58 protein-coding genes (1 of these 58 running past the window's edge) are annotated in these 54,179 nt (G+C 67.0%); 21 read left to right on the top strand and 37 right to left on the bottom strand.

Features of this window, described 5'->3' with window-relative positions; genetic code table 11:
* On the bottom strand, positions 1-153 hold the 5' end (the start) of the coding sequence (locus R1H25_RS15000; RefSeq protein WP_317223983.1) for a methyl-accepting chemotaxis protein. It extends 2,385 nt beyond the left edge of the window; the window shows 153 of its 2,538 coding nt (coding positions 1-153); its start codon is at positions 151-153; its stop codon lies beyond the left edge, outside the window.
* 203 nt (positions 154-356) lie between these two features.
* Here R1H25_RS15000 and R1H25_RS14995 point away from each other — a divergent pair, with 203 nt between their 5' ends.
* Positions 357-1,196 carry an arylamine N-acetyltransferase gene (locus R1H25_RS14995; RefSeq protein ID WP_317223982.1) on the top strand — a complete coding sequence of 280 codons (840 nt, stop codon included), beginning with the start codon at positions 357-359 and terminating at the stop codon, positions 1,194-1,196.
* 65 nt (positions 1,197-1,261) lie between these two features.
* Here the strand turns inward: R1H25_RS14995 and R1H25_RS14990 are convergent, their stop codons facing one another.
* From R1H25_RS14990 to R1H25_RS14980, 3 genes are read right to left on the bottom strand one after another with little or no spacing between them, the layout of a single operon-like run.
* Positions 1,262-1,633: a VOC family protein gene (locus R1H25_RS14990; RefSeq protein ID WP_049446683.1), complete on the bottom strand. Its 372-nt coding sequence runs from the start codon at positions 1,631-1,633 to the stop codon at positions 1,262-1,264.
* 22 nt (positions 1,634-1,655) lie between these two features.
* Positions 1,656-2,294 (bottom strand): response regulator transcription factor, encoded by a 639-nt coding sequence (locus tag R1H25_RS14985; protein ID WP_317223981.1) that lies wholly within the window; start codon positions 2,292-2,294, stop codon positions 1,656-1,658.
* On the bottom strand, positions 2,291-3,391 hold the full coding sequence (locus tag R1H25_RS14980) for a histidine kinase (protein ID WP_317223980.1): 1,101 nt from the start codon (positions 3,389-3,391) through the stop codon (positions 2,291-2,293). Before R1H25_RS14980 ends, R1H25_RS14985 begins: the two co-directional genes overlap by 4 nt.
* Before the next feature lie 156 nt (positions 3,392-3,547).
* Here R1H25_RS14980 and R1H25_RS14975 point away from each other — a divergent pair, with 156 nt between their 5' ends.
* From R1H25_RS14975 to R1H25_RS14965, 3 genes are all read left to right on the top strand, one after another.
* Positions 3,548-3,970: a DUF2141 domain-containing protein gene (locus tag R1H25_RS14975; RefSeq protein ID WP_317223979.1), complete on the top strand. Its 423-nt coding sequence runs from the start codon at positions 3,548-3,550 to the stop codon at positions 3,968-3,970.
* A gap of 26 nt (positions 3,971-3,996) precedes the next feature.
* Positions 3,997-5,520 (top strand): carotenoid oxygenase family protein, encoded by a 1,524-nt coding sequence (locus R1H25_RS14970; protein ID WP_317223978.1) that lies wholly within the window; start codon positions 3,997-3,999, stop codon positions 5,518-5,520.
* A gap of 62 nt (positions 5,521-5,582) precedes the next feature.
* Positions 5,583-6,299, top strand: a complete 717-nt coding sequence (locus tag R1H25_RS14965) for an ABC transporter substrate-binding protein (RefSeq protein ID WP_317223977.1) — start codon at positions 5,583-5,585, stop codon at positions 6,297-6,299.
* Between the two features lie 69 nt (positions 6,300-6,368).
* Here the strand turns inward: R1H25_RS14965 and R1H25_RS14960 are convergent, their stop codons facing one another.
* Positions 6,369-7,268: a LysR substrate-binding domain-containing protein gene (locus R1H25_RS14960; RefSeq protein ID WP_049446692.1), complete on the bottom strand. Its 900-nt coding sequence runs from the start codon at positions 7,266-7,268 to the stop codon at positions 6,369-6,371.
* 98 nt (positions 7,269-7,366) lie between these two features.
* Between R1H25_RS14960 and R1H25_RS14955 the strand changes: the two genes are divergently transcribed.
* On the top strand, positions 7,367-7,510 hold the full coding sequence (locus tag R1H25_RS14955) for a hypothetical protein (RefSeq protein WP_162838398.1): 144 nt from the start codon (positions 7,367-7,369) through the stop codon (positions 7,508-7,510).
* Positions 7,511-7,517: 7 nt separating this feature from the next.
* Here R1H25_RS14955 and R1H25_RS14950 read toward each other — a convergent pair whose 3' ends face one another.
* Both R1H25_RS14950 and R1H25_RS14945 read right to left on the bottom strand, forming a co-directional pair.
* Positions 7,518-8,084 (bottom strand): GIY-YIG nuclease family protein, encoded by a 567-nt coding sequence (locus R1H25_RS14950; RefSeq protein ID WP_317223976.1) that lies wholly within the window; start codon positions 8,082-8,084, stop codon positions 7,518-7,520.
* A 42-nt stretch (positions 8,085-8,126) separates the two neighbouring features.
* Positions 8,127-9,680: an alkaline phosphatase gene (locus tag R1H25_RS14945; protein ID WP_317223975.1), complete on the bottom strand. Its 1,554-nt coding sequence runs from the start codon at positions 9,678-9,680 to the stop codon at positions 8,127-8,129.
* Between the two features lie 118 nt (positions 9,681-9,798).
* Between R1H25_RS14945 and R1H25_RS14940 the strand changes: the two genes are divergently transcribed.
* Positions 9,799-10,593, top strand: coding sequence for a D-alanyl-D-alanine carboxypeptidase family protein (locus R1H25_RS14940; protein ID WP_317223974.1), 795 nt, complete (start codon positions 9,799-9,801; stop codon positions 10,591-10,593).
* A 5-nt stretch (positions 10,594-10,598) separates the two neighbouring features.
* Here R1H25_RS14940 and R1H25_RS14935 read toward each other — a convergent pair whose 3' ends face one another.
* Together R1H25_RS14935 and R1H25_RS14930 are read right to left on the bottom strand one after the other, a co-directional pair.
* Complete coding sequence (locus R1H25_RS14935) at positions 10,599-11,192, bottom strand: TetR/AcrR family transcriptional regulator (RefSeq protein ID WP_317223973.1); 594 nt, start codon at positions 11,190-11,192, stop codon at positions 10,599-10,601.
* A 16-nt stretch (positions 11,193-11,208) separates the two neighbouring features.
* A complete protein-coding gene (locus R1H25_RS14930; RefSeq protein ID WP_317223972.1) occupies positions 11,209-11,805 on the bottom strand; it encodes an NAD(P)H-dependent oxidoreductase in 597 nt (198 codons plus the stop codon).
* Positions 11,806-11,931: 126 nt separating this feature from the next.
* On the opposite strand from R1H25_RS14930, the gene R1H25_RS14925 reads away from it, so the two are divergent.
* Positions 11,932-12,462, top strand: a complete 531-nt coding sequence (locus tag R1H25_RS14925) for a hypothetical protein (protein ID WP_049446702.1) — start codon at positions 11,932-11,934, stop codon at positions 12,460-12,462.
* A 33-nt stretch (positions 12,463-12,495) separates the two neighbouring features.
* On the opposite strand, the gene R1H25_RS14920 is transcribed toward R1H25_RS14925, so the two are convergent.
* Complete coding sequence (locus R1H25_RS14920; RefSeq protein WP_057500734.1) at positions 12,496-13,323, bottom strand: oxaloacetate decarboxylase; 828 nt, start codon at positions 13,321-13,323, stop codon at positions 12,496-12,498.
* Between the two features lie 165 nt (positions 13,324-13,488).
* On the opposite strand from R1H25_RS14920, the gene R1H25_RS14915 reads away from it, so the two are divergent.
* The 5 genes from R1H25_RS14915 to accC all read left to right on the top strand — a co-directional run bounded on the left by R1H25_RS14915 (position 13,489) and on the right by accC (position 17,351).
* Positions 13,489-14,217 (top strand): DOPA 4,5-dioxygenase family protein, encoded by a 729-nt coding sequence (locus R1H25_RS14915; protein ID WP_317223971.1) that lies wholly within the window; start codon positions 13,489-13,491, stop codon positions 14,215-14,217.
* Between the two features lie 350 nt (positions 14,218-14,567).
* The gene (aroQ, locus tag R1H25_RS14910; protein ID WP_049446709.1) at positions 14,568-15,017 is read left to right on the top strand and encodes a type II 3-dehydroquinate dehydratase; all 450 of its coding nucleotides are present in this window, start codon (positions 14,568-14,570) and stop codon (positions 15,015-15,017) included.
* A gap of 2 nt (positions 15,018-15,019) precedes the next feature.
* Positions 15,020-15,439 (top strand): lysozyme inhibitor LprI family protein, encoded by a 420-nt coding sequence (locus tag R1H25_RS14905; protein ID WP_317223984.1) that lies wholly within the window; start codon positions 15,020-15,022, stop codon positions 15,437-15,439.
* A gap of 54 nt (positions 15,440-15,493) precedes the next feature.
* Positions 15,494-15,973 carry an acetyl-CoA carboxylase biotin carboxyl carrier protein gene (gene accB / locus R1H25_RS14900; protein ID WP_150452991.1) on the top strand — a complete coding sequence of 160 codons (480 nt, stop codon included), beginning with the start codon at positions 15,494-15,496 and terminating at the stop codon, positions 15,971-15,973.
* A gap of 10 nt (positions 15,974-15,983) precedes the next feature.
* Positions 15,984-17,351, top strand: a complete 1,368-nt coding sequence (gene accC, locus R1H25_RS14895) for an acetyl-CoA carboxylase biotin carboxylase subunit (protein ID WP_049446715.1) — start codon at positions 15,984-15,986, stop codon at positions 17,349-17,351.
* 133 nt (positions 17,352-17,484) lie between these two features.
* Here the strand turns inward: accC and R1H25_RS14890 are convergent, their stop codons facing one another.
* A complete protein-coding gene (locus R1H25_RS14890; protein ID WP_049446717.1) occupies positions 17,485-17,859 on the bottom strand; it encodes a hypothetical protein in 375 nt (124 codons plus the stop codon).
* On the bottom strand, positions 17,856-18,824 hold the full coding sequence (locus tag R1H25_RS14885; protein ID WP_317223970.1) for a hypothetical protein: 969 nt from the start codon (positions 18,822-18,824) through the stop codon (positions 17,856-17,858). Before R1H25_RS14885 ends, R1H25_RS14890 begins: the two co-directional genes overlap by 4 nt.
* Before the next feature lie 164 nt (positions 18,825-18,988).
* Between R1H25_RS14885 and prmA the strand changes: the two genes are divergently transcribed.
* The 3 genes from prmA (at position 18,989) to fis (ending at position 21,103) form a co-directional block, all read left to right on the top strand.
* The gene (gene prmA, locus R1H25_RS14880) at positions 18,989-19,909 is read left to right on the top strand and encodes a 50S ribosomal protein L11 methyltransferase (protein ID WP_049446720.1); all 921 of its coding nucleotides are present in this window, start codon (positions 18,989-18,991) and stop codon (positions 19,907-19,909) included.
* 42 nt (positions 19,910-19,951) lie between these two features.
* Positions 19,952-20,713, top strand: coding sequence for a DUF3426 domain-containing protein (locus tag R1H25_RS14875; RefSeq protein WP_317223969.1), 762 nt, complete (start codon positions 19,952-19,954; stop codon positions 20,711-20,713).
* Between the two features lie 114 nt (positions 20,714-20,827).
* On the top strand, positions 20,828-21,103 hold the full coding sequence (fis, locus tag R1H25_RS14870; RefSeq protein WP_005419706.1) for a DNA-binding transcriptional regulator Fis: 276 nt from the start codon (positions 20,828-20,830) through the stop codon (positions 21,101-21,103).
* A gap of 136 nt (positions 21,104-21,239) precedes the next feature.
* Here the strand turns inward: fis and R1H25_RS14865 are convergent, their stop codons facing one another.
* Genes R1H25_RS14865 through R1H25_RS14835 form a run of 7 tightly spaced genes read right to left on the bottom strand, consistent with a single transcriptional unit; the run spans position 21,240 to position 27,710 of the window.
* Positions 21,240-22,235 carry a phosphatidate cytidylyltransferase gene (locus tag R1H25_RS14865; RefSeq protein ID WP_317223968.1) on the bottom strand — a complete coding sequence of 332 codons (996 nt, stop codon included), beginning with the start codon at positions 22,233-22,235 and terminating at the stop codon, positions 21,240-21,242.
* The gene (locus R1H25_RS14860; protein ID WP_317223967.1) at positions 22,232-22,861 is read right to left on the bottom strand and encodes a lysophospholipid acyltransferase family protein; all 630 of its coding nucleotides are present in this window, start codon (positions 22,859-22,861) and stop codon (positions 22,232-22,234) included. The genes R1H25_RS14865 and R1H25_RS14860 overlap by 4 nt, the downstream gene beginning before the upstream one ends.
* A gap of 13 nt (positions 22,862-22,874) precedes the next feature.
* Positions 22,875-23,312: a hypothetical protein gene (locus R1H25_RS14855; protein WP_317223966.1), complete on the bottom strand. Its 438-nt coding sequence runs from the start codon at positions 23,310-23,312 to the stop codon at positions 22,875-22,877.
* Positions 23,309-24,637, bottom strand: a complete 1,329-nt coding sequence (locus R1H25_RS14850) for a phosphatase PAP2/dual specificity phosphatase family protein (protein WP_317223965.1) — start codon at positions 24,635-24,637, stop codon at positions 23,309-23,311. The genes R1H25_RS14855 and R1H25_RS14850 overlap by 4 nt, the downstream gene beginning before the upstream one ends.
* Positions 24,637-26,388 carry a bifunctional alpha/beta hydrolase/class I SAM-dependent methyltransferase gene (locus R1H25_RS14845; protein ID WP_317223964.1) on the bottom strand — a complete coding sequence of 584 codons (1,752 nt, stop codon included), beginning with the start codon at positions 26,386-26,388 and terminating at the stop codon, positions 24,637-24,639. The genes R1H25_RS14850 and R1H25_RS14845 overlap by 1 nt, the downstream gene beginning before the upstream one ends.
* Before the next feature lie 34 nt (positions 26,389-26,422).
* The gene (locus R1H25_RS14840; protein ID WP_317223963.1) at positions 26,423-27,040 is read right to left on the bottom strand and encodes a CDP-alcohol phosphatidyltransferase family protein; all 618 of its coding nucleotides are present in this window, start codon (positions 27,038-27,040) and stop codon (positions 26,423-26,425) included.
* A 46-nt stretch (positions 27,041-27,086) separates the two neighbouring features.
* The gene (locus R1H25_RS14835; protein ID WP_317223962.1) at positions 27,087-27,710 is read right to left on the bottom strand and encodes a hypothetical protein; all 624 of its coding nucleotides are present in this window, start codon (positions 27,708-27,710) and stop codon (positions 27,087-27,089) included.
* A 185-nt stretch (positions 27,711-27,895) separates the two neighbouring features.
* Between R1H25_RS14835 and purH the strand changes: the two genes are divergently transcribed.
* From purH to purD, 3 genes are read left to right on the top strand one after another with little or no spacing between them, the layout of a single operon-like run.
* A complete protein-coding gene (gene purH, locus R1H25_RS14830) occupies positions 27,896-29,479 on the top strand; it encodes a bifunctional phosphoribosylaminoimidazolecarboxamide formyltransferase/IMP cyclohydrolase (RefSeq protein WP_317223961.1) in 1,584 nt (527 codons plus the stop codon).
* A gap of 16 nt (positions 29,480-29,495) precedes the next feature.
* Entirely contained in the window at positions 29,496-30,374 is an 879-nt protein-coding gene (locus R1H25_RS14825; protein ID WP_317223960.1) for a hypothetical protein, read from the top strand.
* Between the two features lie 58 nt (positions 30,375-30,432).
* Positions 30,433-31,716, top strand: coding sequence for a phosphoribosylamine--glycine ligase (gene purD, locus R1H25_RS14820; RefSeq protein ID WP_317223959.1), 1,284 nt, complete (start codon positions 30,433-30,435; stop codon positions 31,714-31,716).
* A gap of 77 nt (positions 31,717-31,793) precedes the next feature.
* Here purD and R1H25_RS14815 read toward each other — a convergent pair whose 3' ends face one another.
* The 8 genes from R1H25_RS14815 to rhlB all read right to left on the bottom strand — a co-directional run bounded on the left by R1H25_RS14815 (position 31,794) and on the right by rhlB (position 38,867).
* Positions 31,794-32,126, bottom strand: coding sequence for a DNA-binding transcriptional regulator (locus R1H25_RS14815; protein ID WP_317223958.1), 333 nt, complete (start codon positions 32,124-32,126; stop codon positions 31,794-31,796).
* The gene (locus R1H25_RS14810) at positions 32,110-32,499 is read right to left on the bottom strand and encodes a type II toxin-antitoxin system RelE/ParE family toxin (protein WP_099588826.1); all 390 of its coding nucleotides are present in this window, start codon (positions 32,497-32,499) and stop codon (positions 32,110-32,112) included. The genes R1H25_RS14815 and R1H25_RS14810 overlap by 17 nt, the downstream gene beginning before the upstream one ends.
* 171 nt (positions 32,500-32,670) lie before the next feature.
* Positions 32,671-33,546, bottom strand: a complete 876-nt coding sequence (rpoH, locus tag R1H25_RS14805) for an RNA polymerase sigma factor RpoH (protein WP_032129545.1) — start codon at positions 33,544-33,546, stop codon at positions 32,671-32,673.
* A 254-nt stretch (positions 33,547-33,800) separates the two neighbouring features.
* Complete coding sequence (gene ung / locus R1H25_RS14800) at positions 33,801-34,538, bottom strand: uracil-DNA glycosylase (protein WP_317223957.1); 738 nt, start codon at positions 34,536-34,538, stop codon at positions 33,801-33,803.
* A complete protein-coding gene (locus tag R1H25_RS14795; RefSeq protein WP_317223956.1) occupies positions 34,535-35,377 on the bottom strand; it encodes a response regulator in 843 nt (280 codons plus the stop codon). The genes ung and R1H25_RS14795 overlap by 4 nt, the downstream gene beginning before the upstream one ends.
* Positions 35,378-35,384: 7 nt before the next feature.
* Positions 35,385-36,332 carry a permease-like cell division protein FtsX gene (ftsX, locus tag R1H25_RS14790; protein ID WP_107380630.1) on the bottom strand — a complete coding sequence of 316 codons (948 nt, stop codon included), beginning with the start codon at positions 36,330-36,332 and terminating at the stop codon, positions 35,385-35,387.
* A 3-nt stretch (positions 36,333-36,335) separates the two neighbouring features.
* The gene (gene ftsE / locus R1H25_RS14785) at positions 36,336-37,022 is read right to left on the bottom strand and encodes a cell division ATP-binding protein FtsE (protein WP_005419728.1); all 687 of its coding nucleotides are present in this window, start codon (positions 37,020-37,022) and stop codon (positions 36,336-36,338) included.
* 120 nt (positions 37,023-37,142) lie between these two features.
* A complete protein-coding gene (rhlB, locus tag R1H25_RS14780; protein ID WP_317223955.1) occupies positions 37,143-38,867 on the bottom strand; it encodes an ATP-dependent RNA helicase RhlB in 1,725 nt (574 codons plus the stop codon).
* A 511-nt stretch (positions 38,868-39,378) separates the two neighbouring features.
* On the opposite strand from rhlB, the gene trxA reads away from it, so the two are divergent.
* From trxA to R1H25_RS14765, 3 genes are all read left to right on the top strand, one after another.
* The gene (gene trxA / locus R1H25_RS14775) at positions 39,379-39,708 is read left to right on the top strand and encodes a thioredoxin (protein WP_005411275.1); all 330 of its coding nucleotides are present in this window, start codon (positions 39,379-39,381) and stop codon (positions 39,706-39,708) included.
* Positions 39,709-39,937: 229 nt separating this feature from the next.
* On the top strand, positions 39,938-41,689 hold the full coding sequence (gene rho / locus R1H25_RS14770) for a transcription termination factor Rho (protein ID WP_057501776.1): 1,752 nt from the start codon (positions 39,938-39,940) through the stop codon (positions 41,687-41,689).
* Between the two features lie 209 nt (positions 41,690-41,898).
* Complete coding sequence (locus R1H25_RS14765; RefSeq protein ID WP_317223954.1) at positions 41,899-43,473, top strand: sensor domain-containing diguanylate cyclase; 1,575 nt, start codon at positions 41,899-41,901, stop codon at positions 43,471-43,473.
* Between the two features lie 34 nt (positions 43,474-43,507).
* On the opposite strand, the gene R1H25_RS14760 is transcribed toward R1H25_RS14765, so the two are convergent.
* The 10 genes from R1H25_RS14760 to queF form a co-directional block, all read right to left on the bottom strand.
* Positions 43,508-44,398 (bottom strand): energy transducer TonB, encoded by an 891-nt coding sequence (locus R1H25_RS14760; RefSeq protein ID WP_317223953.1) that lies wholly within the window; start codon positions 44,396-44,398, stop codon positions 43,508-43,510.
* A 61-nt stretch (positions 44,399-44,459) separates the two neighbouring features.
* Positions 44,460-46,190 carry a bifunctional isocitrate dehydrogenase kinase/phosphatase gene (aceK, locus tag R1H25_RS14755; protein ID WP_317223952.1) on the bottom strand — a complete coding sequence of 577 codons (1,731 nt, stop codon included), beginning with the start codon at positions 46,188-46,190 and terminating at the stop codon, positions 44,460-44,462.
* Between the two features lie 167 nt (positions 46,191-46,357).
* Positions 46,358-46,717 carry a hypothetical protein gene (locus R1H25_RS14750; RefSeq protein WP_043397376.1) on the bottom strand — a complete coding sequence of 120 codons (360 nt, stop codon included), beginning with the start codon at positions 46,715-46,717 and terminating at the stop codon, positions 46,358-46,360.
* 53 nt (positions 46,718-46,770) lie between these two features.
* Positions 46,771-47,187 carry a roadblock/LC7 domain-containing protein gene (locus R1H25_RS14745; RefSeq protein ID WP_088027556.1) on the bottom strand — a complete coding sequence of 139 codons (417 nt, stop codon included), beginning with the start codon at positions 47,185-47,187 and terminating at the stop codon, positions 46,771-46,773.
* Positions 47,180-47,728, bottom strand: coding sequence for an ATP/GTP-binding protein (locus tag R1H25_RS14740; protein ID WP_154349759.1), 549 nt, complete (start codon positions 47,726-47,728; stop codon positions 47,180-47,182). The genes R1H25_RS14745 and R1H25_RS14740 overlap by 8 nt, the downstream gene beginning before the upstream one ends.
* Entirely contained in the window at positions 47,721-48,686 is a 966-nt protein-coding gene (locus R1H25_RS14735; protein ID WP_317223951.1) for a hypothetical protein, read from the bottom strand. The genes R1H25_RS14740 and R1H25_RS14735 overlap by 8 nt, the downstream gene beginning before the upstream one ends.
* A 288-nt stretch (positions 48,687-48,974) precedes the next feature.
* A complete protein-coding gene (locus tag R1H25_RS14730) occupies positions 48,975-51,197 on the bottom strand; it encodes an NADP-dependent isocitrate dehydrogenase (protein ID WP_317223950.1) in 2,223 nt (740 codons plus the stop codon).
* 915 nt (positions 51,198-52,112) lie between these two features.
* On the bottom strand, positions 52,113-52,625 hold the full coding sequence (locus R1H25_RS14725) for a hypothetical protein (RefSeq protein ID WP_317223949.1): 513 nt from the start codon (positions 52,623-52,625) through the stop codon (positions 52,113-52,115).
* 45 nt (positions 52,626-52,670) lie between these two features.
* Complete coding sequence (locus R1H25_RS14720; protein WP_005419771.1) at positions 52,671-52,964, bottom strand: LysM peptidoglycan-binding domain-containing protein; 294 nt, start codon at positions 52,962-52,964, stop codon at positions 52,671-52,673.
* Between the two features lie 213 nt (positions 52,965-53,177).
* On the bottom strand, positions 53,178-53,996 hold the full coding sequence (gene queF, locus R1H25_RS14715; protein ID WP_317223948.1) for an NADPH-dependent 7-cyano-7-deazaguanine reductase QueF: 819 nt from the start codon (positions 53,994-53,996) through the stop codon (positions 53,178-53,180).
* Positions 53,997-54,179 lie beyond the last annotated feature (183 nt).

Here is a 54,179-nt window from a genome sequence, read left to right as displayed (position 1 = left end):
CAGGCCCAGGCCACAGACCCACAGGGTCGCCTTGAGCTTGTTGGCCACGCTGAGCCGATGCGGCTGCAGCCAGCGCAGCAGCCCGGGGGACGCCGAGTGCAACGCAGCAAGGCGCGTGCGCAGGGACCGGAGGTGGGGGACAACGGCCGACATGACAGACTCCAGGCGAAAGGACGCACCTGTATCGGCCGGATTCAGCCCAACTTTAGTGCTTTCTTCGTCCGCGCCCCCCCGTCACCGGTGGACGCGGCCTTTGTACCGGGTGCAGGCGACGGAGGCATGACACGGCCGCCGCGCTTGACCTCAACCCCGGTTGGGGGAGCACAGTGGACGCCCCTTCCCCGCCAGGTGCCTCCATGACGACGCTCGATGTGCCCCGCTATCTGCAGCGCCTGCAGCTGGATGCGCCGCCATCGCGGACGCTGGCCGGCCTGACCCTGCTGCAGCAGCGCCACAACGCACTGCTGCCCTTCGAAACCCTCAGCTGCCTGCTGCGCGATGCGGTGCCGATCGACCTGGACAGCGTGCAGCGCAAGCTGCTCGACGAGCGCCGCGGTGGTTACTGCTTCGAACTCAATGGCGGGTTGCTGGCGCTGCTGCAGGTATTGGGCTTCGATGCGCAGCCATTGAGCGCGCGGGTGCTGCTGGCCGCCCGGGACGGCGAACTGACCGCGCGTACCCACCTGTTGCTGCGCGTGCAGGTGGATGGCGATGACTGGCTGGTGGATGCCGGTTTCGGCAGCCTGACCCCGACCGTGCCGCTGCGCCTGCACGATCCGCAGCCACAGGCCACGCCGCACGAGCGCTACCTGCTGCAGCGCCTGCCCGACGACGGTGAGTTCGTGCTGTCGGCCGAGTCCAACGAGGGCTGGCGGGCGATGTATCGGTTCGACCTGCAGGCGCCGGCCCCGATCGACAACGTGGTGGGCAACTGGTACGTATGCACCCATCCCGACTCCAGTTTCCCCGGTCAGCTGCGTGCATCGCTGACCGGGCCGGACTGGCGCCGGACCATCGGCAGCGGCAACTACACCGAGTACCGCCCCGGGCAGGCACCGGACAAGCGCCCGCTGCATGATGTCGGTGATGTACGCGACGTGCTGCAGCAGCGCTTCGGCATCCAGCTGCCGGACGACCCGCGGCTGGACCCGGCCATCAATGACTGGCTGCAGCGCTCGCGCGCCGCGCTCTTGTAGAGCCGAGCCCATGCTCGGCTGAGCTGGAGCGGCTGGGCCAACAGCAGCCAAGCATGGGCTCGGCTCTACAGAATCGCGCGCGCCTGCACTGCGATCCGGTTGCCTTCACTGTCGCGGATCTCGGCCACACGCCAGTCACCCGCATCAGCCGGGCCGAAGCGCAGCTCGGCCCCGGCCTGAAGCGCACGGTCGAGGCTGGCATCCAGGTCATCGACGCCGATATAGATGCGCGCCCCCTGCTCGGACGGCTGGTAGTCCGCGCCGTGCACCAGCGCAATGCTGGCACCGGCGGCCTCATCGGAGAACGGCAGGTAGGCCATCCGGCAGTCATGCAGCAGGATAGGTTCGTCCATCGCGACCTGCAGCCATCGCTGGTAGAACGTGATGGCCCGGTCCAGGTCACTGGCCGGGATCTCTACATGCAGGATCGGGTTCACTGGCACTCCTTGCTCCGTCCACTCAGATGATGCGCAGGGTAATCGCCTTCAGCACTGCACGGGTGCGATCGCGGGTGCCCAGCTTGTCGAGTATGGCGGACACGTAGTTCTTCACCGTGCCTTCGGCCAGGAACAGGCTGCGCGCGATCTCCTTGTTGCTGTAACCACCGGCCAGCAGGCGCAGGATCGCCACTTCGCGCTCGCCGAAAGTATCGGTGGGCGGTGCTTCGTCGTGGAAGCGGTAACGGGCGCGCACCGGCTCGGTGCTGACCGGCAGCAGCAGGGTTTCACCAGCGGCGACGCGCTCGATTGCTTCGCGCAGGTCTGCGGGTGCAGCGTCCTTGAGCAGGAAGCCCTGAGCACCGGCCTCGCTGGCGCGCAGCAGCAGATCACTTTCATCGAAGGTGGTCAGCAGCAGCCAGGGCGTGGCATCGCCGCGCGCCCGCAGCTGGCGCAGTGCCTCGATGCCATCCATCCCGGGCATGCGGATGTCACTGAGCACTACCTCCACACGCTGCGTGTCCAGTGCATCCAGCAGCATCTGGCCATCTTCGGCCTCCAGCACTACGTCTACCCCCAAGCCCTGCAGGAGCGCACGCAGGCCGGCACGCACCAGCGCCTGGTCATCAGCCAGGGCAACGCGGATCGCGGCGCCGCTCATGTCGGCAACCATGCGGTCAGGTGCATGCCGCCCTGTGCGGTGCGCGCGAGTTCCAGCCGGCCACGCACCGCAGCCAGGCGCTCGCGCATGCCGGCGATGCCATTGCCTTCGCGGATGCGCTCGGAGCGCTGGCCGTCATCGCGGATATCGATACGCAACCGTGAATCCTCTTCGTTGATCGTCAGCCATACGGTTTCTGCATTGCCGTGCCGTGCCGCATTGGTCAGCGCTTCCTGCACCAGCCGCAGCACCGTCTCGGCCATCAGCGGATCCCCCACGCGCACGCCCTCTCCTATCTGCAGCTGCAGTCTCGGTCGCGGGAACGGCGCCGCCAGCGCATGCAATGCCGTGGCCAGATCGAGGCCGCGATCATCACGCATCGACTGCACCACCTGGCGGATATCGGCCAGCAGTTCGCCGGACAACTGTTCCGCCAGGACCAGCCCTTCGCGGCCGGCCAGCGCAGGGTCAGCGGCCAGGGCGCGCAGGTTGAGCCGCATCGCGGTGAGCTTGTGCCCAGCCACATCGTGCAGTTCGCGGGCCAGGCGCAGGCGCTCGGCATCACGTGCGCTGTCGGCCAGCAGCGCGCGGGTGGCCAGCAGGTCGGCGTTGACCCGGGCCAGGTCATCACGGGCCAGCGCCGTGCTGCGCGCATAGTGCGCGGTCAGCGCGGCGAACGCCTGGAAGCCGCCATACAACAGCACCACCAGCAGCGGCTGACTGAAGCCGCTGTGGCGCAGCACGGCATACACCGCCAGGTTGGCCAGCAGCGCAACACCCAGCACGAAGCGCGGCGGCCAGTGCTCGGCCAGTTGAGCGACCAACACCACCAGCAGCACCGGAGCGGTTCCAGTGCGCGGCTGCAGCGCAACCAGCGCAACCGCCAGCAGGGCCTGCAACACCGCAGCGACGGCACGCACGCGGGAAGGCATCGACGCCCAGCCGTGAACCACGAACAGCAGCAGGAACACGGCAAGCAGCAGTAGGCTCAGCCCGGCGCCACTGCGCTGCACCGCGAACGACAGGCCCACCACCAGCACGGTGACCAGGCCGGCGAGGCTGAGCGGACGCAAGAGATGGCGGAACAGGCTGGGCATGGCCAGATGCTGACCGGCGCGCGCGCCGGCGGCAATGGGTCCAGCGTAGAAAGTGACTTCTGGCACGTCGAATCGATGACCACTGGCCCTGAACCCGGTGCAGCGCCCCGCGCAGACTGGCTCCACACCGCCACACCCACTTCCGGAGCCTCTGCCATGATCCGCAACGCCCTGCTCAGCACCGCCCTGACTGCCCTGGCTCTGGCCGGCAGTGCCCACGCCGCCGACCTGGCCGTGACCGTGCACGACGTCCGCGCGCAGACCGGCACCCTGCGCGTTGCGCTGGTCGACAGCGCCGCCGCCTGGGACCGCAAGGCCAAGCCCGTGCAGGCCCAGCAGGCGGCGCCCAGCGGCGACAGCGCCCACTTCACGTTCAAGGGCGTACCGGCCGGCAGCTACGCCGTACTGCTCACCCACGACGAGAACGACAACGGCAAGCTCGACACCAACCTGGTCGGCATGCCGGTGGAAGGCTACGGCTTCAGCAACAACCCGCAGGTGATGCGCAAGCCGACCTTCGACGAAGCACGCGTCAATGTGCCGGCCGCTGGCGCCGCCATCGACATCACCCTGCGCTGATTCCCGCATCCAGACCCGAGGCCACCATGGACCGTCGCCGCTTCCTTCGTACCCTGCTCAGCAGCAGTGCCTGCCTGGCCCTGGGTGCCACCGCGCTGCGCAGCGCTCCCGCCTTCGCCGGCGACCCGGCGCGGTTCGCGCAGGGTATGCACGACCACCCGTGGCTGCTCGGCTGGCGCAGCGTCGGCAGCGAATGCCTCGGTCCGGCCACCGTGCAGTTACAGGGAAAACTGCCACCAGGCCTGGCCGGCACGCTGTACCGCAATGGCCCGGCGTGGACCGAGCGCGATGGCTTCCGCTACGACCACTGGTTCGACGGCGATGGCATGGTGCATGGCTGGCGTTTCAATGGTGATGGCAGCCTGACCCATCACGGGCGCATGGTCGCCACGCCGAAATTCACCCGTGAACAGAAGGCCGGCCGCTTCCAGTATCCGGCTGCCGGCACCAGCGTTCCCGGTGCGCTGGCGGTACGCAACAACGATGATGCCAACGTGGCCAACACCTCGGTGATGATGATCAATGGCCGCCTGTTCGCGCTGTGCGAATCCGGTTCGGCGTTCGAGGTGGACCCCGATTCGCTGCAGACGCTTGGCCCTGTCACCTGGCGTCCGGATCTGGCCGCGCTGCCGTTCTCGGCGCACCCGCTGCGCGACCGCGACGGCAGCCTCTGGAACTTCGGCTCGATCAGCCTGATGGGGGGACATGGCCTGCTGGTCTGGCACATCGGTGCGGACGGCCAGCTGCGCAGCGCCAATGTGATCGAAACCCCCGAACACGGCTATCTGCACGCGTTCGCGATGACCGACCAGCACCTGGTGTTCGTGATGATGCCGTTCGATTTCACCGGCGCAGGAGGCAGCTTCTTCGAGCGCATGCAGTTTGCACCGCAGCGTCCTGTGCGTATCGCGGTGGTCGCCAAGGACGCGCCGGACAAGGCGCAATGGTTCGAGGCTCCTTTCGCGGCGATCTACCACTTCGGCGACGCGTTCACCCGCGATGGCGGCATCGTGCTGCGCGCAGTGCGCCATGACGACATCAACGAGGCACGCTCGCCGATGAAGGAAGCGATGGCCGGTGACGGCGCACATGCGGCCAACAGTGGCGCCAGCCTGGTCGAGCTGCATCTGGACCTGCGTCGTGGACAGGCCCGCTGGCAGCCACTGGGCATCAGTGCGGTGGAGTTCCCGTTGTTCGACCCCCGTTCCGCCGGTACCCGTGGTGCGCGCCTGTACGCGCCGACCATCGACGGCCCGGCCACCGCACCGTACTTCAACGCGGTAGCCGCGTTCGACATCGAGCGCGGGCGCCGCCAGCTGTGGAACTACGGGCCGGACATCATGGCCGAGGAGCATGTGTTCGTACCGCGTCCGGGCAGCCGCAACGCCGATGATGGCTGGTTGATCGGTACCCTGCTTGATCCGGTGAACAAGCGCAGCGGCCTGGCGGTGCTGGATGCACGCCACCTGGGCGACGGTCCGCTGGCACAGGCCTGGCTGCCGTATGCGGTGCCACTGGGCTTCCACGGCACCTTCGCCGCGCGCGGCTGATTCCACGCCACACGGACACCGTTGTTGGCATGCTGGGTCTCCCGCGCCCCGTGGAGTCCTGCATGTCCCTGGCCGACCATCGAAATACGCTGGCACCGCACGGTTTCCTGCGCGTGGCGATCAACCTGGGCAACCCGGTGCTGGCACAGGGCGATGCGCGCTCACCGCGCGGCCCTTCGCTGGAACTGGCTACCGCATTGGCGCAGCGGATGGGGGTGCAGGCACGCTTCACCTGCCACGATGCCGCAGCCTCGGTGGTCGCCGCAGCGGGCGAAGACGGCTGGGATCTGGCCTTCCTGGCCATCGATCCGGCACGTACCGACCGCATTGCCTTCAGTGCCCCGTACGTGGAGATTGAAGGCACCTATCTGGTTCGCGAGGACAGCCCTGCGCAGCAGGTGGCCGACCTCGACCGCGAGGGGCTGCGCATCGCGGTGGGGCGTGGCGCGGCCTATGACCTGTTCCTGAGCCGTGAACTGCGCCACGCCACGATCGAGCGGGCGGAGACCTCTGCTGCGGCCATCACCCTGTTCGATCAGCAACGTCTGGATGCCGCAGCCGGTGTACGCCAGCCGCTGGACGCATGGGCGCAGACGCATTCCGGCCATCGCGTGCTGGCCGACCGTTTCACCGCGATCCAGCAGGCAGTGGCGGCACCGGCCTCACGCCCGGCCGACGCGCTGCAGGCCTTGTTCGAGGCAGTGGAGGCGATCAAGGCAGGCCCGTTGCTGGAGGAAGCGTTCGCGCGTGCCGGGCAGGCGGTTACGCTGGTCCGGTGACTGTGGAGTCGAGCCATGCTCGACTGCTCCTGCGAAAAGTCAGTCGAGCATGGCTCGACTCTACAAATGCTACAAATGCGCGTCTGCCATGTGCCGCACGTGCTCGGCGGCCTGCGCATGCAGCCAGTCGCGGAACGCGAGGAAGCCGCGATGGCTGGCCGAGCGCTGCGGGTACACCAGCCAATGCGGCCACGCCGTCTTCAGGCGCTGGCTGGACAGTGCCACCAGCTGGCCCGAATCGAGCAGCAGGCGTGCCCGGGTCACCCGGCCAAGAGCCACGCCCACGCCATCCAGAGCGGCCCGATGGTGCGCCTCCGAATCATCCAGCACCGCCACGAAGCGCGATGGCGGCCTCTGCCCGCTCAACGCGAACCAGGCGCCCCACGCCCCATCGGGATCGCCCAGCAGCGGCCACTGGGTCAACGGCACACGGTCAACGCCTCCCATGCGTTCGATCAACGCCGGGCTCGCCATCGGCACCAACCACTCATCGAACAGCGGTTCCACCACCAGGCCCGGCCATTGCCCGCTGCCCAGCCGTAGCGCCGCGTCGAACTGGCGCTGCCGCTCGAAATCAATCAGGCGTTCACTCGACTGCAGGTTGATCTCGATCTGTGGGTGCTCAGCCACGAACTGACCCAGGCGCGGCACCAGCCAGGCCGACGCCATCGACGGCACCGCGCTGATCGTCAGCACGTGCTCGGCACGTGCCGCGTAGGGCTGGAAGGCTTCGTGGATCGCATCCAGATGCGGACCCACCTGATCGAGCAGGCGCTGCCCCTCAAGGGTGAGGGTGACACCACGTGGCTGGCGGATCAGCAGCGGCTGCCCGAGCCGCTCTTCCAGCTGCCGCATCTGGTGGCTGAGCGCGCTGACGGTCAGGTTCATCGACGCCGCCGCACGCGACAGGTTGCCGAGCCGGGCGGCGGCCACGAAGCCTTGCAGGGCATGGAGCGGAGGGCGGGACATCAGGCTTGAATTCCTCTCAAGGCATGCTTGCGGAAATGTCGCTTTTTGCTCGTCCATGCTGCCCGTATCGTGCAATCCACTCAAGTGGAGGCACGCTCATGAACATCTTCAGCGGCTTGTTGTTCCTGCACGGCCATGTGGCCAGCGCCGAGCTGGCACGCCAGCTGGCCAGCGCGTCAACCCCTGCCCCGCAATGCGCGCCACAGCCGGCCGCGCCGGCTCAACCGCCGTGCCCCCGTTGAACGCGGCTCAACCTGCGTACCAGCGCTGGACGTGTGCAGGCAGCCACGGCATTGGATCGATATCCAGCGCCCTGCAACCATCGAGAGTGTCACGCAGCACGCCCTCGCCGGGGCCACCGGGCATCCGCAGGCCTTCCTCTTCCGGAAGCTGCACCGCAGCCCAGTCGTGCAGCCGGTCCATGCGCAGGCGCAGGGCGGCCCGCAGCCACGCCTTCAGTGGATAGCAGCGATAACCTTGCTCGCCCAACGCGGCAACCGCAAGCGACAAGGCCTGGTTGGCACCGCGTACCCATTCGGTGCGACCGCCAGCCTTGTCCTGGACCGTCATCGGCGCCGGCGCGCGGTGCGCCTTGAACGGCGAACGCAGCTGCAGTTCCAGATCCCGCGCATCGCGTTCGCTTTCCGCTTCCACCAGCGCACCGGCGTCGAGGTCGAAGAACTCGAACCAACGCCGGTGCAATGCGCTGATGCGTCCGAGCGGGTCACGCGAAAAGCCGATCTTGGCGTAGTCTTCCCACGCACAGGGGAAGACGTAGGCAAAGACACGACCGTCGATGCGGATATCTGACTGCATGTGCGCAGGCTGCCCCGACAACAGCCCGGGTGCAACCGGCCGTTACCGTGGGCGCTGCAGCGCCTCCTGCACTGCCGCAGCCACGTCGGTGTTGTCGATGTAGCTGCCGTCGTTCCAGCGCACGTGCTGACGGTAGCCGGCATCGACGCCCCGCACGCGCTGGCCCAGCAATTCCGCCCCGGCGCCCTTGGCCCACAACGGCACCAGTGCATTGGAATGGTTGCCAGTGGGGCGGAAGCTCATCCCCGGCATGCGTCCACGGCCGTTGTTTCGTACCGGCGCGAAGGCAACGTTCTGTGCTTCCGGGCCCATCGGCATGCTGTTGTCGTGGTCGGTGGTGACGATCAGCAGGTTGTGCTCCCAGCCACCGTTGCGCTCGATCCATTCAACCACCGCCGCCACCGCCTCGTTGAACTCCACGGTTTCCTCGATCAGCCGGCCGTACTGCGGTTGGTCGCCACACTGGCCGTAGTGCCATTCGGTGCCACAGGCGCTGGTATGCGCGGCCCAGTCGGTGGCACCGCCCTCCACCATCAGGAACAGGCCGTTGGACGAACGCTGCTGCAGGAACCGCAGCGCACCGCGGGTCATGGTCGCAAGATCCGGCACGCTGTCGATCTTCCTCACACCTGAAGGCATCGCCGCATCCCTGCCCAGCACCTGCAGCTGACGCGCCTGCTGCAGCGTGTTGGCCACGCGCGGCACGCCGATCAGCGGCCGGTCGGCCGGTAGCCGTCCCTGCGCCAGTGCGGCGAAATCCTCCTTGCTGCGGATCAGGCGCCACGGTCCCGCTGGGTTGCCGGCAATGGTGCTGCCCGCTTCCAGCTGCTGCCAATCCTGTTGCGAAACCCATTCCCACAGCTTCGCGCAGCCCTCGGCCTTCGCCGCGCCGATACCCTCGTCACAGGCGCGACCATCAACGCTGTAGCCAGGACCGCCGGTGCCCATCACAAGGTCCAGGTGGCCCTGCGCCAGCATCTGGTGCGCAATGGCGTGATAGTTGTTGCGCGACTCGTTCTGCGCCGCGAACGCGGCGGGCGTCGCATGCGCGAACGGTACCGAAGTCACCACACCGGTCGCCATGCCCAGGCGCTTGGCGCGCAGCGTGTTGAACTCGACCGGCTGGCCATCGTTGTTGAAGTTGATGGCGTTGTTGTAGGTCTTGATGCCCGAAGACAACGCCGTGCCCGCTGCGGCGCTGTCGGTCGCCACCGCTGCCAGGTACTGGTAGCCGGCGAACGGCAGGTCCTGCGCCGGCACCGGCCCGGTATCCCAGGCCTTGCCCGCGTCGTAGCCGAGGGTCTGCGCGTTGTCGCCGGTCGGCTGGCTGCTGCTGTTCAACGGGAACGTGGTGACCGCCAGGCGCTGCGGAAAATCCGCATACGGCGCGCCTTCGCGGCTGCCGTACTGCCAGTAGGCCGCCGCATCCCAGGTGCCCCAGCCGGCGCCGTCGTTGATCATCACGATCACGTTGTGCGGGCGCGCTTGGCCAGAAGCAACGGCCTCGGCGCGGGGGCTCGTCTGACAGCCGCCCAGAGCCGCCAACGCAAGCAGCAAAGAGGAATGAAACCAGCGGCGTGGCGTGCGTGCAGTCATCGCAGATCCAATCGGGCCAGCGGCGGCCCTCAATACTGGTACGTTATATCGTTTCAATATTGCAACTTCATGCAGCTGCCACGGGCTATCCTGCAGGCCCTCCTTCGTCGACGCGTTCATGCCGTCTCCTGCCCCTGCGCGTGCGCCGCTGTCGTCCATCACCCTCGATGCGGCAACCTTCGCGGTGATTCACCAGCACAACGCGGACATCGCCAGGCAACCGGCCTCGCTGACCAAGCTGATGACCGCCTACGCGGCTTACGAATGTGTCGAGGAGTGCGGGCGCTCGTGGGACGACGACGTCACCATCGCCGCCGACGACGTGCACGCGGTCGCCGATGATGAAACGCGCATGGGCCTGGTGCCCGGCGAAACGGTCACGCTCGCGCGCCTGCTGGAAGGGTTGATGATCGTCTCCGGCAATGACGCGGCGCTGGCCATCGCGCGCCATCTGGACGGATCACAGACGGCATTCCTGGAACGCATGAACCAGCACGCACGCCGGCTTCGCCTGCGCAGCACGTGGTTCGCCAGCGTGTCCGGCATCACCACGCCGCATCATGCGTCCAGTGCGCACGACATGGCGGTGCTGGCCGCCTGCCTGATGAATGACCATCCGCAGATGCTGGCAATCACCGCGCAGCGCGCGTTCGCGCACGGCAGCTTCAGCCGCAACAACCAGAACGGCCTGCTGGACGATGACGGCGTGGATGGCTTGAAGACCGGCTACACCCAGGCCGCAGGCTTCTGCCTGGCCGCCACCGCATGCCGGGCAGTGCAGGGACGCGCGCATCCGGTTCGGCTGATCACGGTGGTGTTGGGCGCCGACAGCCGCGACGCACGCGATGCGCTGGTGCGCGAACAGCTGGCGGCAGGATTCGCCACGCTGGCCGACAGTACCGCCGACGCCTGAGCGGCTCAGCGACGCTTGACCGTCGCCACGATCAGCCGCTGCAGCTCGGCCTCGGCGCCGGTCTTGTCCAGCGCGCCCGCCGCCACGCCCTCTGAAAGGGTTTCAGCCGCACCGAGAATCGCCCAGCGTCCCGCCAGCGACACCGTGCCGTCGACAGCGAACGGGCCCAGCCAGACCTGGCAGTTGTCGATGAAGTCCTGCTGGTAACGCCGCCGCACCTCGTGCAGTTCCGGCGCGCCCACCAATGCGGCGAGGATGCCCTGCACTTCACTGCCCTGGCTGAGGATGCAGTCGATGTAGCCGGAGGCGATGGCCGCCGCGCGATCAGCCAGCTGCGCCCGGGCGCGGCCGATACGCTCGTGGAAGACCACCGTCTGCCGCCCGTCATAGTCATCGTAGAGCGCAGCCAGCAGGCCGTTGCGGGTTACGAAGTGATCGTAGGCCACCGGCTTGGTCACACCGGCCGCCTCGGCCAGCCGTCCCAGCGTGAGCGCGTCGGTACCCTCTTCGCCAACCAGCGTCCAGGCCACGTCCAGCAACTGGCGAGCGCGTTGCTCGCGGGTCAATCGGCGGCGCGTGGGAACGGCGTTGGCGGGCATCGGCGGTACACGGCGATCAGCGCATCGGAGTGCCTATTTTACGGCCGATTGCCAGCGCGGTCTGCAGATGCGTTTCGGCCGCACCGGTATCGGCATCCAGCAGCAGGTCTGACGTCAGCACGCGTGCGCCACAGTAGTCGAAGATGCCCATGTCGATCTGCGTCTTCATCGCCGCATCGTAGCCGCGTCGTTCGACCATCGCTGCATCGGCGCCGCCCAGCCCCACCAGATGCACGTTCAGGCGCTGCAGCTTCTTCACCAGCTTGCCCTGTGCATCCTGTGCGTACGCCCATTCGTTGGTGAAGACGCGGTCGATCCAGCCCTTCAGCAGTGCCGGGAACGACCACCAGTACAACGGAAACACCAGTACCAGCGTATCGGTGGCCTCCAGCCGTGCGTGCTCGGCAGCAATGTCGGCCGGTACCGCGCCAGTGCTGCGGAACAAGGCCTGGTCCTGAGCATTGAAGCGTGGATCAAAGCCTTCGGCCATCAGGTCGGCGTAGGCCACGGTGTTGCGGGCGTCGGCCGCAGTGATGGCATCGCCGATGCGATGTGCGATCGCATGGGTCAGCGAATCGGGTTCAGGGTGGGCGATGACAATGAGGCTGTGCATGGGGGGTCTCCGGGAATCAATACCTACCAATAGTAAGTAGCGATTCCGGGGAAACCAGCGCCATCGGTGGGACGCTGTTTTCACATCCACCGTATAGTGCGGCGGTGCCCTGTGAGACACCCGAACATGCATCGACGCCTGCCCCTGACGATACTGATGCTGCTGTCGCTGTTGCTGCCATCCGCCTTCGCAGGTGAACTCAGTCCCAGTGATGCGAAGTCGCTGCGCGAAGATGTGCGCGCCATGATGGCTGCGTACGCCCGCGGCGATGCGGACTTCCTCATCAAGCGCACCCATCCCAGCCTCAAGCGACTGGCCGGCGGCGATGACGCCTTCCAGGCGATCACCCGCGATGCGTTGAAGAAGCAGCACAGCGCCGGCGTAGTGGTCATCAGCGAAGATGTAGGTGTGCCGACCCGGACCTATGCTGCCGGGGAGGAAGAAGTCTGCTTCGTGCCACGCCAATCCCTGATACGGGTGCGTGAAACCCCGATGCGCAGCACCACGTTCATGGTGGCCGTGCGCCGCGTTGGCGGTTCCGGCTGGACGTATCTGGATGGCACCGGGCTGCAGGGCAATCCACACCTGCTTCGCCAACTGCTGCCAGCGCTGGAACCCGGCGTGACCTTGCCCAAGCGGGAGATCGAGGCGCTGTAGTCGCCGGCCGCTCCCGCCTTGCAGGGTGTGGAGCTAGCGGAACAGCGCGTTCAAGGCAGCCCCGGAGGCCGCCTGCTGCAGGCCATCGAAGCATCCGTCCTGCATGATCGGCTGGGTCGCCTGCATCAGCCCACCCCACGCGGCACGGGCCAGTGCGCCGCCCAGGCTGACCCGGCGAACGCCGAGTGCAGCAATGTCCTGCAGGCGCAGCGGCGTCGGTCCACCGACCAGCAGGTTCACCGGCTTCGACCCCGCGGCGGCAACCACCGCGCTGATCTGCTCGCGCGTGGTGATGCCCGGTGCATACAGCACGTCTGCACCGGCCTCGGCATAGGCGCGCAGGCGCTGCAGCGTGTCCTGCAGATCCGGCACGCCGACGAAGAAGTTCTCGGCACGCCCGACCAGCAGCACGTCGCCGCCCGCGCGATCGATGGCTGCACGGGCAGCGCGCAGGCGCTCGACCGCCTGGTCGATGGGTCTCAGCGGTGCATCGGCCACGCCGCTGGCGTCCTCGATCGACAACGCCGCGATGCCCGTGTCGAGCGCCGCGGCCACCGCCTCCTCCACCGCCTGCGGCGTAGCGCCGAAGCCATCACCGAAGTCGGCATTCAGCGGTAACGGGGTCGCCGCCGCCATCAGGCGCAGATGCTCCAGCGTGGCCGGCAACGAAACCGCGCCATCCGGCCGCCCTTCGCTCCAGGCACAGCCGGCACTGGTCGTGGCCAGGGCCTGGAAGCCTTGCCGCTGCAGGTAGCGGGCACTGCCCACATCCCACGGATTGGGCAACACGAAGCAACCCTGCGCATGCAGCTGGCGGAAGGCCGCGCGCTTGCGCGGGGTGTCGGCATCGAGCGAGGTCATGGCGGGTTCCAGGGCGGCAGACCTGCACCCTAGCCCGCCGTCCGGTCGCGCTCAAGGCGACGAAGGCGCCCCTGCATGAGGTGATGCCCCCTGCTTATTGGACGTCACCGGCAGCCCTGCCCGAGCGTGCTTGCCTGCCCACACGATGCCGCCACGGAGCCCCTCATGCACCCGGACCCGCAGCCCCTCACCGACACCGGCGACGATGACGCCCACTGGGCCGACCTGCTTTCGCCCGCACGGCGCCGCCTGATCGCTTCGGCAGGTCTGGCCGCTGGCGGCCTGGCCAGTGCATCGACCGCCGCCGCAGCAGCGCGCGGCAACGCCGCGGTGAACACCACCGAACCTGGGCGGCCCGGCTTCCGCGCCATCGTTCCGCCCGCGCCCGAGGGCAGCAGCCCCTGGGGCCACGCCACGGCCAGCGAACCGACCCCGCGCCCGGCCAGCGTGCGCCCCGGCGAGGCCACGCTGCCCGCGACTCCACGCGCCTACACCGACATCAAGAGCTATCACGCGCATATCTACTTCGACGAGGACAGCTTCGAGAAGGCGGCCCTGTTGCGGCGCTGGGCGGCCGAGCGTTTCCCGGTGGAACTGGGCAACTGGAACCTGGAGCCACGCGGCCCGCACGTCACCCCGTCGTTCTATTTCGGCTTCACCAACGACCTGCTGCCGGTGCTGGTACCTTGGCTGCAACTCAACAGCCTGGGCCTGACCATCCTGATCCACCCCAATACCGGTGATGGCCGCGCCGACCATCTGTATTACGCCTTATGGGTAAACCGCGCGCAGCCGGTGAACGCTTACAACTGGCCGGCACCGAAGCCGGGGGAACGGGAGCCACTGGAGGAGGTGTTCCCGAACGTGGTGCCGACGGTGCCACTGGAGACCTGAGCGGGTGTATGGCAATTGCGGTGGCCGGCGTGCTGCGTACTTTGGGCTGCCCCTCGATGGGGGAATAGCTTGCTGCGCACCGAACTTCCTTCATCCACGCATGGCGTGGATCAACCGCATCACGGCCCATGGCGGCATCAGCCTTCTCCGTGCCTGCCGCCATCGTCGGCCTACGTGCCCGCATCCCCGGCCAGCACGACGTTCAGCGCGCCTTGATCCACCGCCCGCCGTACAGCCACAAGCGCTCCGGCAGATTTCAAACAAACGATTGAAACGCTGCAAACTTCGTCGAACTGGACAGCATCCGCCGGTTCCGCCAGACTGCCGCCCTTTCCCGTCTTCCGGATCCCATGGCGAAGCTGCTGGTCCTGCACGGCCCCAACCTCAACCTGCTCGGCACCCGCGAGCCGGAGGTCTACGGCCACACCACGCTGGCCGACATCGACCAGGCCCTGGCCGCCCAGGCATCGGCCGCCGGACACGCCGTGGAGAGCCTGCAGTCCAACGCCGAGCATGTGCTGGTGGACCGCGTGCAGGCCGCGCGCAATGACGGAACCGCTTTCATCCTGATCAACCCGGCCGCGTTCACCCACACCTCGGTCGCCCTGCGCGATGCGCTGGCGGCGGTGGCGGTGCCGTTCATCGAGATCCACCTGTCCAACCCGCATACCCGCGAGCCGTTCCGCCAGCACAGCTACTTCAGTGACAAGGCCGTGGGCGTGGTGTGCGGCTTCGGCGCCGACAGCTACCGCTACGCGATGGACGCGGCGCTGCTGCGCGTGCAGGCGGCCCGCGCGTGAAGATGCTGCCGCGCGTGATTGCCGGCGTTCTGGCGTGGGCCGGCCTCTGCGGCGCGGCCACGGCGTTCGACCGCAAGGACGAAGGCATCGACTGCGCACATCCGACCACCACGATGGAGAGCGACCTGTGCGCCTCGGACGTGGCCGCCGCCGCTGATGTCGAACTCAACGCGGTATATGCACAAGCCCGGCGCCAGTTGCGCACACCGGCCAACGGCGGCGGCTGCAGCTACTGCGGCGATGCCGAGCAGCAGCTGGTCCTGGCCCAGCGTGCCTGGATGCAGCTGCGCGACCATGACTGCAATGCCGTCTATGCCCTCAATTCCGATGGCACCGCGCGCAACGGCGCACAGATGCGCTGCCTGATCACCCTCGCGCGCGACCGTACGCGGCAGCTGCGCGAGTTCTACGAACTGCTTTGACCCGGGTGCAGCCGCACTCCCCACCACACTGACATCAAGAGCAAAGAGGCCACCATGGATCTCCGCAAAATCAAGAAGCTGATCGACCTGCTGGAAGAGTCGAACCTGGCTGAAATCGAAATCAAGGAAGGCGAAGAGTCGGTGCGCCTGTCGCGCGCACCGGTTGCCGGCTACGCTGCGCCGATGCCGGCCCCGGTGTACGCCGCCCCGGCCGCCCCGGCTGCGCAGGCGATGCCGATGCAGTCGCCGACCGAAGCCTCCACCGGCGGCACCGCCAAGCCGGGCCCGGCCCTGCCGGAAGGCCACGTGCTGCGTTCGCCGATGGTCGGCACCTTCTATGCGTCGGCCGCTCCGGACAAGCCGGCCTTCGTCACCGTTGGCCAGCAGGTCAAGGAAGGCGAGACCCTGGCCATCATCGAAGCGATGAAGATGTTCAACCCGATCGAAGCCGACACGTCCGGCACCATCGTCGCCATCCTCGGCGAGAACGGCCAGCCGGTCGAATTCGACCAGCCGCTGTTCGTGATCGGCTGAGGGGCACGCCATGCTCGACAAAGTCGTCATCGCCAACCGAGGGGAGATCGCGCTGCGCATCCTGCGCGCGTGCCACACCCTCGGCATCCGCACGGTGGCCGTGCACTCCACGGTCGATCGCAACCTCAAGCACGTGGCCATGGCCGACGAGTCGGTCTGCATCGGCCCGGCGCCGTCGCCGCAGAGCTACCTCAACATCCCGGCACTGATCGCCGCCGCCGAAGTCACCGACGCCCAGGCGATCCACCCGGGCTACGGCTTCCTGTCCGAGAACGCCGACTTCGCCGAGCGCGTGGAAGAGTCCGGCTTCATCTTCATCGGCCCCAAGGCCGACACCATCCGCATGATGGGCGACAAGGTCGAAGCCATCCGCGCGATGAAGTCCGCCGGCGTGCCGTGCGTGCCCGGTTCGGGCGGCCCGCTGGGCGAGGACATCGTCGCCAACACCAAGATCGCCCGTGAGATCGGCTACCCGGTCATCATCAAGGCAGCCGGTGGCGGCGGTGGCCGTGGCATGCGCGTGGTGCACGCCGAAGCCTCGCTGAAGACCTCGATCGAAACCACCAAGAGCGAGGCCAAGGCCGCGTTCGGCAATGGCGAGGTCTACATGGAGAAGTTCCTGGAGAATCCGCGCCACGTGGAGATCCAGGTGCTGGCCGACGGCCAGGGCAACGCCATCCACCTGGGTGAGCGCGACTGCTCGATGCAGCGCCGCCACCAGAAGGTGGTGGAAGAGGCGCCGGCACCGGGCATCACCGCCGAACAGCGCGAGCAGATCGGCAAGGTGTGCGTGGAAGCCTGCATCCGCATCGGCTATCGCGGCGCTGGCACGTTCGAGTTCCTCTACGAGGACGGCCGGTTCTACTTCATCGAAATGAACACCCGCATCCAGGTGGAGCATCCGGTCACCGAGATGGTCACCGGCATAGACCTGGTGGCCGAGCAGCTGAAGATCGCTGCTGGCCAGAAGCTGTCGATCAAGCAGAGCGACGTGGTGCTGAACGGTCATGCGATCGAGTGCCGCATCAACGCCGAAGACGCCGAGACCTTCGTGCCGAGCCCGGGCACCATCACCGGCTTCCATCCGCCGGGCGGCCCCGGCGTGCGCGTGGATACCCACATCTACAGTGGCTACCGCGTGCCGTCGAACTACGACTCGATGATCGGCAAGCTGATCGTGCACGGCCCGGACCGCGAAACCGCCATCGCCCGCATGCAGGTGGCGCTGAGCGAAATGGTGGTCGATGGCATCAAGACCAATGTCGCCCTGCAGCAGCGGATCATGCGCGACAAGGGCTTCCAGGCCGGTGGCCAGAACATCCACTACCTGGAAAAGCGTCTTGCCGAGCGCAAGAACAAGCCGATCGCGTTGACCTGATCGGCGGCAGGTGCTGGACATGAAAAGGGCGGGGAAATCCCCGCCCTTTTCCGTATCTCTTCTATAGAGCCGAGCCTACGCTCGGCATGCCGGCAAGAGCAGCCGAGCATGGCTCGGCTCTACACATGCAGGTTCAGCGCGCGTCGGCCGCCGTCGCAGGAATCTGCGAGTTCGCCAGCGGACGGATACCGTTGGGTGAGCTCGGGTCGATGATCACCATGGTCTCCGTCGAGCCGTCGGGCCACACCACCTGGAAGGTGCTGCCGGCCGGCAACGAGGCGAACGGCATGCCACTCTGCGCGCGATAGACCGCGGCGACCTGGCTGGCACCCGCGCGGCGCACGTCTTCGTGCGTCTTCACCGTGGTCAGTTCCACTTTCGACAGATGCCGGTAACGATCTTCGTACGTGTCGATCATCAACAGCCCGACCGCGCCGGCCGAGTAAGCCACGAACAGCGCCACCCAGAACCAGAACTTGGCCCCATGCAGGAATCGACGGTAATTCATTGCCCGTCCCTCTTTCCAACCAATCGCTTGATCCACTGCTTCATTTTCCCCGCACCTTGCCGCGAAACCGCAGCGTCATACACAAAATCCCGGAAATCCTGCGTCCCATCCTGCGAACAGATCCCTCCATTCGCACAAAAACTGTTGACCAGCACACTGTCGGCCCCACACGGTAGACCGAGTTCGCAGGCCGCAAGCCGCCATGCCAGTTCACTGAGCTGTTCGCCGGCCACCAGGCCATTGAGTGCGCGGTCCCCTGCCGCACGCACGCCCATGCCCGGGGCGATCGCCATGAACGCTTCCGGGTCGCGTGAGGTGCGCACCCGCTCGACCAGGTCACGGCGATACTCGGGGCTGTCATGCAATGGCTCGCCTTCGGCGAACAGCGATGCTTCCGCTGCCAGGTTGCCCTGCGCGGCCGCCTTGCGACGCTCCGCCAGCACCAGGGCGGACCCCAGCTTGTCGCCCGGCACGAAGCCACCGCAGCGCTGCGCCACGCGCTCACGCGCCTGCACCATCGCCGGTGCGGCGGTCAGACCCAACCCCGCCAGCACGTTGTTGTCCAAACGGTAGCCGCCGGGGTCGATGGCGTACTGAGCGCAGTAGTCGTAAACCCGGCTGAGCATCCAGCGCGCCTCGTGATTGCCGTCGTCGGCCTGCACGCGCAGGCGCTGCGCATAGGCGTAGAGATCGGTGGCATCCTCGATGTCGGCGCGCAGATCCAGCGGCAGGCCCGAGGGCAGCGCATTGCCACGCTCGAACGCCGCCAGGCGACGCGCCAGCGCTTCCGGCATCACCGGCAGCGGCACCGCCGCATCCACCGCTGCCAGCGACGACACCGGCAGCTCGTCCACCGTCGCCTGCGCCGACCCGGCATGGCCGCTGGCCCGATACCCGGCCACGCCCAGCACGGCCACCGCCGGCAGCACGAGCAACCAGGTTTTCAGGGTCGGAGCAAAGGCCATTGGCGGCAGTGAGCGTTCACGGCACACAGGAAAGCGCCAAGTTTAGCAAGGCCCGACAGGCCTGTCTGAACCACCTCCGTTCATCCAGGGGCAGCATCTCAGGCAATACGGAGACGCCCTGATGGTCTAGCATGGCCCCCTTTCCCGTGATTGCCCCCACCGCCATGCCGTTCCTGGAACTGACCCTGCGTTGCACCGAAGCCACCCAGCCCCGCTATGAAAACGCGCTGGAGGACGTCGGCGCACTGGCCGTCACCCTGCTCGATGCCGAGGCCGATACCAGCAACGAACAGGCCATCCTCGAGCCGGGCGTGGGCGAGACCCCGCTGTGGGACACCCTGGTGCTGAGCGCGCTGTTCCCCGCCGACAGCAATGCTCTGCTGCTGCTGGCCGCGCTGGAATCGTTCGACCCGGAGCTGGACTGGAGTGGTGGCAGCTTCCGTGCGGTCGAGGACGAAGACTGGGAACGCGCCTGGCTGGACCAGTTCCAGCCGATGGATTTCGGCAGCCGTACCTGGATCGTGCCGTGGAACCATGAACTGCCGGAAGCCGCCCAAGCCGCCGATGCGGCCGTGGTGCGACTGGACCCGGGCCTGGCCTTCGGCTCGGGTACCCACCCGACCACGGCCCTGTGCCTGCGCTGGCTGGACCAGCTTGCCGTGGACGGCCTGCTGCAGGGCCAGCGGGTGCTCGACTTCGGGTGCGGCTCGGGCATTCTCGCGCTGGCCGCACTGAAGCTGGGTGCCGCTGAAGCCATCGGCGTGGACAACGATCCGCAGGCCCTGGTCGCCACCGCCGACAATGCCGAACGCAACGGCGAGCAGGCGCGCATGCACGTGTACCTGCCGCAGGACGAACCGGTGGCAACCTACCCGATCGTGGTCGCCAACATTCTCGCTTCGGCGCTGGATGCACTGGCCGAACTGCTGGCCGCGCGCGTCGCCGCCGGCGGCCGCATCGCCCTGTCCGGCATCCTGCATGGCCAGGAAGGCGAACTGCTGCAGCGCTATGCCGCGTGGTTCGACGACCTGCAGGCCACCCAGGATGGCGACTGGATGCGCATCACCGGCGTACGCCGCGCCTGATCGTGGTTGAATGACCGCTGGATCCGAGCCCGCGCCCTGAGCATGTCCGAGCCGAACCCACCGCGCCGTCCCCTGGCGACCTTCCTGCGCACGACGCCGGAAGGTGAGGCCGCGCCTGCGACCGATACGCGCACGCAGGACGAAGCTGGGCCTGCAACGCAGGTGCCGGTCGCACCCGTCGAGCTGGCCCCTGCGCCGGCGGCGGAGATGCAACGCGACGATGACACGGTCATCGTTGATGACACCGCGGCCCTTGAACCGGCGCGGGTCGCCCCCCCGGCAACGACGGTTACTGCCGATGCACCCAGTTTCCTCGGCAATGTGCGCCCGCGCGCCCTGCCGACGCCCCGCTGGCACTGGGCGCTGGTCGCCGCGCTGGCGCTGCTGCTGGTACTGCAGAGCGTGCTTGCCGACCGAGCGCGGCTGGCCGCCGACGCCGGCAACCGCGCATGGCTGGACACACTCTGTGGCGTGCTGCGCTGCAGCCTGCCCGCCTGGCATGAACCCACCGCCTTCACCATGACCAGTCGCGAGATCCGGCCACTGCCCGGGCAGGCCGGCGTGCTGCAGGTACAGGCCAGCATCCGCAACGACGCGCGCTGGGCACAGGCATGGCCGGACCTGCGCCTGTCGCTGTCCGATGCCGATGGCCGGGTGATCGGCAGCAGCGTGTTCACGCCTGCGCAGTACCTGGGCGAGAACCCCGGTGCGGCCTTGCTGGAACCGGGCCAGAGCGCACGCATCGCCTTCCGCGTACAGGAGCCTGCGGCGTCCACCGTCGCATTCACCTTCGACTTCCTTTGATCGCAAGTGGCCGCCCGGTCATGGCAGGCCGGGCACGCTCGCGCTAGACTGACCGCCACCACCTCGTCCGGCCGCGCGCTTCGCGCGCACGGGCCAACCGAATCGGGAACCCCCTTGAACGCTGTCCTTTCTCGTCCTGACAACAGTCGTGGCGCTCCCCGGCCACCGCTGCGTGAACACGTCGCCCAGTCCGTGCGCCGCTACCTGCGTGACCTTGATGGCTGCGACGCGGACGATGTCTACGAGATCGTGCTGCGCGAGATGGAGATCCCGTTGTTCGTGGAAGTGCTCAACCACTGCGAAGGCAACCAGAGCCGGGCCGCTGCGATGCTGGGCATCCACCGCGCCACCCTGCGAAAGAAGCTGAAGGAGTACGGCATCAGCGCCTGAGCGCCGATGCCGCCTTTGTAGAGTCGAGCCATGCTCGACTGTCGTTTACGGATTGCCTGACGCAGAAGCAGTCGAGCATGGCTCGACTCGACAGAAGCGGGTCACCACGCCATGTGTGGATGAAAGCCCGGCAGAATCAACCGCCCCCGCCCGCCTTCCAGTAATACCGCACCACGTGGAAGAACACCGGCGCGGCGAAGCACACCGAATCCAGCCGGTCGAGCATGCCGCCATGGCCCTCGATCATGTGGCCCCAGTCCTTGATGCCACGATCGCGCTTGATCGCCGACATCACCAGGCCACCCCAGAACCCCATCAGATTGATCAGCAGCGACAGGCCGAACGCCTGCAGCGGCGTGAACGGGGTGATCCACCACAGCGCCGCGCCCAGCGCGCTGGCACTCAGCACGCCGCCGACGAAGCCCTCCACCGTCTTCGACGGCGACAGCTTCGGCGCGATCAGGTGCTGGCCCAGCAGCTTGCCCCAGATGTACTGCAGCACGTCCGAGGACTGCACCACGATCACCAGGAAGGCGAACAGCAACACGTTGCGCGACGGGTCATGGCCCGGCACGTGAAGGTTCAGCAGCAGCGGTACATGCGAAATGCAGAACACGCAGATCATCAACCCCCACTGCACCTTCGCCGTGCGCTCCAGGTAGTGCGTGGTGTCGCCGCCGATGGTCGACAGGATCGGCAGGAACAGGAACGCATAGACCGGAATCAGCAGTGTGTACATGCCGTACCAGTCGATCCACACCAGGTAGTACTGCCAAGGCAGCACGATGTAGAACGCGGCCAGCAGCGCGTAGTAGTCACCTGAACGGGTCGGCGCCAGGGTGATGAACTCGCGCAGCGCGAACAGCGAGATGATCGCGAACAGCACGATCACCCCGGCACGGCCGAAAAACAGCGCCAGCCCGACCACGATCGCCATCACCCACCACGCGCGGATGCGCGAGACGAGGTTGGCGATCACCGCGCTGGGCCGCCCACGCTGGCGCCAGCGCAGGGTCTCAGCCACCAGTGTCGCCAGCACCAGCACCGCACCCACGCCAGCGAACAGCAGGCCGGTCTGCTGGCCGACGCTCTGCGTTGCCAGATCGCCAGATACATCCAACACGAAACTCATGCACGACCTCCATTCGGCGCCAGGTCCAGCAGCGCCTGCCGGCTGCGCGCCAGGAACGCGGCCTTGTCCTCGTCGGCCTGCAGCCGCAACGGCGTGCCGAAGGTGGCCGTGCACAGCAGGGGCAACGGCAGGAACCGGCCCTTGGGCATGACCCGCTTCAGGTTGTCGATCCACACCGGCACGAACTCCAGTTCCGGCCGTTGCCGTGCCAGGTGGTAGATGCCGCTCTTGAACGGCAGCAGCGGCTCATCGCCCACATTGCGCGTGCCTTCCGGAAACAGGATCAGCGAGCAGTCTTCGTCCACGGCATCGCGCAGTACCTGCAGCGGATCCTGCTGGCGATGCCCGGCCTCGCGCTCGACCAGCACACCGTTGAACACCGCATCGATCAGGTAGCGGCGCAGGCCATCGCGCTGCCAGTATTCGGCCGCGGCCACCGGGCGCACCTGCCGCCGCAGTGCCTGTGGCATCGACGACCAGATCAGCACGAAGTCGCCATGGCTGGCGTGGTTGCCGTAATACACGCGTCGCTCGCTGGACGGCGCACAGCCGATCCACAGCGCACGGGCGCCGGTCACCACATGGATCGCGCCACTGCAGGCGCGGGCAATCAGTTCGGCGAACATCGATCCCTCCGGTTCACGTCTGCGGCCACAACACGGCCAGCACCAGCAGTACCACCTGCACTGCGGTCAACAGGTACTGGCGCAGCAACAGGCGGCGCATGCCGGCCCAGCGCGCGTCCCAGCCCCGCAGTTGCGCATCGGACGACGCGCGGCGCAGGCCACTGTCGTGCAGCAGCTGGTCGGTGCGGCGCGCGGCAGCATCGCCGTCCAGGCCCTCATCGCGCAGCAGCTGCAGCAGGCTGGCGTCCAGCGCCACCCTCCACGCGTGATAGGCCTGTGCGATGCCCGCGGCAACACTGAGCAGCAACAGGCCGGCAGCGATCATCGCCAGCCCCGGCTCGATGCCGAGCAGCAGCAACGCCACCAGCAACAGGCCCAGCGACAGCAGCGCCGGCCAACGCCCCTGCCGCAGCAGCAGCTGCATGGTTGCCAGATCGGGAACCGTCCTCATGCGCGCGCTCCTGCCGCAGCAGTGATGGCATGCAGATGCGCTGCGCCCAGCACGATGCCAGGTCGCGCAGCACGCACGATCGCCACCGCCGCATCGGCATCAGCCGCGCGACCACTGCGCAGCAGCCAGGTCACCACGCTGGCAGCACTGCGCGAGTAGCCCAGCGCACAGCACACCAGCAACGGCCCCCGCGCACGCAGGCACTCGATGCGCTCAGCCGCCTCGCGCAGCTGTTCCGGAGCGGGCACCACCAGGTCCAGCATCGGTACACTGGCATACGCTGCGCCCTGCGCGCGACAGGACAGCTCGGCGCAGGCATCGACCACCCCCACCAGGGGTGCCGCCAATGCCTCGGAGGGAATGCGCCCCAGCCACACGCCATCCATCACCGGCACCGGCTGCGGCGCACGCCGCGTCCACAGCCGCGAATTGATCCAGGCTGCACCCAGGTACGGCGCCAGCAGCCAGCGTGCCGCCATGGTCAGGCGACCATCGGCGCGCTTCTGGAACACCGCCGTACCCAGCCCGGCATAGGCCAGCGCCACCAGCAGCAGCGATACCACCGGCCACAGCAGCCACAACGCCACACCCCGCAGCAGGATCACTGGCACCAGCAGCAGCGCCGCCCCGAGCAGGTACAGCCCCGCCAGGCGCCAGCGCTTGGCATCCTGCGTCGTGCGCCACGCACGCAACGGTGGTGTGCCCTGCTCGGGCCACAGCCAGACGCACAGCCAGCCGGCCAGCAGGCCGGTCGGGATGTCGATGAAGTGATGCTGGAACGTGGTCAGTACCGAAACGCCGATCAGCAGCGCCCACACATGCAGCACCCAGCGCCACACCCCGTGCAGGTACTGCGCGAACTTCACCCACAGCACGATCAGCAGCACGATGTGCAGCGACGGCGCCTGGTTGAACGGCTTGTCGAAGCCCAGCAGCACATCGAACAACCAGCCGAACACACCGCCGATTTCTGGCCGCTCGAAGCTGAAGCGCAGCGGCCACAACAGGAAGCAGATCACCGCGATCAGCTGTGCACTGAACAGCCGCAGCGCGTGCCGGTCCAGTTCGAGGCGCCGACGGCACAGGAAGAACGAGATCGCGTAGAACAGGTCGATTGACCAGTACGGCACGATCGTCCACGGCACGAACGGGATGCGTGTCTCCCACGCGAACGCCATCACCGGCAACGCAGCGTGGCGACCGGCCATCCAGTTGGCGAAGCCATAGCTGGCGAAGAAGAACGGGCCCAGCAGGGCCAGCCACAGAAGGGCGCGCCGCCAGGGGCGCCCTTCCGCGGCCAGCGGGGTTGCAGCGAGTGTCGCCATCACGCGGTCCGGCGTGCCAGCGACACGGTGAAGATGCCGAAATCGTCGATACGCTGCGCCACCTTCTCGAACCCGGCCAGGCGTACCAGCTCATCCATCTCCTGCTGGGTACGGCGACGCATCACCCACGCCGCGCCGCCACGGTGGCTGGTCAAGGCCCGCGCGATGAATTCCAGCTGCGGGTGCCAGGGCTGGCCGGTATAGGCCAGGTAGCCGCCCACCGGCACGGTCGCGGCGATGCCCTGCAGCGAACGCAGCACCGCATCGTTGTCGGGGAACAGTTCGTACAGGCCCGAAACCACCGCCAGCGTCGGCGCCGGGTCGACCTGCGCCAGCTGCACCGGGTCGAACGCATCGCCCTGCTCGAAGCGGGCGATGTCGGCCGCGCCCAGGCGCTCGATCAAGGCCTGCCCCTGGGTCACGTTCAGATCGCTGAAATCACGGAGGACGATGCGCTCGGCACGCTGTTCGCCCTGGCCCAGCGCTTCCAGCACATAGCGGCCATGGCCAGCGGCCACGTCCAGCACGCGCACTGGCGTGCCCTCCCCGCGCAGTCGCTGGGCGGCATCGCGCAGCAGTTCCTGCAGGTGCTTGCCGCGCACGCGGATGCCGCGCCAGCCGATCGCGTCCAGATAATTGCGGTCGACCATGCGGCCCAGCGGGCCCTTGCCACGTGCTTCGTCGCGATAGATGTAGTCGAGCGTGCTGCCGGAATCGAAACCGGTCTGCAAGCCCAGCGCGATGCCTTCGGACAGCGTGCCGCCGAAGCGCAGGCCGCCACGCACCACGCGCCAGCGCAGATCAGCCAGGCTGTTGCGTTCCGGCGGCCAGGCCAGGATCTCCGATTCCTCGAAGGTCGGCCCGTGGCGGTGTGCATCACGCCGTGACAGCTCGCGCAGCGGTTCGGCGAAGCGCGCCTGGATGAAGCTGCGGATACGCGCCAGTGCCGACGCGCGATCACGTTCGCCCAGCGTGTCGTGGAAGAAGCCCGGCAGATGCACGCGCTCCTTGATCGGGCTGGACAGGCGCTCGTAGAAGCGGTCCTGCGGGCCACGATGCACGACGAAATCCGCACCGGACACCAGCAGCTGCACCGGCACGCTGATCGCCTGCGCATCGGCGACGATGCGGTCCGCGGCCTCATACAGGCCCAGCAGCACGCGCACCGAGATCGGCCGGGTGATCAGCGGATCGGTGCGGTAGCTTTCCACCCGTGCCGGATCGTGGGTCAGCCACTGCGGCTTGACGTAACTGTTGACGAAGAAGTTGCCGCGCAGCTTCTGCATCAATGCCAGGCCCGGGCGTGCGAACGGCACATAGAGCTTCACCTTGAACGCCGGCGAAGCCATCACCAGCGCGCGCAGGCGCGGCGCGTAATCGTGCACCCAGGTCGCGGCGACCACCGCGCCCACGCTCTGCGCGATCACCACGATGTCTTCCACCGCGATACCGTGTTCGGCGCCGATGTGGGCAATGAAGCTATCGAGGTCGCGCACCAGCGCCGGGAAGCCCGGTGCATCGCCACGTGCGCCCGGCGAACGGCCATTCCCGCGCGCGTCCCAGGCGAAGAAGGCAGTGTCGGGCAGGTCCAGCTCGTCAACCAGGTGGGTGACCCGGCCGGAATGTTCATGGCCGCGGTGCAGCAGCACGATGGCCTTGGTGGCCGGGGTTACGGTGGTGCCCGCCCAGTACCGGTAGAACAGCGGTACCTGGTCGAAGCTGTGGAATTCCCGTTCCTGCGCCTGACGCATGCAATCTCCTGATTGTCTTTTTGTATCTGCTTGATTAATTCGGCGAAACCGCCGCTTCCCGCAGCCCGCGACGGACGCGATTGACCATCGTCAGCACGCACAGCACCGCCATGACCGCAGCCACGCCAGTGACCGTCATCGCGCCACCCCACTCAAACGCCAGCAGCAGGCCCAGCGCTCCGACCACGAAGGCGCGGTCGCTCTTGCCCATCGGGCCGTCATAGCGACGGCTGGCCCCGACCATCAGCCCCAGCACCCCGGCGTACTCGCTCAGCGCCGCGGTCCAGGCCAGCAGCCACAGCGCTTCCGGGCGCACGCCCGGCACGCTGAGCAGGCTCAGGTACAGCGCCGCGTCGGCGATCACATCGCACAGCTCGTTCAGATAGGCGCCCAGCCGCGACTGCTGGCCGAACTCGCGGGCCAGCATGCCGTCCACGGCGTTGAGCGCCATGCGCAGCAGCATCCACAGTGGCAGCAGCAGGTACAGCAGGGACTGCGCCGGCGCGCAGCACCACACGGCCGCAGCTACCAGCAGCGAGACCACGGCGGCGGCCATGGTCACCGTATTGGCGGTGATCCCCATGCGGTACAGGCCGCGTACGGCCGGACGCAACAGGTCCTGGAAACGTCCTTTCAATGCATAGATCGACACGATCTGAACCCGCTGATCCCTGGCAGTTCCGGCATAGCCTACCCCATCAAATGCGGATACCGGCCAGTTCCGGCTGGGCCAGCCAGTCCTGCCATGGCAGCCCAGGATCGATATGCCGGCGCAGCCAGATCACGTCATGGCTGCGCTGCAGGGCATTGCGCACCGCCTGCACGGCGCGCTCGCGTCCCCCTGCATCCGCAAACCCCGCCTGCAACGACAGCAGCCGGTAGACACCCCCGCGCGAACGCTGGAAGTGGATGATGCCGCCGGCGGGGAGCACGATCGCCCCCTCATCCAGGCCATCGGCGTACAGATACAGCTCGAAAGGCTCCAACCACTGCTGTGTGTGCATCACCCGCAGCAGCTCGGCCAACCCAGGCGAGCGCCGATGCAGCGCGATGGCATCGCCATACCAGCGCTTGTCGTCGTCCAGGTAGACCTTGAACTCCAGCCGCCGCCAGCGCCGACGTTCGCGGCGCTGCACGTCCCAGGACAGGATCTCGGCCTGCTCACCCCAACGCTCCTCGGCTTCGGCCTGCAGCGTCGGCACATCGGCCTGGGCGCACCAGGCCGCGCCTTGGCCAGAACGCGCATGGCGCACATAGCGGGCCAGGAACAGCAGCGCCCCTTCGGCATCGACGGCGGCCTGCAGGCGGTTGGCAACGGTCATGGGACGGCATCCTGCACACGGGGAACAGGCGGCACCGTGCCGTGCCCAGCGGTGGCTGGCAAGCCCGCGAGCCGTGCCCATTACGGTCAAACCGGCTTTGGACGCAGCGAATCTGCCCCTCCGGCGCCCGCCACCGGCCCCCACCGCCTACAATATCGGCCCCGCTCCGCTGCCGATTCTGTCCCATGACTGCTGATCTGTTGCCCGTCCGCCGGGCCCTCCTCTCCGTTTCCGACAAGACCGGTCTGGTCGAGCTGGCCACTGCGCTGGCGGCACGCGGCGTGGAGCTGCTGTCCACCGGCGGCACCGCCAAGGCGATCCGCGATGCGGGCCTGGCCGTGAAGGACGTGGCCGACGTCACCGGCTTCCCCGAAATGATGGACGGCCGGGTCAAGACCCTGCACCCGATGGTGCACGGCGGCCTGCTGGGCCGTTCCGGCCTGGATGATGCGGTCATGGCCGAGCACGGCATCGGTGCCATCGACCTGCTGGTGCTGAACCTGTACCCGTTCGAGTCGGTCACTGCCAAGGCCGACTGCACCCTGGCTGATGCGGTGGAGAACATCGATATCGGCGGCCCGGCCATGCTGCGCTCGGCGGCCAAGAACTTCGCCCGCGTGGCAGTAGCCACCGACCCGTCGCAGTACGCCGAGCTGCTGGCCTCGCTGGACGCCAACGACGGCCAGCTGTCGGCCGCCACCCGTTTCGCCTTCTCGGTGGCCGCCTTCAACCGTGTCGCCCAGTACGACGCCGCGATCAGCAACTACCTGTCGTCGGTCACCGCCACCGACGCCGCCGTGCCGGCGCGTGCCGAGTACCCGGCGCAGATGAATTCCACCTTCGTGAAGGTGATGGACCTGCGCTACGGCGAGAACCCGCACCAGAGCGGCGCGTTCTACCGCGACCTGTACCCGGTGCCGGGCACGCTGGCCACGTTCCAGCAGCTGCAGGGCAAGGAACTGAGCTACAACAATCTGGCCGACGCCGATGCGGCGTGGGAATGCGTGCGCCAGTTCGATGCGCCGGCCTGCGTCATCGTCAAGCACGCCAACCCGTGCGGCGTGGCCGTCGGTGCCGGCAACGGCGATGCCTACGAGCTGGCCTACGCCACCGACCCGACCAGCGCCTTCGGCGGCATCATCGCCTTCAACAAGCCGCTTGACGCCGCCACTGCCAAGGTGATCCTCGACCGCCAGTTCGTCGAAGTGCTGATCGCCCCGGACTACGAGCCGGCCGCGCTGGAATACGCGCAGAAGAAGGCCAACGTGCGCGTGCTGCGCATCCCGCATGGCGGCGGCCTGAACAACTTCGACAGCAAGCGCGTCGGCTCGGGCCTGCTGCTGCAGTCCTCGGACAACCGCGGCATGACGCGCGACGAACTGAAGGTGGTCAGCAAGCTGGCACCGACCGACAAGCAGTTCACCGACCTGCTGTTCGCCTGGAAGGTGGCCAAGTTCGTGAAGTCCAACGCGATCGTCTATGCCAAGGACAATCGCACCATCGGTGTCGGTGCCGGGCAGATGAGCCGCGTCTATTCCGCGCGCATCGCTGGCATCAAGGCCGCCGATGCGAACCTGGTGGTCGAGGGTTCGGTGATGGCCTCCGATGCGTTCTTCCCGTTCCGCGATGGCATCGATGCCGCCGCTGCCGCCGGCATCAAGGCGGTGATCCAGCCGGGTGGTTCGATGCGCGATGCCGAAGTGATCGCCGCCGCTGACGAACATGGCCTGGCCATGGTGTTCACCGGCGTGCGCCACTTCCGCCACTGATCCTGGAGCGACACGGATGTCCACAGTTTCGATGAAATCGCTGGCCGCCCTCGCCCTCGCGGGTGCGGCCGTACTGGTGGGCTGCAAGCCTGCTGCCGAGCCCGGCGTGGTGCCGAAGGTGGATGCGCCTGCGGTGGCCCCCGCCGCACCAGAACAGCATGTCAGCCGCACCGCGCGGCTGCAGGCCTTCCTGGTCCAGCGTTACGGCAGCAACGCCAAGCTTTCCGGTGAATGGCGCGGCAGCTGGACCCAGGACGGCGACACTCATTCGATGGACTGGCAGGTCTGCGCGGAACAACCGGTGGTGAGCGGTGACAGCTGGCAACAGCTGCTGGCCGTGTGCGGTGCGCTGGTCGATGGCGCGCACATCGACCCGGGTACCATCGAGTTCTTCGTGCTGCGCCCCAAAGGCGAAGGCTTCGAAGTGGCCAGCGAACTGACCGGGGAACGCTTCGGCAGCGGTGGCCAGCCCGGTACCGCCAGCATCATCCGCGCCGGTAGCGACTTCTATGGTTTCCGCGTCGAGGACGGCTGGTTCGGGCAGGGCTTCTCGCTGCTTTCGCAGACTCTGGTCCTGCCGGGCCCGAACGGCCTGGTCGCCACCGGCAACGTGCGCAGCCACATCGACAATGACGCACTGTACGAGTGCGACAACATCGACGAGGCCGCTGACCCGGACAACGCAGAAAGCTGCCGCATCCGCCGCTTCAGCATCGACTTCACGCTGCGCTTCGACGACAGCGACCGCAGCGCGCGCATCTGGCCGCTGCTGATCGAGGAAAGCGGCGGCACCTGCGGCGGCAAGCGCATCCAGCAACAACACCGCTTTACCCTGGACCCGAAGACCTGGGCCTATTCCTTCCCCGAATCGCTGCGACGCGAAGGCTGCGAGTGAGGCACACGCGCCGCCGGGGATATCGACCTTCCCTTCCCACGCAATCTGGAATCTCGTGATGAACGTACTTGTCATCGGCTCTGGCGGCCGCGAACACGCCCTGGCATGGAAGCTGGCCCAGTCCTCCCGTGTCACCGAAGTGATCGTGGCGCCCGGCAACGCCGGCACCGCCAGCGAAGACAAGTGCCGCAACGTAGCGATGAAGGTCACCGACATCGACGGCCTGCTCGCCCTGGCCCAGGCCGAAGGCGTAGCGCTGACCGTGGTCGGCCCGGAAGTACCGCTGGTGGCCGGCGTGGTCGACCGCTTCCGCGCCGCCGGCCTGCGCATCTTCGGGCCGACCGCCGCCGCCGCGCAGCTGGAAGGCAGCAAGGCTTACGCCAAGGACTTCCTGGCCCGCCACAACATCCCTACCGCGTTCTACGCCGTGCACACCGACGTGGACGCCGCCCTGGCCTACATCCGCGAGAAGGGTGCACCGATCGTGGTCAAGGCCGATGGCCTGGCCGCCGGCAAGGGCGTGATCGTGGCGATGACCCAGGCCGAAGCCGAAGACGCCGTGCGTGACATGCTCTCGGGCAACTCCTTCGGCGATGCCGGTGCGCGCGTGGTGATCGAAGAGTTCCTCGATGGCGAGGAAGCCAGCTTCATTTCCATGGTGGACGGCGTACACGCGCTGCCGATGGCCACCTCGCAGGACCACAAGCGCGTCGGTGACGGCGACACCGGCCCGAACACCGGTGGCATGGGCGCCTATTCGCCGGCGCCGGTGGTCACGCCCGAGGTGCACGCACGCGTGATGCGCGAGGTGGTGAATCCCACCGTGCAGGGCATGATCGCGGACGGCATCCCGTTTACCGGTTTCCTCTATGCCGGCCTGATGATCGACGCCAGCGGCGCGCCGAAGGTGATCGAATTCAACGTGCGCTTCGGTGATCCGGAAACCCAGCCGGTGATGCTGCGCCTGCAGTCGGACCTGGTCGAGCTGGTGGAAGCCGCCATCGATGGCCGCCTGGACCAGGTGCAGGCACAGTGGGACGCGCGCCCGTCGCTGGGCGTGGTGCTGGCCGCGAAGCCCTACCCGGAAGCGCCGATCACCGGCGAGGTGATTTCCGGCCTGGACGACGTGCCTGCCAATGCCAAGGTGTTCCATGCCGGTACGGCACTGGATGCACAGGGCCAGGTGGTCAGCGCCGGCGGCCGCGTGCTGTGCGTGGCTGCGCTGGGTGACAGCGTGCGCGACGCGCAGGCCAATGCCTATGCCGGCGTGGCCAAGGTGACCTGGGCCAACGAGTTCCACCGCAACGACATTGGCTGGCGCGCGATCGCACGCGAAGAGTGAGGCACACCGCGCTTCCATGCATGGCGCGGATTGAATACCACGGTAAAGCAGAGGCCCGGCATTGCCGGGCCTTTGCTTTACAGGACTGCTTCGAGACCCTTCCGATCAATGAGGTTAAGCAACTTCAGTGAAGGTCCGCTGGGTTTCTTTTCGCCCTGCTCCCAGCTGCGTACGGTGGAAACGCTGGTATTGAGAACCCCCGCAAAGACCGGCTGACTGAGCTGCAATGACGTACGCAGGGCACGGATCTGGGCACTGCTGTACTCAGGGATCGGCTCAAGGCAAAGCGCTTCGTAGCTGCTCAACCGACGTTTGTCGATGAAGCCATGCGCGTGCAGACTCACAGCAGCATCATGCACCGCTTCAAGAAGCGCACTTCTCGCGCGCCGTCGCTCAGGGGTCTTCGTCATGGCCGATCTCCTGTAGATCCCCGTACTGCACGGCGCGATTCAGCTGCGCCGTACTCATTCTCAGGAACTCCGATGCGTACAACTGCAGCGCATCCCGTTCCGCATTGGTGATCGCAGCACGTTCATTCTTCTCGTAGCCGAAAAGGAAGAACCAATGCCCGCCTCGCTGTGTGGCGACGATGATTCGAACGCTCCCACGCTTTCCTCGCCCCGGCAACGCAACGCGCTTCTTGAAGATTCCGCCGCCAAGATCAGCATCCACCAGACCCGCTTCCATTTCACGTACCGACCGGTACAGCGCAGCGTCGGACAGGCTGGTCCTACGCATACTGCGATTGAAACTTCGTGTGCGGAAGACGCGTGGCATGATCATACCGTGCCACTGCGTGGTACGGGGTGAACATCAGCATCCAGCACATGACCCGGTCGGCACAATCACCGCTCTGGCGTCAGAGTAGAGCCACGCCATGCGTGGCTAAGCCCCACAAACGAAAAAGGCCCGGCACTGCTGCCGGGCCTTTCACAATTGCGACGCCATCCCGCCTTACGCGGTGAACAGCGCCTTCATCTTCTTCAGCGCGTTCGCTTCAACCTGACGGATGCGCTCGGCCGACACGCCGTACTCGTCAGCCAGCTCCTGCAGCGTCACCTTGCTGTCGGCATCCAGCCAGCGACGGCGGATGATGTCGCGCGAGCGGGCATCCAGCTCAGCCAAGCCTTCGCGCAGCAGCTGCATCTGGTTGTCTTCGCTGTCGGCACGTTCGTAGGCCATCGACGGATCTTCGTCGTTGGCGACCAGGTACGCAGCCGGCGACGGCGGCGCATGCTCGTTGTCCTCGTCGGTCGGCGCATCGAAACCGATATCGCGACCGGACAAGCGCGACTCCATTTCCATGACCTCGCGCTCGGACACGTTCAGGTCCTTGGCCACCGCGCTGACTTCCGCCGCGTTCATCCAGCCCAGGCGCGTCTTCGATTTGCGCAGGTTGAAGAACAGCTTGCGCTGCGCCTTGGTGGTGGCGACCTTCACGATGCGCCAGTTCTTCAGGATGAACTCGTGCATCTCGGCGCGGATCCAGTGCACGGCGAAGGAGACCAGGCGCACGCCCATATCCGGGTCGAAGCGCTTGACCGCCTTCATCAGGCCGATGTTGCCTTCCTGGATCAGGTCACCCAGGGCAAGGCCGTAGCCGTTGTAGCCGCGGGCCACGTGCACCACGAAGCGCAGGTGCGAATGCACCAGCTCGCGCGCAGCGTCCAGATCGTTGCCGTCGCGGAAGCGACGGGCCAGGTCCTGTTCGTCATCGACCGACAGCACCGGGATCTGGTGCACGGCACCAATGTAGGCGTCCAGCGAACCGAGCGCACTGGGAATCGGGAGATTGTTTGCCACAAGGGCAGTAGAGGTGTTCTGGCTCATAGGCACCCATCTTAGCAGTCCGGGATTTGGACTGCTAAAGGAGGAAAAAGTTCCAGCATCCTATTGATGCAACACTGGTCCCAAACAGAGCCCTACCGTAGCGCGATTTGATGACAGTGGCGAGCACGCTTTTCGGGATTCACAATCCCTTGGAATTCAAGCAATTACCTGCCGAAAAGCGGCCGATTCCGGTCAAGCGGAGCTGAACGGGCCGTTCTGGGGACCCATTCAGGGTCAGCAACGTTGCCAGGTGTTCAGCCTGGGCCGGGCGCCCGTGCCCATAGCGCCGAACGCGGCGGCAGCGACCAGTCGATCGGGGCCTGGCCGCGACGCTGCAGGTACTCGTTGGCCATCGAGAAATGACGGCAGCCGAGGAAGCCACGATGGGCCGACAGCGGCGACGGGTGCGGCGACTTCAGCACGCGATGGCGACCGGTGTCGATGACCTTGCCCTTCTGCTGCGCATAGGCGCCCCAGAGCATGAAAACCAGTCCTTCGCGTTCGCGGTTGAGCACATCCACCACGTGGTCGGTGAAGCCTTCCCAGCCACGCCCCTGGTGCGCACCCGCCTTGCCCTCTTCCACCGTCAGCACGGCATTGAGCAGCAGCACGCCACGCTGAGCCCACGGGATCAGGCAGCCATGGTCCGGGCGCGGGATACCGAGATCGCTCTCGATCTCCTTGTAGATGTTCAGCAGCGACGGCGGCACCGGCACGCCCGGCGGCACCGAGAAACTCAGGCCGTGCGCCTGGCCACGACCGTGGTACGGGTCCTGGCCGAGAATCACCACCTTCACCTGTTCGAACGGGGTAGCGTCGAACGCGGCGAAGATCTGCGGGCCAGGCGGGAACACCGCCGCACCGCTGGCCTTGCGCTGGCGCAGGAAGCTGGACAGCTCGCGCATCTGCGGCTGCAACAGGTAATCGCCTACATGTTGCTTCCAGCTCGGTTCCAGCTGGATCGTCGGGGTGTCGGCTGCTTCATCCATCATCGAATCAGGGGTCCATCGTTCAAGCGGGCCAGGCGCAGCTGGAACAGCACCTTGGTGACCAGCAGCCGTTCTTCGATCGGCTTGAGCACCAGGTCGTTGGCACCGGACTGCAGCAGCCCGGTCTGGTTGTGCGGGTTGCCATCGCCGGTCATCACCAGCACCGGCAGGCGGCGCTTGCCGTAACCGAAGTCCACGCGCACGCGCTGCACCACGTCGCGGCCGCTCAGTTCACCCTTCAGGGTGACGTCGGTCAGCACCAGGTCGATGCGGTGGCGGCTGCGGCCCAGCGACTCGGCCGTGAGCAGGGTGAATGCTTCTTCGGCGCTGACCACGTGCAGCACGTTCAACTGCTGGCGCTCGAGCATGCGCTTGGTGGCCTCGGCGACCACGCGGCTGTCCTCGATATAGAGGATGGTCGCGCCGGGCATGGTCTGCGGCTGCACGTAGCCACGGATGAAGGTTGCCAGTGCCTCATGGCCCAGCGATTTGTCGAAATAATCGGTGACGTACTCGGTGAAGCGGCGCTGCTCCAGATGCTGCTGGGCATCGCCGGAAACCACGATCACCGGCACGTAGGCCTGGCCGGCCGCTTCGCGGACCATCCGCGCCAGAGCCAGGCCGTCACCATCGCGCAGGGTCAACGAGGTGGTCACCAGGTCCACCGGGCCCTGCGCCAGCGCCTGCTGCGCGTCCTCGATGCTGTCGCAGCCGATCACTTCCACGCCCGGCAGGTCACGCTGCAGGACGTCGGCGATCAGCTTGCGCACCAGCTTCGAGCCATCGACCACCATCACCCGCGTCGCGGGCCCTTCAAGGTGCTTCAACGCTTGCGGTTGCATGCCGGTCTCAGGTGTCGGTCGGGCGGGTCTGGCGGAGGAAGTGGCCGGTCACCAGCCATGCGCCCAGCCAGCCCAGCAACAGCGTGCCGAGCAGAACCAGACCGCCATGCAGCAGGTCCAGGCCATGCAGCACGAACGGGCTGCCGTAGCTGCGCGAGAGTTCGGCCAGCGGCACGCGCAGCGCGGCACCGGCGGCGGCGATCAGGGCCAGCGCGACCGCACCGGCCCCCAGGCCGTACCAGGCGCCCAGGTACAGGAACGGGCGGCGGATGAAGCCATCGCTGGCGCCCAGCAGCTGCAGCACGCCGATTTCCTCGCGACGGGCCTGGATGTCCAGGCGCACCGTGTTGCCGACCACCAGCGCGGCGCCGACGCCGAGCAGTACCGACAGCACCTGCACCAGCCGCGCGCCGAACGCCAGCCAGGCATCCAGGCGCTGGCGCCACAGTGCGTCGTGCTGCACCAGGTCGGCCTCGGGCAGGCTTTCCAGCGCGCGCGCCAGCCGCGCGTCGTCCTTGCCCTGGCCAGGGGTGATCACCAGCAGCGACGGCAGCGGGTTGTCGTTGAGTGCATCAATCGCCTCGCCGAGCCCGGCATCGCGCAGTTCCTGCAGGCCCTGCTCCGGCGTGCGCACGTTCACCTCGGCCACGTCATCACGGTCGCGCAGCTGGCCGGCCAGGCGCAGCGCGCCGGGACCATCGACGTCGCCCTTCAGGAACACGTTGATGTCGCGCGACTGCTGCACGCTGCCGGCGAACTGCTTGAGGTTGTCCAGCGCGATCGACAGTCCCAGCGGCAGGGCCAGCGCCAGCGCCATGACCATCACCGTCAGCAGGGTCGCCCACGGCTTGCGGCAGGCGCGGCCCAGGCTGAACACCACGCTGTGCACGTGATGCTGGAACCAGACGCCCACGCGGGACGGGGCGGCGGCTTCGCTGTTTTCGTTCTTCGCCATCGATTACTCCGCCAGGTCCTGCGGCGAGATGTCATCCACCAGCCGGCCGTGGTCAAGGATCAGCACGCGCTTGCGCATGCGGCGCAGCAGCGGCAGGTCGTGGCTGACCACCAGTACGCTGGTGCCGCGCGAGGGCAGCTCGGCGAACAGGGCCATGATCTCCGCCGCCAGGGTCGGGTCGAGGTTGCCGGTCGGCTCGTCGGCCACCAGCAGCTTGGGCTCACCGACGATGGCGCGGGCGATGCCGACGCGCTGCTGCTCGCCGGCCGACAGCTGCGAGGGCAGCGCCTTCTCGCGATGGCCCAGGCCCATGCGCTCGAGCACCGAACGCACCCGCTTGTTGATGTCGCCGCGGCGGGTGCCGCGCAGGATCAGGGGCAGCGCAACGTTCTCGGCAATCGAGCGATCCATCAGCAGGCGATGGTCCTGGTAGACCGCTCCCACCGCGCGTCGGTGCCGGGGCACGTCGCCGCCGCGCACCTTCAGCAGGTTGCGCTCGTCGAACACCACCGCGCCGCGGCTGGGCCGCTCGTCCAGGTGGATCAACTTGAGCAGGGTGCTTTTGCCCGCACCGGAATGGCCGGTGACGAACAGCATCTCGCCCGGCGCGACCTCGAAGCTGACATCGGTCAGCGCCTCGTGGCCACCGGCGTACTGTTTGCTGACATTGTCGAAGCGCAGGACACTCATGCCCCGATTATGCAGGAGCGGCGCGACGTCGTGGAGACGGAGGGTGCCGACCGTTGGTCGGCACGCCCTTGAAGCCACCCGACCAACGGTCGGGTGCTACCCGCTGATCGGCAGCGCCGATCAGTTGCCCGACAGCATCCGGCGGATCTTGCGGCCGATGCGGGTCAGGAATGAATCGCCGGTATCAGCAGCCGTACGCACCGGCTTGGCCACCACCTGCACCGGGGTGACCGGGCTGGCGCCATTGCCGGCAGCGCTCTGCACGCCCTCGGCACCTTCGACCGGACGGCCGTGGCGACGACGACGGCGCTTGCGCGGCTTGTGCTCGCCGTCCACTGCAGCAGCTTCCGGTGCGCCTTCGGCACGCGGCGGGCGCGGCGGACGCGGAGCCTGGGCGGTGGCGCCTTCGACACCGGCGGCCGGGGCGGCAGCGCCCTGCTCGCCTTCCACGCGCGGCTTGCGCGGGCCACGCGGACGGCGTTCGCCGCTGCGCTCACCATCGCGACCACCACGACCACCACCGCCTGAACGACCGCCACTACGGCCACCGCCCCGACGCTCTTCCTCGGCGGCACGGGCTTCGCGCGCTTCGCGGAAGATCTGGCCGACGCTTTCGTTGTCCTCGCCTTCCTCGCCTGCAGCCGGAGCCGGGCGTTCCGGGCGCGGCAGCGGGGTCAACAGTTCCTTGGTGACCGGCTCGGACGGAATCTTCTGCTCGATGTAGGCCTCGATGTCCGGCAGGCCCATGGCGTAGCGTTCGCAGGCGAAGCTGATCGCATCACCTTCTTCGCCCAGGCGCGCGGTGCGGCCGATGCGGTGCACGTAGTCTTCGGCGTCGAACGGCAGGTCGTAGTTGTAGACGTACTTGATGCCATCGATGTGCAGGCCGCGCGCGGCCACGTCGGTGGCCACCAGGATTTCCAGCTGGCCCTTCTGGAAGCGGTTGAGCAGGCTCTCGCGCTTCTTCTGCGGCACGTCGCCGGACAGCACGCCGACACGGTAGCCGGCCTTTTCCAGCGAACGGGCAACGCGTTCGACGAACACCTTGGTGTTGACGAAGACCATGGTGCGCGCGCCTTCGCTGCGCGACAGCAGGCCCAGCAGCAACGGAATCTTCTCGTCGTCGGCCGGGAAATAGATGCGCTGGCGCACGCGCGCGGCGGTGATGGTCTCGGCTTCAACCACCAGCTTCTGCGGTTCGTTCATGTGCTCGTAGGCCAGCTCCAGCACGCGATGGCTGAGGGTGGCACTGAACAGCAGGGTCTGGCGGGTGGTGCGCTCGGGCATGCGGCGCAGCAGGAAGCGGATGTCCTTGATGAAGCCCAGGTCGAACATGCGGTCGGCTTCGTCCAGCACGCAGATCTCGCAGGCGTGCAGCGAGACCACCTTGTGCTGCTTCACGTAGTCGATCAGGCGGCCCGGGGTGGCGATGATCACGTCCACGCCCTGCTGCAGCAGTTCGCGCTGCTTGTCGTAATCCACGCCGCCGTAGACCAGCGCGAAACGCAGGCCCAGGTCGGAGCCGAACTTCACTGCATCCTTGTGGATCTGGATGGCCAGCTCGCGGGTCGGGGCGAGGATCAGCGCGCGCGGATCTTCCGGCTTGCGGTCAGCCAGGGCCGGACGCGTCAGCAGGCGGTTCACGACAGCGACCAGGAAGGCCAGGGTCTTGCCGGTGCCGGTCTGGGCCTGGCCGGCAACATCACCACCGGGCAGCGCGACCGGCAGGGTCAGCGCCTGGATCGGCGTGCAGCGGGTGAATCCGGCTCCTTCAAGGCCGGCCTGCAGGGCCGGATGCAGCTCGAAGGAGGAGAAGGTCAAATCGGTCAGCGGTTTGTCGCTCATGTGTCCGTCTTGGTATGGCCGCCGGCCCGTAGGGCGGCTGGCACTTCATCGTCTAGGGGCACCGTCGCAAACTGCGGCCCCTGCGGCGGGTTGGCAGGCTGGGACCACCCGGTCCGCGCGCCGCACAATGCCCCAGTTTAACGCACTCGGGCCAGCAAACCGGAATGACCCGTCTCATAAGACAAAGAGACGGCGACCTTCACCCAACCACACCGGACTTGAACGGCCCGGCCAGGGCCGCTGGTGTCGCCCACTGCCAGCCCCATCTACAGGAAGACAGTGAAATCCGACACATACCGAGCTTCGAAGCGATCACGATACGCTGGGTTCCAGCCGGCGCCTGTCCCTGCCCTGCGATAGGGGTACACTTCCGGCCGTGAGCGTCCAGGCATCCCGCCGAACGCACCGCGGCAGTGCGCCGCGAGGCAACGACGAGGGTCGCGCCACCGGGGCATGGCCCAGTTCACCCACCTCCGGCATGGCCGGGTGCAATCCAAGACGAGAAACCAAGATGAGCGACAAGGTTGTACATGTCGGCGACGCCGACTTTGATAGCGCAGTGCTGAATTCCAAGGAACCGGTGCTGGTCGATTTCTGGGCCGAGTGGTGTGGCCCCTGCAAGATGATCGCCCCGGCGCTGGACGAGCTGGCCGATGCCTACCAGGGCCGCGCCAAGATCGCCAAGGTCAACGTCGACCACAACCGCGCGCTGGCCGCCAAGTACCACGTGCGTTCGATTCCGTACCTGGTCGTGTTCAAGGACGGCGAGAAGGTTGGCGAGCAGATCGGTGCCGTGGGCAAGGCCCAGCTGGCCGGTCTGCTGGACAAGGCCCTGGCCTGATCCTGCTGTTCCCCGGCAGCCGTGGACCACGGCTGCCGGCGGGGCGCCCCGCGCCCATGATGAATGTTGTTCCCGGTGACCCTTGCACGGCGCCGCAGGCCGATGATAGTGTCGGCATATCCGGCCGCGTTCGCGTGCCGCACCCTCTGGACGCAGTTTCTTCCAGACCCATTCCCAACGTTCGCCGCCCCAGCCGGGCGCTCGCACCTTCAAGCGAGGAATAACGCTCTTGTCCGATAACACTTCCGAAACCGGCAGCGCCGATGCGCCCGCCGAAAAGCGCGTGCGCAAGCCCCGCGTAGCCAAGGCTGCCGCTCCGTCAGCCGCCGAAACCAGCGCCGCTCCGGCGCAGCCGACCCTGCCGCTGGCCGCCGCGCCCGAAGCGCCGGCACCGGCTGCAGCCGCCCCCGCACCGAGCGCGCCCGCCGCCGAGGCCCCTGCCAGCAGTGGCGGCGGCGAAGGCGGTGAGGGTCGCGAATCCGGCCAGCCGCGCCAGCAGAACCACCAGGGCGGTGGCCAGAACCAGGGCCAGAACCCGTACAATCAGAACGGCCAGCAGGGCCAGGGGCAAGGTCAGGGCAACCGCCGCGACCGCTTCCGCAACCGCCGCGACCGTGACCGCAACAACCGCTTCCGCGACGACGGCCTGCCCAACGATGGCGGCGAGCAGCAGCCGTTCGTGCCGCGCCCGCACGCCAACGTGCCTGAGGGCTTCCCGGTCTACTCGCTGAGCGACCTCAAGCGCATGCCGGCGCAGAAGCTGCTGGAAATCGCCGAGCAGCTGCAGATCTCCGAAGGCGTGGCGCGCGCCCGCAAGCAGGATGTGATCTTCGCCCTGCTGAAGGTGCTGACCCGCCACGGTGACGGCGTCGCCGCCGATGGCGTGCTGGAAATCCTGCCGGACGGCTTCGGCTTCCTGCGCGCGGCCGAAGCCAGCTACCTGGCCGGCCCGGACGACACCTACATCTCGCCCAGCCAGATCCGCCGCTTCAACCTGCGCACCGGTGACCACATCTCCGGCCGCATCCGCTTCCCGAAGGACGGCGAGCGCTACTTCGCGCTGAACATCGTCGACACCATCAACGGTGAGCCGATCGAAGCGTCGAAGAACAAGGTGCTGTTCGAGAACCTGACAGCGCTGTTCCCGCGCCGCCGCTTCACCCTGGAGCGTGGCAACGGTTCGTCGGAAGACATCACCGGCCGCATCCTCGACCTGATGGCACCGCAGGGCAAGGGCCAGCGCTCGCTCATCGTTTCCCAGCCGAAGGCCGGCAAGACCATGATGATGCAGCAGGTCGCCACCGCCATCACCACCAACCATCCGGACGTGCACCTGATCGTGCTGCTGATCGACGAGCGCCCGGAAGAAGTGACCGAAATGCAGCGCACCGTGCGCGGCGAAGTCATCAGCTCGACCTTCGACGAGCCGGCCGCGCGCCACGTGCAGGTGGCCGAAATGGTCATCGAGCGCGCCAAGCGCCTGGTCGAGCACAAGAAGGACGTGGTGATCCTGCTCGACTCGATCACCCGCCTGGCCCGCGCCTACAACAACGTGGTGCCGAGCTCGGGCAAGGTGCTGACCGGTGGTGTGGACGCCAACGCCCTGCACCGCCCGAAGCGCTTCTTCGGTGCCGCGCGCAACGTGGAAGAAGGCGGCAGCCTGACCATCATCGCTACCGCGCTGGTCGACACCGGCTCGAAGATGGACGAGGTGATCTACGAAGAGTTCAAGGGCACCGGCAACAGCGAAGTGCACCTGAGCCGCCGCATCGCTGAAAAGCGCGTGTTCCCGGCCATCGACATCAACCGTTCCGGCACCCGCCGCGAAGACCTGCTGATCGAACCGGAACTGCTGCAGAAGATCTGGATCCTGCGCAAGCTGCTGCATCCGATGGATGAAATGGCCGCGATGGAGTTCCTGCTCGACAAGATGAAGAACACCAAGTCCAACGACGAGTTCTTCGGTTCGATGAAGCGCTGACCCCGGCGCTGCATCGGAAGAAACCTGCCGCTCGCTGCGGCAGGTTTTTTTTTGCCTGCAGGGCGACGCACTTCACTTCGCTGACGCCCGCTTTTGGCGATAATCCGCGCGATACCCTGCCCGGCCCCCGTGGGCCCGGCCACCGATTCCCGCTGTCGCCCCTTCCGGAGAACCGGTCGGGTCCAGCCTCCTGCCGGATCCGTCGACGCATGCGAACGCTGTCTCCCCGCCTCAACCTGGGCAAGCTGATCCTCGCCCTGGCCCTGCTCAGCGCCATCATCGCCCTGGCCAACACTCTGCTGGCCAGCTATCGCGTGCAGCGGGACCAGCTGGTCGGCAACACACTGGAAGCCAACCGCGTCTATGCCACCAAACTGGCAGAGACCACCCAGAACTTCCTGCTGGCCGCACAGCAGCAGCTGGCCTATGCCGCGACCCGCCTGGGTGAGGACGACCTTGATCCGAAGCAGGCCCAGGATGAAGCCAGCCGCCTTCAGCTGCAGTCCAGCAGCTTCAACTCCTCGCTGGTGGTGGACGCCGACGGCCTGGTGATCGCCACCTCGCCACAGACCCTGCAGCTGCAGGGTGAGGTGCTGCACAGTGTCGGCAACAACGCAGCACTTGCGGCGCGCCAGCCGATGATCAGCGATCCCTACCAGTCGGCCACCGGCAAGCTGCTGGTGTCGCTGTCGCACCCGATCTTCGACCGCAAGGGCCGCTATCGCGGCTATGTAAGCGGCACGCTGTACCTACGCCAGCGCAGCGCACTGCACACGCTGCTGGGCAAGCACTACTACCGCGACGGTTCCTATCTGTACGTGGTGGACCGCAATGGCCGCCTGCTGTACCACGCCGATGGCAAGCGCGTGGGTGACTACGTGGTTGGCAACCCGGCGGTGAAGGCGGTGGTGCGCGGTGAACGCGGTGCGCAGCAGGTGCGCAACAACCTGGGCGTTTCGATGCTGGCCGGCTACGCACCGGTAACGGCCACCGGCTGGGGTATCATCGCGCAGCGCCCGACCGAGGCCACCCTGCAGCCATTGTCGCGGCTGATGACCGCGGTGATCTGGAATGCGATTCCGCTCGGCCTGCTGTCGCTGCTGGTCACCTGGTGGTTCGCGCGCCGCATTTCGATGCCGCTATGGCAGCTGGCGCGCAACGTACAGGGCGGCGAGGACACCGGCAATGCAATCAACCATGTCAGCGGCATCCGTGCCTGGTACTTCGAGGTCGCGCAGCTGAAGCATGCGGTGCTGCACAGCTTCAATGCCCTGCAGGATCGTATCGGCACGCTCAACCGTGCCAGCCGTACCGACCCGCTGACCGGCCTGCTCAACCGTCGCGGCCTGCAGCAGGCGCTGGATGCGCTGCAGGTGCAGGGCATCCCGTTCGCGATCCTTGCGCTGGACATCGATCGCTTCAAATCGATCAACGACAGTTACGGGCATGACGTCGGCGACAACGCCATCGTCCACATTGCTGACCAGATGCGCCGCTACTCGCGCGACAGCGACCTGCTCTGCCGCGCCGGTGGCGAGGAATTCCTGCTGCTGCTGCCGGGCATCAGTACTGAATCGGCCCGTCAGGCCGGTGAACGCCTGCGCCAGCACATCGCCGACCATCCGTTCGAACCGGTCGGCACCATCACCGTATCGCTGGGCGTGGCCCACTTCCCGAGCTTCCATGTCGATGCCGAGCAGGCGCTGCGGCTGGCCGACAAGGCGCTGTACATGGCCAAGGAACAGGGCCGCAACCGGGTGGTGGTCTACCCGTACGCGGACTGACGCGGAGCCGGGCTGCCCGGCTCCGCAGCGGGTCTCAGCCCTGCGCCAGCGGGGTCAGCAGGCGCAGGCCGCGCTTGGCGCTATCGACCATGTAGACACCGCCCTCCGGCAGCAGGTCGCTGCCAGCCTGCTCGACCGGGTCCGCCTTGCGCCACGGCACGCTCTGCCGCGGGCCCGGAATGAAGGCCTGCCAGCGGCCATAGCGCTCCTGCCCTGCGTTGCGGTCATCGCCCAGGGCGAAGCTCACCGGGATGCGAACCGTCCAGTTGTCACGGGTGCTGTCCTCGCCGGTGGTCGGCGGGTTGAAGGTCCACGTGCGGACACTGCTGATACTGGCCTTGGCCAGAAGGTCGCGCATTCTGGCCATGGCCCGTTCCGGCCCGACCACGGTCAAGTTCACCTGCTCGGCAATGATATCGGCCACCGTACCATCACGTGCCACCCTGACCACCAGCATTACTTCACCCTGACCACCGTTGCGGAAAGCTTCCTCAGGGTAGCGTGGTGGCGTCGTGCGCCCGCGGGTGATCGAATCGCTCGCCTTTGGATCATATTCAGCGAAGTTGACGCTGGTCATGCTGACTTCGTAGCCGCCATCGGCCATCTGCCTCCCCCTCAATCGCACCCGCATCGGGGCGCGTGCAGCCACGGCCTTGCCATCGCGCAGCGTGGGTTCGAAGCGCCAGCCGCCGATTGTGCCTTCCACGAAGGAGGCGATGCTCGGAGTCAAGGCCGATTTCTGATCCAGTACCAGCGAGTTGACCTCACCCTCAGGCGTGATCTCGATATGGCCGGACAGCACCATGCTCATCTCTGCGGTGGCAAGCACCGCACGCGCGGTCTGCGCACTGGCCTCGCCAGCAAGCAACGGGGTGCCGGCACCTACGGCCAGCGCGAGAGCGAGAAACAGGGGAGAACGCATCATTGCCGGATCCTTGGTGATGAACGGCGAGCGTACCCCAGTCCCAGCCACCATGACAGCCGGTTCAGGCCAGCCGATGTGCGCCTGCATAGGGCGGCGTATCCGGATAATCACCACGGGCGAAGCGTTCCTGCAGGCCCTGCCACCAGCCCGGATCGAACAGGTGCGGGTAGTGCTCGCGCACCGCGGCCAACTCGCTCGCCGGCAGGCCCATGAACGGGCCGAAGCGCTCCGGGAACACATCGCGCGGACCGACATGGAACCAAGGCTCGTCGGCCATGGCCTCCTCCGGCGTACGCGGCTGCGGCCACGCGCGGAACACGCAGTCGCTGACCAGGCACAGCTCGTCATAGTCGTAGAACACGGCCCGGCCGTGCCGTGACACACCAAAGTTCTTCGGCAGCATGTCACCGGGGAAGATGTTGTTGCGCGCCATGTCGGTGATCGCCTGCGCGTAGTCGAGCACCGCCGCGCGCACCGCCTCGCCGGACTGCTCGCGCAGATACAGGTTCAATGGACGGAAGCGGCGCTGCACGTAGCAAAGTGAAATCTCCACCTGGTCGCCATCGACGCGCACGCTCTGCGCACACTGCTGCTGCAGTTCACCCAGCAGGGCCGGCGCGAAGCGCTCGCGCGGGAAGCGCAGATGACGATAGGGCTGTGCATCGAGCAGGCGGCCGACACGATCAAGGTTGAACACCAGCGCATACTTCTCTTCCACCTGCTGCCGCGACATCGCCTTGGGCCAGGCGAAACGGTCGCGGATCAGCTTGAATACCAGTGGGTAGCTGGGCAGGGTGAACACCGCCATGACCATGCCCGGCGTGCCTTCGGCGTGCACCAGCCGCTCCTGCGGATGTTCATTGAAGTGGCGGAAGAAGGTGCGGTAGCGCTCGGTCTTTCCCTGCTTGGCGCGGCCCAGCACCGTGTAGATCTCATCGATGGGCTTGCCCGGCAGCAGGCTGCGCAGGAACACCACCGCGTCACCCACCGTGGCGAGGTCGGCCTGGAAATAACTGCGCGACACGCCGAACAGGTGGGCGACATCGCGACGACGGGTCAGCACTGCATCGGCACGCAGGCCACGCTCGTCGTTGACCAGGGCAATGACGCACGGCGAGAAGCGATGCTCGCCGAACACGCGACCGACCAGGTAGGCGCGGCGCTCGCGGTAGAACACGGTATCGAGCAGCTCGATGCTGCGTACCGGCGTGTCACCCCAGTGGGCCAGATCATCCTGCAGGCGCACCACGATGGCCGCGGCGCAGCGCAGCTGGTGCGCATAGGGGATGTCGAAGCGATAGTCGGCCAGCACCCGCTGCAACGCCTCCACCGGCCGCGTCGGCGAGACCGCATAGGTATGCCGTGCCACCGGATGGGTGATGGCATCGGAGGGCTCGACGTCGAAAGCAATGAATTCCAGCGCCGGGTCCACGCCGCGGGTAGCAAACAGGCGCCGCGACAGCGTGTTGTAGAAGGTCTTGTACAGCTCGGCGTCGATCAGGCCCTGCAGCAGCGCGCTGTACTGGGCGTGCACCTGCAGCCACAACGCGCGCTCGCCGATCGCGTCACCGGCGAGGCGACGCAGCGCATCCATCTGCTCGGCAATGCACAGGTCGTACAGGGCGATGCGCTCGACCGCATCCTGACGCGCACCGGCCCAGTCGCGCTGCTCGAAACGCAGCCGTGCACGGGCGGTGATTGCCGCAAAGCGGGCGTGGTACTGCTCGAAACCATCGCGGATGGCGCCGGCGATACGCGGCGCGAGTTCGGCAGCGATGTCAGGCTGGGACATGCACGGCTCGGCAGGGAGACGGGCATCCACCATACGCCGGCGTGGGGTGACTTGTGTAGAGTCGAGCCATGCTCGACTGCTTTCGGCCGAAGTCGAGCATGGCTCGACTCTACAGAAGGCAGGGGCAGAAGCAGTCGAGCAAGCTCGACTCTACAAGAGCCGGCGGCTCAGATCGCCAGTTCGGACTCCACGTCCTGCACCTTGCGCCGGGCCAGCGCCAGGTTGGACTTGGTGCGGTCCAGCACGATGTAGAAGAACAGGCCCTTCTTCTTCGCCACGGGGCGCATGATGTGGTACGCCTTGCCCAGCGAGATCAGGATGTCCTCGATGCTGTCGTTGAGGTTCAGCGACGCGGCGGTCTTCATCTTGGCGCGGATCACTTCGGTGTTGCCGGCGGCGGCCACTTCCATGTCCATGCCGGCACCGGCTTCGCCCAGCAGCATGCCGCTTTCGTAGTCGACCAGCGCCACCGCCTGCGCGCCGTCGATGCCCATCAGTGCGTTCAACGATTCATTCAATCCAGCCACGTCGCACCCCTTGTCGATGTTGGTTCGAGCCCCTCGTTCCCCTGCGGCCGGGCTCACGATCCGCCGAGTTCGGCCAGGATCGCCTGGCCACATTCCCTGCTCTGCCACAGCACCTGGCCGATCACGCTGCGCTGGTCGCAGGCCGCCATCAGCAGGAGTGGTGCACGCCCGTCGGCCTGGATCGCCAGCATCAGCACCTTGCCGCCTACGGCTTCCAGCATCAGTGTCTGCAGATCGCCCAGCACCAGTTCGCGCCCCACCGCTGCAGCCAGTGCCAGCATCGCGCTGGTCATCGCTGCCAGCCGTTCGCCGCGCCCTTCGGCACCAGCGCTGACCAGGGCGAAGCCATCGACACTGGCCAGCACCACCGTGCGCACGCCTTCTACCCGCTGCTGCAGGTCCTGCAGCAGCGGCTGCAGGCGCTCACGCTGGCCGGCATCGGGCAGCACCGCCATCTGCCCGTCAGCCATGCGCCGCCACCAGTGCGTGCGCTTCCATTTCGCTCATCAGTACATCCATCAACAGCAATCCCTGTTCGCGGTCGCGGGTATCCACGGCCAGTAGCGGCAGCGGCTGGTCATCGAGGCAGGCACGGGTGGCCCAGTCATCCAGCGCGGCCTGTGGTGCCTGGTCGAGATGGGTCACCGCCACGACCAGTGCCAGGGAAGATGCGAACGGCTGCAGCACCTGCAGGTAGTCCTCCAGCTCGCTGGCCAACCCGGCACGGCGCGCGTCCAGCAGCAGCACCGCGCCACGCGCACCCTGCAGCAGGATCGGCCACAGGAAATCGAAGCGCTGCTGCCCGGGCGTTCCATAGAGACGCAGGCGCTCGCCATTGGGCAGGTCGATGTCTGCATAGTCCAGCGCCACCGTGGTGGAAGCCTTGTCGGCACCGAGGCGATCACTGTTGGCCACATCGGTATCGACCACCGCACCAGCCGCGATGCTGCGCACCAGGGTCGACTTGCCGCTGCCCATGCCGCCCAGCACCACCACCTTGTGCTCACGCATTGCGCTCGCTCCCGCGCAGGTGCCGCCACAGGCGGGCAAGCAACCCGTTGTCGGTACGGATGCCACCTGTCGCCATCATCGGCGTCGCCGGGGCGGGCTTCAGCTGCGCGTAACCGCACAGGTAGGCGGCATGGATGAAATCGCGCACCGCCGCTGCAGGCAGTTCCAGCAGCATCGCACACTCGTCAACCGTGCACGCGCGCTTGAGCAGCAGCGAGCACAGGCGGAAACCATCGTGGTCGTGACCCAGCACGCGGAAATCCGGCCAGCGCAGCAACTTCACCGAGGCGCCGCGAAGGCGTTCGTCCAGTGCCTGCCAATGACGGCTGCGTTGCGCCCATTGCCACAGCAGCGGCCGCAGTGGCTGGCGTGGCCGCTCACCGGCCAGCGCCTGCAGGCGTGGGGGTGTCAGCGCATCCAGCTGCAGGCGTTCGAAGGCATCGGCCAGGCGCTCCACCAGCGCGCTCGCGGGTTCCTGCAACAGCACGGCCTGATCATGCTCAAGGTCTATCAGCAGGACGGGGTCACCCGCATCACTCAACAGTGCCTGCCCCTGGCGCAGGGGCAGCCGCTCGCGCAGCAGGCGGGTAATGGCATGTGCACCATCGGCCAGGCGGATCGGTGCAGGTGCATGCATGGCCAGAGGCTCCGGTATCAACTGCATGCGGCGCAGCGCGCGGCCGATGGCACCATCGTCAAGCACGTCCTGGTGCCCGTCGCCATCACGCAGCTGGCCGCCGATATCCTCGATCCAGCACTGTAATCGCGGGTGCTGCTGGCGCATGCGCTGGGCCGCGTTGCGCAGCGCCGGCGTATCGCGGATGACCAGCAGGTCGCAATCGTCCAGGTCCTGGCTGCGGCGGATCTGGCCGTCCGGCAGGGCCGATGCCACGCGCAGCCGCTGCAGCAGGGCCTGCTCGCCCTGGATGTCGGTTCCCACTACCAGCACGCGTGCCATCCGTGATCCCCGAGCGACCACCTCCCCGGTGGTCTCGCGTCGCCAAGGCTAGGGCATCGCCAAAGGCGGCCGTCGTGATCGACTGCTCAGATCGAGGGCGGTCGCAGAACCACTCTTATCGGTTCTGCGACGGCCATCGCGGGCAAGTTTCATGCCTCATTGACGGCGTTCCGACAGTCGACGGATGTCACGGTTCTGGATGCGGGTCGAATGGGGTCAGATTCCGAGCCGAAAAAAGAAACCCGCGCCTAGGCGCGGGTTCCGATGTCACGGCCGAACGGCGATGGATCAGCCGCGCAGCTGCTCCAATGCGGCGTTGAAGGTTGCGCTCGGGCGCATTGCCTTGCTGGCCTTGGCCACGTCCGGGCGGTAGTAGCCGCCGATGTCCACCGCCTTGCCCTGCACGGCGATCAGCTCTTCGACGATCTTCTGCTCGTTGTCGGTCAGCGCCTTGGCCAGCGGGGCGAAGCGCGCCTTCAGTGCGGCGTCCTCGTCCTGCGCGGCCAGGGCCTGGGCCCAGTACAGCGCGATGTAGAAGTGGCTGCCACGGTTGTCGATGCCACCCAGCTTGCGCGACGGCGACTTGTCGTTGTCCAGGAACTGGCCGTTGGCTTCGTCCAGCGCCTTGGCCAGCACACGGGCCGCGGCGTTGTCGTAGCGGTTGCCCAGGTGTTCCAGCGACGCGGCCAGGGCCAGGAACTCACCCAGCGAATCCCAGCGCAGGTAGTCCTCTTCAACAAACTGCTGCACGTGCTTCGGGGCCGAACCACCGGCGCCGGTCTCGAACAGGCCACCACCGGCCATCAGCGGCACGATCGACAGCATCTTGGCGCTGGTGCCCAGCTCCATGATCGGGAACAGGTCGGTCAGGTAGTCGCGCAGCACGTTGCCAGTCACCGAGATGGTGTCCTCGCCCTTGCGGATGCGGTCCAGCGAGAACGCGGTGGCTTCCACCGGCGGCAGGATGCGGATGTCCAGGCCGTTGGTGTCGTGGTCCTTCAGATACTGCTCGACCTTGGCGATGACCTGCGCGTCGTGGGCGCGGGCGGCGTCCAGCCAGAACACGGCCGGGGTGCTGCTCAGGCGGGCGCGTTCGACGGCCAGTTTCACCCAGTCCTGGATCGGCGCGTCCTTGGTCTGGCACATGCGCCAGATGTCACCGGCTTCCACGGCGTGTTCGAACACCACGGTGCCGGCGTCGTCGGTGACCTTGACCACGCCATCGGCGGCGATCTGGAAGGTCTTGTCGTGCGAGCCGTATTCTTCAGCCTTCTGCGCCATCAGGCCGACGTTCGGCACCGAGCCCATGGTGGCCGGGTCGAAGGCGCCGTGCGCCTTGCAGTCGTCGATGACCGCCTGGTACACGCCGGCGTAGCAGCGGTCCGGAATGACGGCCTTGGTGTCCTGCAGCTTGCCTTCAGCATTCCACATCTTGCCGGAGTCGCGGATCATCGCCGGCATCGAGGCGTCGACGATCACGTCGCTCGGCACGTGCAGGTTGGTGATGCCCTTGTCCGAGTTGACCATGGCCACGCCCGGGCGCTGTGCGTACTCGGCCGCCAGGTCGGCTTTGATCGCAGCGCGGGTGGCTTCGGGCAGCGACGGCAGGCGCGCAGCCAGGTCACCGATGCCGTTGTTGGCATCGAAACCGGCCTGCTTGAGCACGTCGGCATGCTTGGCAAGCACGTCCTTGTAGAACTCGTTGACGGCCACGCCGAACATGATCGGGTCGGAGACCTTCATCATGGTCGCCTTCAGGTGCAGCGAGAACAGCACGCCCTGGGCCTTGGCATCGGCAATCTGCTCACTGATGAAGGCGGCCAGTGCCTTGCGGCTCATCACCGCGGCATCGACGATCTCGCCGGCCTTGACCGCGGTCTTTTCCTTCAGCACGACGGTGCTGCCGTCCTTGCCGTGGAAGGTGATCTTCAGCGCACCGGCGTTGGCCAGGGTGGCCGACTTCTCGCTGCCGTAGAAATCACCGGCGGCCATGTGCGCGACGTGCGACTTCGAATCCGACGCCCAGGCGCCCATGCGGTGCGGGTGCTTGCGCGCGTAGTTCTTCACCGACAGCGGCGCGCGGCGGTCCGAATTGCCTTCGCGCAGCACCGGGTTCACCGCACTGCCCTTGACCTTGTCGTAGCGCGCCTTGTAGTCGCGCTGCTGATCGTCGGCCGGGGTTTCCGGGTAATCCGGCAGCGGATAGCCCTGGTCCTGCAGTTCCTTGATGGCCGCCTTCAACTGCGGCACCGAGGCGGAGATGTTCGGCAGCTTGATGATGTTGGCATCCGGCGTGGTCGCCAGCTGGCCGAGTTCGGCCAGGTCGTCGCTGACCTTCTGCGCGTCGCTGAGCAGTTCCGGGAACAGCGACAGGATGCGGCCGGACAACGAGATGTCACGGGTTTCCACCACGATGCCGGCAGTGGCGGTGTAGGCACCAACGATCGGCAGCAGCGACTGGGTGGCCAGGAACGGTGCTTCGTCGGTCAGCGTGTAGAGGATCTTGGACATGGGGGACTTGGACTCTGTAGCAATGCTCAGGGGAAGGCCGGCGCCAGCGCCGGGCCACGTGCAACCGTGTCGCGCGCGGGGCCGGGCCCCGCGCTTTCCCCCGTCGCCGTCAGGGTGGGCGCGCGGCAGGGGAAACCCCTGCATTGTCGCGTTTTCAGCCGCGCGGGGCAAAGCCGCGCCATACGCGGCGGTACTGGACCGCTGTGTTTCGTCGTTGGCTCGCTTCCGGTCAGGAAGCTGAGGCTTGATGGCTAATTCGACTTCCCGCTCGTTGAGGCACGCATGACCCACTCCGACAATCGCGGCCCCCACTCGGCACGTCTTGGACAGGTCAATGTCTGTGAGCGCTTGCTTTGCTGGAAGTTGCAGATGCGGAATCCCCCAACGACGGCGGCCAGGCTGGCGAGTTCATCAGCCGTCGCTGCAGAGCCTCGGATGTGCAGCGAACCGGCGCCGGACGATCCGGGTCGAACGTAGACGTCGTACCGGGTGGAAGGTCCTTCCGCCCTTGCATACCCCGACACGGCATTTCCGCCGTCCGTGAAGCGCAGATCCGGCGTGCTTCCTGGCACAGGCCTTTCGGGGGCATCGCCCTCGTAGATCAGGGCAACTTCCCTATCGCCGCGCCTGACGCGGTGCAGACCAAAGTCGACAGGTGCCTCGTAGGTCACGGACATGCCCGTCGGTACGCGCAGACAGGCGCCGTATAGGAAGTGGTCGCAACTGTAGTTCCAGAGATCCGCGGATCCCGCTGCGAGCGTGAGTGCAATCCAGCTGAGCATTCCGTCCCCGACTGTCCGTGTTGCGTTCAGCGTACCCCGGTAGCCCTCCAGAGCGGGCATCGCCCAAATAAAAAAGGACGCAGCCTCGCGGCTGCGTCCATCGTGAGCCCTGCCGGGAGAGAGACGGCAGGACTTACTTGACCTCGAACTCCTGCGGCGTTCCGGCCGCCTTGCCATCGACGGTGACCTCGGCGCGGTACTTGCCGGTCGGCCAGCCCTTTGCATTCTTGAACGTGACGTTGGTGGTTTCCGCACCGCTGGTGTTCAGGGTGGCGTTCTGTTCGCCGGCCACCTGGCCGTCCTGGTAGGTCAGCTTGGCGCCAACGGTGACGTTGTTGGCGGCGCCGTCGGTCTTGACCGAGACGATGACGTCATCCTTCGGTGCGAACAATGCCGTGGTCGCAACCGACTTGTCGGCGGCGGCGGTCTTGCCGACGGTGACCGACGAGACGCTGACTGCGGCGGCCTCGGCCATCGGCGGCGGTGCGCCGGTCATCGGCGCCGGCGCTGCAGGTTCGGCCGGGGCGGTCGCTGCCGGAGCGGCGTTGGTGTCGGTCGACTCTTCTTTCTTCTTGCAACCGACCAGGGCAACGCTACCCAGCAGGGCGGCGATCAGGGCGGTCTGGAGCGGGGTGGTCTTGATCATTCGGGGTTCCTCCCAGGGATTGTCGGACGGCGTTCGATGGCCGGCTTACTTCGGCGGCAGCTTCAGGGTCTGGCCCGGGAAGATCTTGTCCGGGTCATCAAGCACATCGCGGTTGGCTTCGAAGATCTTCTTCCAGGCATTGGCGTCGCCCAGATGCTGCTTGGCGATCTTCGACAGCGAGTCACCCTTCTGCACGGTGTAGGTGCCGCCGCTGACAACGTCTGCGGTGCTGTCCACCGAGGCGCTGACGCCGGAGAAGTCCGCCTTCGGCACCTGCTCGGCGGTACTGTCGACGCTGCCACTGACGCCGGAGAAATCGGCTTTCTTCTCGGTACTCATCCACAACTCCCGTCTGCATGACTACGTGATTCGCACGGTGCCATGGAGGTTGTTAAATGGGGATGGTGCAGATGTGAAGCCGCCCCCGGGGGCGGCTGAACAATCGGGAGAGACGGTGTCCGGTCGTGCCGGCCGCTGGCCGGCTTGGCCTGCACGCGGGTTCCACGCGGTTGCCGGCCAGCGGCCGGCACTACCCGCAACCGCCTGAGGCGGTTACTGCCGCAGTTCGCGGTAGGTCGCAGCCGGGGCGGCGATGCCGGGGCTGGCACGCCATGGGTTGATGTCCAGACCACCACGGCGGGTATAGCGGGCCTCCACTTCCAGCCACTGCGGCTGGCAGCGCGCAGACACCTCGCTGAAGATCCGTTCAACGCACTGTTCGTGGAACTCCGCATGCTCACGGTAGCTGACCAGATAGCGCAGCAGGCCGGGGCGGTCGATCTTCGGCCCGCGGTAGCGCAGGCTGACCGTGGCCCAGTCCGGCTGGCCGGTAACCGGGCAGTTGGACTTCAGCAGCGCCGAGACCAGGGTTTCCTCCACCACCTCGCCCGCATCAGCGGCGAGGAAGTCCGCCTGCGGCGGGCCGTAGCAGTCGATCTCCACGTCCAGCCCGTCTATGGATTCACCGAGCGGCGTCTCGCGCAGGCCCGGCAGGCCGAACTCGACCTGGACCGGCGCACCGGCGCAGGCCGACAGATCCGCCACGATGCGCGCGCGCAGAGCCTCGGCGCTGTCGATACGGGTGCTGTTGAGGGAGTTGAGGTACAGCTTGAACGACTTCGATTCGATCAGCCGCGGCGACGTGCACGGCACCTGCACGGTGGCGACGGCGACCTGCGGCTTGCCGCGCGGGTCGAGCCAGCTCAGCTCGAAGGCGTGCCAGCGGTCGTGGCCGACGAACGGCAGCGCACCGTCATCGAGGTCGATCTCGGCGCGGGCGCCGCTGCGGGGGATGGGAAACAGCAGGCCGGGATCGTACTGCGACGGGTAACTGACCTCGCGACCGAGGCTGGAATCCTGTGGGGTGTTCATGGGGGTCATTGTATCGCGCGGGGGTGGGCCTTCGGCCGGGCCGGCCAACGGCGGAGCCCCTCCGTGGTGGCTTTATTGGGATGATCGCGAAAGGCGGTCTATCGGCTTGGCCGGGTGGGCAGGCGGGTCGGGGGACGCCGTAAACCCGTCCATGGGGGCTTGGCCGCGGCATCCATGCCGCGG

The sequence above is a fragment of the Stenotrophomonas veracruzanensis genome (genome assembly GCF_032911525.1).
GTDB lineage: Bacteria > Pseudomonadota > Gammaproteobacteria > Xanthomonadales > Xanthomonadaceae > Stenotrophomonas > Stenotrophomonas africana.
The sequence above is the reverse complement of the archived record's forward strand: the minus strand, read 5'-3'. Positions and strand labels throughout refer to the sequence as shown.

What these genes read in the sequence shown, in the direction of transcription:
- queF (WP_317223948.1), bottom strand. Translation starts at nt 53,996, where the DNA reads ATGAACACCCCACAGGATTCCAGCCTCGGTCGCGAGGTCAGTTACCCG.
- rhlB (WP_317223955.1), bottom strand. Translation starts at nt 38,867, where the DNA reads ATGAGCGACAAACCGCTGACCGATTTGACCTTCTCCTCCTTCGAGCTG.
- R1H25_RS14975 (WP_317223979.1), top strand. Translation starts at nt 3,548, where the DNA reads ATGATCCGCAACGCCCTGCTCAGCACCGCCCTGACTGCCCTGGCTCTG.
- rpoH (WP_032129545.1), bottom strand. Translation starts at nt 33,546, where the DNA reads ATGAGCCAGAACACCTCTACTGCCCTTGTGGCAAACAATCTCCCGATT.
- R1H25_RS14925 (WP_049446702.1), top strand. Translation starts at nt 11,932, where the DNA reads ATGCATCGACGCCTGCCCCTGACGATACTGATGCTGCTGTCGCTGTTG.
- R1H25_RS14855 (WP_317223966.1), bottom strand. Translation starts at nt 23,312, where the DNA reads ATGAGGACGGTTCCCGATCTGGCAACCATGCAGCTGCTGCTGCGGCAG.
- trxA (WP_005411275.1), top strand. Translation starts at nt 39,379, where the DNA reads ATGAGCGACAAGGTTGTACATGTCGGCGACGCCGACTTTGATAGCGCA.
- R1H25_RS14765 (WP_317223954.1), top strand. Translation starts at nt 41,899, where the DNA reads ATGCGAACGCTGTCTCCCCGCCTCAACCTGGGCAAGCTGATCCTCGCC.
- R1H25_RS14965 (WP_317223977.1), top strand. Translation starts at nt 5,583, where the DNA reads ATGTCCCTGGCCGACCATCGAAATACGCTGGCACCGCACGGTTTCCTG.
- R1H25_RS14920 (WP_057500734.1), bottom strand. Translation starts at nt 13,323, where the DNA reads ATGACCTCGCTCGATGCCGACACCCCGCGCAAGCGCGCGGCCTTCCGC.
- R1H25_RS14825 (WP_317223960.1), top strand. Translation starts at nt 29,496, where the DNA reads ATGTCCACAGTTTCGATGAAATCGCTGGCCGCCCTCGCCCTCGCGGGT.
- aceK (WP_317223952.1), bottom strand. Translation starts at nt 46,190, where the DNA reads ATGTCCCAGCCTGACATCGCTGCCGAACTCGCGCCGCGTATCGCCGGC.
- R1H25_RS14720 (WP_005419771.1), bottom strand. Translation starts at nt 52,964, where the DNA reads ATGAGTACCGAGAAGAAAGCCGATTTCTCCGGCGTCAGTGGCAGCGTC.
- R1H25_RS14815 (WP_317223958.1), bottom strand. Translation starts at nt 32,126, where the DNA reads ATGACGAAGACCCCTGAGCGACGGCGCGCGAGAAGTGCGCTTCTTGAA.
- R1H25_RS14985 (WP_317223981.1), bottom strand. Translation starts at nt 2,294, where the DNA reads ATGAGCGGCGCCGCGATCCGCGTTGCCCTGGCTGATGACCAGGCGCTG.
- R1H25_RS14960 (WP_049446692.1), bottom strand. Translation starts at nt 7,268, where the DNA reads ATGTCCCGCCCTCCGCTCCATGCCCTGCAAGGCTTCGTGGCCGCCGCC.
- purD (WP_317223959.1), top strand. Translation starts at nt 30,433, where the DNA reads ATGAACGTACTTGTCATCGGCTCTGGCGGCCGCGAACACGCCCTGGCA.
- R1H25_RS14860 (WP_317223967.1), bottom strand. Translation starts at nt 22,861, where the DNA reads ATGTTCGCCGAACTGATTGCCCGCGCCTGCAGTGGCGCGATCCATGTG.
- R1H25_RS14935 (WP_317223973.1), bottom strand. Translation starts at nt 11,192, where the DNA reads ATGCCCGCCAACGCCGTTCCCACGCGCCGCCGATTGACCCGCGAGCAA.
- ftsE (WP_005419728.1), bottom strand. Translation starts at nt 37,022, where the DNA reads ATGAGTGTCCTGCGCTTCGACAATGTCAGCAAACAGTACGCCGGTGGC.
- R1H25_RS14945 (WP_317223975.1), bottom strand. Translation starts at nt 9,680, where the DNA reads ATGACTGCACGCACGCCACGCCGCTGGTTTCATTCCTCTTTGCTGCTT.
- R1H25_RS14845 (WP_317223964.1), bottom strand. Translation starts at nt 26,388, where the DNA reads ATGCGTCAGGCGCAGGAACGGGAATTCCACAGCTTCGACCAGGTACCG.
- R1H25_RS14865 (WP_317223968.1), bottom strand. Translation starts at nt 22,235, where the DNA reads ATGAGTTTCGTGTTGGATGTATCTGGCGATCTGGCAACGCAGAGCGTC.
- R1H25_RS14915 (WP_317223971.1), top strand. Translation starts at nt 13,489, where the DNA reads ATGCACCCGGACCCGCAGCCCCTCACCGACACCGGCGACGATGACGCC.
- accC (WP_049446715.1), top strand. Translation starts at nt 15,984, where the DNA reads ATGCTCGACAAAGTCGTCATCGCCAACCGAGGGGAGATCGCGCTGCGC.
- R1H25_RS14730 (WP_317223950.1), bottom strand. Translation starts at nt 51,197, where the DNA reads ATGTCCAAGATCCTCTACACGCTGACCGACGAAGCACCGTTCCTGGCC.
- R1H25_RS14950 (WP_317223976.1), bottom strand. Translation starts at nt 8,084, where the DNA reads ATGCAGTCAGATATCCGCATCGACGGTCGTGTCTTTGCCTACGTCTTC.
- R1H25_RS14745 (WP_088027556.1), bottom strand. Translation starts at nt 47,187, where the DNA reads ATGGCTGACGGGCAGATGGCGGTGCTGCCCGATGCCGGCCAGCGTGAG.
- R1H25_RS14970 (WP_317223978.1), top strand. Translation starts at nt 3,997, where the DNA reads ATGGACCGTCGCCGCTTCCTTCGTACCCTGCTCAGCAGCAGTGCCTGC.
- R1H25_RS14735 (WP_317223951.1), bottom strand. Translation starts at nt 48,686, where the DNA reads ATGGCACGCGTGCTGGTAGTGGGAACCGACATCCAGGGCGAGCAGGCC.
- R1H25_RS14890 (WP_049446717.1), bottom strand. Translation starts at nt 17,859, where the DNA reads ATGAATTACCGTCGATTCCTGCATGGGGCCAAGTTCTGGTTCTGGGTG.
- R1H25_RS14995 (WP_317223982.1), top strand. Translation starts at nt 357, where the DNA reads ATGACGACGCTCGATGTGCCCCGCTATCTGCAGCGCCTGCAGCTGGAT.
- R1H25_RS14740 (WP_154349759.1), bottom strand. Translation starts at nt 47,728, where the DNA reads ATGCGTGAGCACAAGGTGGTGGTGCTGGGCGGCATGGGCAGCGGCAAG.
- R1H25_RS14940 (WP_317223974.1), top strand. Translation starts at nt 9,799, where the DNA reads ATGCCGTCTCCTGCCCCTGCGCGTGCGCCGCTGTCGTCCATCACCCTC.
- R1H25_RS14835 (WP_317223962.1), bottom strand. Translation starts at nt 27,710, where the DNA reads ATGACCGTTGCCAACCGCCTGCAGGCCGCCGTCGATGCCGAAGGGGCG.
- R1H25_RS14980 (WP_317223980.1), bottom strand. Translation starts at nt 3,391, where the DNA reads ATGCCCAGCCTGTTCCGCCATCTCTTGCGTCCGCTCAGCCTCGCCGGC.
- ftsX (WP_107380630.1), bottom strand. Translation starts at nt 36,332, where the DNA reads ATGGCGAAGAACGAAAACAGCGAAGCCGCCGCCCCGTCCCGCGTGGGC.
- prmA (WP_049446720.1), top strand. Translation starts at nt 18,989, where the DNA reads ATGCCGTTCCTGGAACTGACCCTGCGTTGCACCGAAGCCACCCAGCCC.
- ung (WP_317223957.1), bottom strand. Translation starts at nt 34,538, where the DNA reads ATGATGGATGAAGCAGCCGACACCCCGACGATCCAGCTGGAACCGAGC.
- R1H25_RS14725 (WP_317223949.1), bottom strand. Translation starts at nt 52,625, where the DNA reads ATGATCAAGACCACCCCGCTCCAGACCGCCCTGATCGCCGCCCTGCTG.
- R1H25_RS14850 (WP_317223965.1), bottom strand. Translation starts at nt 24,637, where the DNA reads ATGGCGACACTCGCTGCAACCCCGCTGGCCGCGGAAGGGCGCCCCTGG.
- R1H25_RS14810 (WP_099588826.1), bottom strand. Translation starts at nt 32,499, where the DNA reads ATGATCATGCCACGCGTCTTCCGCACACGAAGTTTCAATCGCAGTATG.
- R1H25_RS14930 (WP_317223972.1), bottom strand. Translation starts at nt 11,805, where the DNA reads ATGCACAGCCTCATTGTCATCGCCCACCCTGAACCCGATTCGCTGACC.
- R1H25_RS14875 (WP_317223969.1), top strand. Translation starts at nt 19,952, where the DNA reads ATGTCCGAGCCGAACCCACCGCGCCGTCCCCTGGCGACCTTCCTGCGC.
- aroQ (WP_049446709.1), top strand. Translation starts at nt 14,568, where the DNA reads ATGGCGAAGCTGCTGGTCCTGCACGGCCCCAACCTCAACCTGCTCGGC.
- R1H25_RS14760 (WP_317223953.1), bottom strand. Translation starts at nt 44,398, where the DNA reads ATGATGCGTTCTCCCCTGTTTCTCGCTCTCGCGCTGGCCGTAGGTGCC.
- purH (WP_317223961.1), top strand. Translation starts at nt 27,896, where the DNA reads ATGACTGCTGATCTGTTGCCCGTCCGCCGGGCCCTCCTCTCCGTTTCC.
- accB (WP_150452991.1), top strand. Translation starts at nt 15,494, where the DNA reads ATGGATCTCCGCAAAATCAAGAAGCTGATCGACCTGCTGGAAGAGTCG.
- R1H25_RS14955 (WP_162838398.1), top strand. Translation starts at nt 7,367, where the DNA reads ATGAACATCTTCAGCGGCTTGTTGTTCCTGCACGGCCATGTGGCCAGC.
- R1H25_RS14795 (WP_317223956.1), bottom strand. Translation starts at nt 35,377, where the DNA reads ATGCAACCGCAAGCGTTGAAGCACCTTGAAGGGCCCGCGACGCGGGTG.
- R1H25_RS14905 (WP_317223984.1), top strand. Translation starts at nt 15,020, where the DNA reads ATGCTGCCGCGCGTGATTGCCGGCGTTCTGGCGTGGGCCGGCCTCTGC.
- R1H25_RS14885 (WP_317223970.1), bottom strand. Translation starts at nt 18,824, where the DNA reads ATGGCCTTTGCTCCGACCCTGAAAACCTGGTTGCTCGTGCTGCCGGCG.